Origin of the sequence: Streptomyces sp. NPDC102283, from assembly GCF_044766265.1 — a bacterium.
GTDB lineage: Bacteria > Actinomycetota > Actinomycetes > Streptomycetales > Streptomycetaceae > Streptomyces.
This window is the reverse complement of the sequence record NZ_JBIWLQ010000025.1, coordinates 57,119-114,458: the sequence shown is the minus strand read 5'-3', so window position 1 is coordinate 114,458 and position 57,340 is coordinate 57,119. Positions and strand designations below refer to the sequence as shown.

Genomic DNA, 57,340 nt, shown 5'->3' with positions numbered 1-57,340 from the left:
CCGAACAGGGCGTCAAGGAGGTCATGCTCGTCTCCGAGAACAACACCTCCTACGGCAAGGACCTCGGCGACATCCGCCTCCTGGAGACCCTGCTGCCCGAGCTGGCCGACGTGGACGGCATCGAGCGGATCCGGGTCAGCTACCTCCAGCCCGCCGAGATGCGCCCGGGCCTCATCGACGTGCTCACCTCGACGCCGAAGGTCGCCCCGTACTTCGACCTCTCCTTCCAGCACTCCGCCCCCGGCGTGCTGCGCGCGATGCGCCGCTTCGGCGACACGGACCGCTTCCTGGAGCTCCTGGACACCATCCGGAGCAAGGCCCCCCAGGCCGGCGCCCGCTCCAACTTCATCGTCGGCTTCCCCGGCGAGACCGAGGCGGACCTCGCCGAGCTGGAACGCTTCCTCACCGGCGCCCGTCTCGACGCGATCGGCGTCTTCGGATACTCGGACGAGGAGGGCACCGAGGCGGTCGGCTACGAGAACAAGCTCGACGCCGACACCATCGCGGAGCGCCTCGCCCACATCTCGCAGCTGGCCGAGGAGCTGACCTCGCAGCGGGCCGAGGAGCGCGTCGGTGAGACCCTCCAGGTGCTGGTGGAGTCCGTGGAGTCGGAGGAGGACGGCGAGGTCGCGATCGGGCGCGCGGCGCACCAGGCTCCCGAAACCGATGGCCACGTGGTCTTCACCACACGCGAGGGACTCGTGCCGGGCCGTATGGTCGAGGCAAAGGCAGTGGGCACCGAGGGCGTCGACCTGGTGGCCGAACACCACGAGCTTGCGGAGGTAGCCAGATGACCGGAGTCCCGGCATCCGCGGCAGGCGGCTCCGGCGCGAAGCCGGTCCGCGGCGGCAAGCTGGGCACTGCGGCCGTCAACCAGGCCAGCCTGTGGAACATCGCCAACATCCTGACCATGGTGCGGTTGCTGCTCGTGCCCGGGTTCGTCCTGCTGCTGTTCCACGACGGCGGATACGACCCGGTCTGGCGCGCGTTCGCCTGGGCGGCCTTCGCCGTCGCGATGATCACCGACCTGTTCGACGGCCATCTGGCGCGGGCGTACAACCTGGTCACCGACTTCGGGAAGATCGCCGACCCGATCGCCGACAAGGCGATCATGGGCGCGGCGCTGGTCTCGCTGTCCATCCTGGGCGATCTGCCGTGGTGGATCACCGGAGTCATCCTCGCCCGTGAGCTGGGCATCACGCTGATGCGGTTCTGGGTCATCCGGCACGCGGTGATCCCGGCCAGCAGAGGCGGCAAGCTGAAGACGCTCGCGCAGGGGACAGCGGCCGGGATGTATGTCCTGGTGCTCACCGGGCCCCTGGCGACCTTGCGTTTCTGGGTGATGATGGTCGCCGTCGTGCTGACGGTCGTCACCGGACTCGATTACGTACGCCAGGCCCTCGTGCTGCGCCGCCGGGGCCTCGCCGCCGAGCGCGTCAGCGCGGCCGAGCGGGCCGCCGCGGCCACGGAGGCGCTCCAGGCCACCGTCGGCACCCCGGCCGACGCCGGCGCGGCAGCAGGACCGGCCGGACCCGTGGCAGGCGCGGTGGACCACCGCGCCGCCGCCGAGGCGCGCGACGCCGCGGAGGCCGAGCGGTGACAGCCGCTGCCCGGGTGCTCCGGCTTCTCGGAGCGCGGGGCGAGACGCTCGCCGTCGCCGAATCCCTGACGGGCGGCCTGGTAGCCGCAGACCTGACCTCCATACCCGGCGCCTCCCGATCCTTCCTCGGATCGGTGACGGCATACGCCACCCCTCTGAAGCGGGACGTCCTGGGCGTCGACGGGGGCCTGCTGGCGGAACGCGGAGCCGTGGACCCCGAGGTCGCGCGGCAGATGGCGGCCGGCGTGCGCCGGGTGCTCGGCGCGGACTGGGGCGTCTCCACCACGGGCGTCGCGGGGCCCGAACCACAGGACGGACAGCAGGTCGGCACGGTCTACGTCGCCGTGGCCGGCCCCTCCGGCATCGAGAAAGTGACGGCTCTGCGGTTGAATGGTGAGCGGGCGGAGATCCGTACGGAGAGTGTCCGAAGGGCCCTCGAACTGCTCGCAGGCGAACTCGGTGAAAATGCGCGGGCACAGGATACGGAACAGAACGGGGGGAATGGATGTTTGCAGCCCTGAGTGAACACGACATCGCTCCCCGCACGGCCGCAGCACAAGGCGGTACGGTAGGGCGTGAAGGATGCGGCTACGCGGTCCGAGGAGGGAGCCACCGATGATTCTGCTCCGTCGCCTGCTGGGTGACGTGCTGCGTCGGCAGCGCCAGCGCCAAGGCCGTACTCTGCGCGAAGTCTCCTCGTCCGCCCGGGTCTCGCTCGGTTATCTCTCCGAGGTGGAGCGGGGGCAGAAGGAGGCATCCTCCGAGCTGCTCTCCGCGATTTGCGACGCGCTTGAGGTACGGATGTCCGAGCTCATGCGTGAAGTGAGCGACGAGCTCTCGCTCGCTGAGCTGGCCGAGTCGGCAGCTGCCAGTGATCCGGTCCCAGTACCGGTTCGTCCCATGCTCAACTCCGTCTCCGTCTCGTCGGTCGCAGGTGTGCCGTCGGGCCGGGTGACCATCAAGGCGCCCGCGGAAGCGGTGGACGTCGTCGCCGCCTGATCCACGCGGCGCAGTTGCTCGACCGGAGTCCCGGTCGGCCCCTACGGGGGTCGGCCGGGACTTCCGCGTGTGACGGGCCGACCCCCGTCTGTGCCGTCCGTGTGAGGCATGTGTGAGCCGTCGGTCGGTGGGCAGACGGAGGACAAGGCCCACATGACCGTTTTGATTAATATGTGCCATCGTGGGTGATGCACTGAGACGGTCAGTGAAGAGGCCGACGGATGGGAGCAGCGGATATGTCTGTGGTCAAGAGCACGTTGTCCGAGAGCGACCTCAAGGTCGTGGGAACGGCGCTGCAAGGCGCTCTGGTCGACCTCGTCGACCTCTCCCTGGTGGCCAAGCAGGTCCATTGGAACGTGGTCGGTCCACGCTTCCGCTCCGTGCACCTTCAGCTCGACGACGTCGTCGTCACGGCCCGGCAGCACTCCGACACGGTCGCCGAGCGCGCCTCCGCCGTCGGAGTCAATCCGGACGGGCGGTCCGGCACGGTCGCCAAGGAGACCGCCATCGCGTCCGTGCCCGAGGGCTGGATCAAGGACACCGACGCCGTGCGGATCCTGGTGGACGCGCTGGGCGTGGTCATCGGCCGGATGCGGGAGCGCATCGGGGCGACCGACGAGCCGGATCCGATCACCCAGGACCTGCTGATCGCCCTGACGGCGGAGCTCGAGAAGCACGCCTGGATGTTCCAGGCCGAGAGTGCCTGAACCGGCGCCCGGCCGACGACCCGCAATACATCCCGAACAGAAGGAGCGACATCATGAGTGACGGAGCCATGGACAAGATGAAGGGCAAGGGCAAGGAGGCGGTCGGCAAGCTGACCGGCGACCGCCGCAAGGAGGCCGAGGGCAAGGCCGATCAGGCCAAGGGCGGAGCCAAGGACGCGGCCGGCGGAGTCGGCGACCGCGCCAAGGGCGTGAAGGACTCCCTCCGCCGGGACGACGACAAGTAGTCCTGAGGCTTCAGCCTCTGCCCCAGGTCCTTCAAGTGCCCCCGCCGTTTCGGCGGGGGCACTCCTGTGCGGGTGACCCCCTCGGCCGGGCGTTCTGGATGCACCACGGCCGCTGCCAGGGGAAACTGCCGGAAAGGACGTCGGCCGCGGGAGGCAGCGATGATACGGCGATGGGTGCCGGCGCTGGTTCTCGGCGGGCTGTGGTGGTGGGCGGTGCTCCGGCTGGTGCTGCGCCCGGACCAGGCGGGGCTGGTGGAAGGGGCGGTGGCGGCGGGGGGCTGGGGGCTGAGCCTGTTGCCGGTCCATGTCGCGTCGGTCGTGCCGGTGAGCACGTCGGGGCGTTCAGGGAGGTCGAGGCGTTCGGGGCTGCTCGGGCCGTCGGGCTCGTTGCTTTCGTCGACGCGGCGGCGGTCTACCAGGGCATGGCGACGCCGCCGTTCGGCCGGAGGATCTGACCGGTCATGAAGGCCGAGGCGTCCGAGGCCAGGTGCAGCACGGTATGTGCGACGTCCTCCGGTTCGCCGACCCGGCCCAGCGGGGAGATTCGGGCCATCGTCGCCTCCGCCCGGTGCTGGCCCGAGGCATCGTGCCGGTCGGTCATGGGCGTACGGATCCAGCCGGGCGCGACGGCGTTCACCCGTATGGCGTGAGGCCCCAGCTCCGTGGCGAGCGTCTTGGTGAGCTGTACCACGGCGGCCTTCGCGACGCTGTAGCAGAGCAGGCCCGCGCTCGCGGAGTCCACGGCGCCGGATGCCAACGTGATCAGCGAGCCGGGGGCGGAGCGGGCCGTCATGGAGCGGGCCACTTCCTGGCAGGCGTACAGCACTCCCTTGAAATTGACGGCCAGCACCCGGTCCAGGTCCTCGTCCGCCGTCTCCAGCACGCTGCTGGTGTGCATGATCCCGGCCGAGGCGACCAGGACGTCGAGATGCCCGGCCGCGCCGACGGCCGCACGGACCTGATCGCGGTCGGTGACGTCGAGGGAATGGGTCCGGGCGCTGCCGCCCGCGTCGGTGATCAGGTCGTACGTCCGGCGCAGCCCCGTCTCGTCGCGGTCCGCGCAGTGCACCGCGGCTCCGGCCTCCGCGAGCAGCAGGGCGCTCGCCCGCCCGATGCCGCTCGCCGCGCCGGTGACGAACGCGGCGCGGCCCGTGAGGTCGTACGCGCAGAGTGGCATGACGGGACCGTACGGCCGGGTCTGACGGAGCGTCAACTAGGAGGTCGGTCCTGATTGGCAGCCGGGGCACCAGTAGGTAGGGCGGTCGTCCTGGTCGGTGAGACGGATCGGGGTTCCGCAGCGCAGACAGGGGCGCCGGGCCCGCCCGTAGACGTACAGCCGCTCCTGTACGCGAACGGGTGGCCGGGCCGGGCGGGCCGCGGCCGGGGCCCGCGGGCGCTCGGCTCCGACTCCGGCCCCGGATTCCGCCACCGGTCCGGGCGACGGCGAGGTGCGGAGTTCGGAGGTGATCGTCGTGGTGCGGGTGGGGCGGTCGCGGTTGGCGTGCAGCAGACGCTCGGCCAATGTGACGAGCCGGGGGAGCGTGCCGTCGGGGAGGGCGCCCACGGGGAGCCACGGGGTGACGCGGGCCAGGAAGCACAGCTCGCACTTGTAGACGTTGCCGATGCCCGCCAGATTGCGCTGGTCCAGGAGTGCCTCGCCGAGGGGACGCTCCGGTGCGGCGAGCAGTCGGTCCAGGGCCAGGCCGGGGTCCCAGTCGGGGCCCAGCAGATCAGGGCCCAGATGGCCCACGGCCCGGTCCTCCTCGCTGGTGCGCAGCAGCTCCAGCACCGGGAGGCGGTAGCCGACCGCGGTGTGCTCCGCGTTGGCGAGGACCGCGCGGATCTGGTGCCCCGGGCCGCCCCGCCAGCGTTCGTCCGGGGCGTACACCCGCCAGGCGCCGTCCATCCGGAGGTGGCTGTGCAGGGTCAGGCCGCCCTCGACGCGGGTCAGCAGGTGCTTGCCGCGCGCGGTGACGTCCAGGACGGTCCGGCCGGAGAGGTCGGCGGTGGCGAAACGGGGGACGCGCAGGTCCGAGCGGGTCAGCACCCGTCCGGCCAGTGCCTTGTGCAGCCGGGCGGCGGTCTGGAGGACGGTGTCTCCTTCGGGCATGCCTCCATGATGGGTGGGCCGGGGCGTTCGTGCACCGGTCCGGGCCCGCCGCCGGGGCGGGTGGCGCGCCCAGCGGGTGGCGTTCGTCGGGATGGCGGGTGGTGCTCGCCGGGATGCCGGGGTCGGGTCGGGCCCGGGCGGGCCTGGTGGCCCCTCGGATCGGAGGCCCCTCGGATCAGGCGCGCAGGCGCAGGCCCCTCGGGGTGGCGAGGAACCCGGCGGACTCCAGCGTCCGGCCCAGGGGCGAGGTGAGGGAGGAGACGCCGTTCGTCCGCTCCACCGTCACCGTGCCCAGGGCGCCGGCGCGCGCCGAGGCGGCCAGGGCTTCGGCTGCCGCCCGCAGGGCCGGGGACTCGGGGTCGGAGGGCCAGGCCAGGAGGGTCTTCCCGCCCCGTTCCATGTAGAGCGTCAGCTCGCCGTCGACGAGGACCACCAGCGCCCCCGCCTTGCGGCCCGGCTTGTGTCCGGCGCCGTCCGGGGACTCGGGCCACGGCAGGGCGGCGCCGTACGCGTTGGCCGGGTCGGCCGCGGCCAGCACCAGAGCCTGGGGCGCGGAGTCCGGATCCCGCCGGTCGCGGGCGGTGGAGGCCGCCCGCAGGCGGTCCACCGCACCGTCCATCGCGAACTGGGCGGCCCCGAGCCCCTCGACCACATAGCCGCGCCGCGCCTGCCCGTTGTCCTCGAAGGCGGCCAGGACGCGGTACGTAGCGGAGAAGCCGCCCTCCACCCCTTCGGCCTGCACCGCGCCGCGGGTCACCACGCCGTGCCGGTCGAGGAGGGTACGGGCCAGGGCGTGGGCGCGGTGGGTCGGTTGCGGTTCGACCGGGGGCAGCAGGGACCAGCGGCCCGATACGGTCGGCGGGCCGGTCCGGGACGCCGGACGGGCGGCGGCGGTGAGCGAGCCGTAGCGCCCGCGCGGGACGCTTCGCCGGGAGCGGTGAGCCGTGGAGCCCGCCGTCCGCCCCGAGCCCAGGAGCGAACGCAGCGGGGCCAGGGTGTCGTTGGTGAGCCGCCCGGACCAGGCCAGGTCCCACAGGGCGTCGGCCAGCTGCTGGTCCGTGCAGTCCGGGTGGGTGGTGGCCCGGACCTGGTCGGCGATCTGGCGGAAGAAGAGGCCGTACCCGCCGGAGAGTGTGGTGAGCACGGACTCGTGGAGCGCCGACAGCTCCAGCGGGTGCGGAGGAGGCAGGAGGAGCGGCGCGCTGTCGGCGAGGTAGAGGGAGACCCAGCCGTCCTTGCCGGGCAGGGCGCCCGCGCCCGCCCAGACGACCTCGCCCGTGGTCGTCAGCTCGTCGAGCATCGCCGGGGCGTAGCCCATGACCCGGCTCGGCAGAATCAGCTTCTCCAGCGCCGACGCGGGAACGGGCGCGCCCTGGAGCTGCTCGACGGCGCGGGCCAGCCCGTCGATGCCCCGCAGGCCGTTGGAGCCGAAGTGCTGCCACTGGGGGAGGAAGGAGGCGAGGGCCGCGGGCGGCACCGGCTCCAGCTCCTGGCGGAGCGCCGCCAGCGAACGCCTGCGGAGTCGGCGCAGCACCGTGGCGTCGCACCATTCCTGGCCGATGCCCGCCGGGTGGAATTCGCCCTGGACGGTCCTGCCGGAGGCCGACAGCCGTTGCAGAGCCCCGTCGGTGACGGCGGTGCCGAGCCCGAAGCGCTCGGCGGCCCTGGTGGCGGTGAACGGGCCGTGCGTCCGCGCGAAGCGGGCGAGGAGGTCGCCGAGCGGGTCCTTCACCGGCTCGGTGAACGCCTCGGGAACGCCGACCGGGAGCGCGGTGCCCAGGGCGTCACGCAGCCGGCCGGCGTCCTCGATCGCCGCCCAGTGATCGGCCCCGGCGATCCGGACCTGGATCGCCCGGCGGGCCGACGCCAGCTCCGGCGCCCAAGCGGGCTCGGCGCCGCGCTCGGCCAGCTCGGCGTCGGTGAGGGGGCCGAGGACCCGCAGGAGGTCGGCGACCCCCTCGACGTCCTTGATCCGCCGGTCCTCGGTGAGCCACTGCAGCTCCCGCTCCAGCTCGGTGAGGACCTCGGGGTCGAGCAGTTCGCGCAGCTCCGCCTGGCCCAGCAGCTCGGCGAGGAGACGGGAGTCCAGGGAGAGAGCGGCGGCGCGCCGTTCGGCGAGCGGTGAGTCGCCCTCGTACAGGAACTGCGCCACGTAACCGAAGAGGAGCGAGCGGGCGAACGGCGAGGGCTCCTGGGTGGTCACCTCGACCAGCCGGACCCGGCGCGCCTCCAGGTCGCCCATCAGTTCCGTGAGCCCGGGGACGTCGAACACGTCCTGGAGGCATTCGCGGACGGCCTCCAGAACGATCGGGAACGAGCCGAACTCCGAGGCGACCTGGAGCAGCTGGGAGGCCCGCTGGCGCTGCTGCCAGAGCGGGGTGCGCTTGCCGGGGGAGCGCCGGGGCAGCAGCAGGGCGCGCGCGGCGCACTCCCGGAACCGGGCGGCGAACAGGGCCGATCCGCCCACCTGGTCGGTGACGATCTGCTGGACCTCGCCCTGGTCGAAGACGACGTCGGCGGCCGCCACCGGGGGCTGGTCGCTGTCGTACGCCACGGCTCCCGGCGCGGGCCCGCCGTCGCCGGTGTCCGGGGCACCCGCGGCCTCCGGGGCGTCGAAATCGAGCAGGTCCAGGCCCATCATGTCCGCGTCGGGCAGCCGCAGCACGATCCCGTCGTCGGCGTGCATGACCTGGGCGTCCATCCCGTAGCGCTCACCGAGGCGGGCGGAGAGCGCGAGCGCCCAAGGGGCGTGCACCTGGGCGCCGAAGGGGGAGTGCACGACGACCCGCCAGTCGCCCAGCTCGTCCCGGAACCGCTCGACCAGGATCGTCCGGTCGTCCGGGACGTGGCCGCAGGCCCGGCGCTGCTCGTCCAGATAGGCGAGGATGTTGTCCGCCGCCCAGGCGTCGAGCCCGGCGGCCAGCAGGCGCAGCCGGGCGTCCTCCTCGGACAGGCCGCCGATCTCGCGGAGGAACGCTCCCAGGGCACGCCCGAGCTCCAGGGGGCGGCCCAGCTGGTCGCCCTTCCAGAACGGCAGCCGGCCCGGAACGCCCGGAGCGGGCGAGACGAGGACCCGGTCCCGGGTGATGTCCTCGATCCGCCAGGACGTGGTGCCCAGGGTGAAGACGTCGCCGACGCGGGACTCGTAGACCATCTCCTCGTCGAGCTCGCCGACCCGGCCGCCGCCCTTCTTCGGGTCGGCCCCGGCGAGGAAGACCCCGAAGAGCCCCCGGTCGGGAATGGTGCCGCCCGAGGTGACGGCGAGCCGCTGCGCGCCGGGGCGGCCCGTGACCGTGCCCCCGACGCGGTCCCACACGACCCGGGGGCGCAGCTCGGCGAAGGCGTCGGAGGGATAGCGTCCGGCGAGCATGTCGAGCACCGAGGTGAACGCCGACTCGGGGAGCGAGGCGAACGGGGCGGCCCGCCGGACCAGGGACAGCAGGTCGTCGGCCTGCCAGCTGTCCAGGGCCACCATGGCGACCAGCTGCTGCGCCAGGACGTCCAGCGGATTGGACGGGACGCGCAGCGCCTCGATGGCCCCTGCGCGCATCCGCTCGGTGACGACGGCGGCCTGCACCAGATCGCCGCGGTACTTCGGGAAGACCACCCCGGTGGAGACCGCGCCCACCTGGTGTCCGGCCCGGCCCACCCGCTGGAGGCCGGAGGCGACGGAGGGCGGGGACTCCACCTGGATCACCAGGTCGACCGCGCCCATGTCGATGCCCAGCTCCAGGCTGGAGGTGGCCACCACGGCGGGCAGCCGGCCCGCTTTGAGGTCCTCCTCGACCTGGGCCCGCTGCTCCTTGGAGACCGAGCCGTGGTGGGCGCGGGCCAGCAGGGCCGGAGCGCCCCTGCCCGCGCCGGACTGGGCCATGATCTCGGCGGGGGCGTGCGCCTCCGGGAGTGCGGGGGCCGGGTCGTCGGGGTCGAACGCGGTGCCGGTCGCCCGCTCGTACGCGATCTCGTTCAGCCGGTTGCACAGGCGCTCCGCCAGCCGCCGTGAGTTGGCGAAGACGATGGTCGAGCGGTGCGACTGCACGAGATCCGCGATGCGCTCCTCGACATGCGGCCAGATCGAGGGCTTGTCCGCCTGGCCGGAGTCGCCGTCCGTGGCGGGCGAGCCGCCCAGCTCGCCCAGATCCTCGACCGGGACGACGACCGAGAGGTCGAACTCCTTGGTGGACCGGGGCTGGACGATCTCCACCTTGCGCTGCGGCGACAGGAAGCGGGCCACCTCGTCGACCGGCCGGACCGTCGCGGACAGGCCGATGCGCCGGGCGGGACGAGGCAGCAGCTCGTCGAGACGCTCCAGCGACAGGGCGAGATGGGCGCCGCGCTTCGTGCCGGCGACCGCGTGCACCTCGTCGAGGATCACCGTCTCGACGCCGGCCAGCGCGTCCCGGGCGGAGGACGTCAGCATCAGGAACAGCGACTCGGGCGTGGTGATCAGGATGTCCGGCGGCCTGGTCACCATGGAGCGCCGCTCGGCGGGCGGGGTGTCTCCGGACCGGATGCCGACCCGCACCTCCGGCTCCGGCAGGCCCAGGCGGACCGACTCCTGACGGATGCCGGTCAGCGGCGAGCGGAGATTGCGCTCGACGTCGACCGCGAGCGCCTTGAGCGGGGACACGTACAGCACGCGGCAGCGCTTCTTCGCGTCGGCGGGCGGCGGCTCGGCCGCCAGCTTGTCCAGTGAGGCGAGGAAAGCGGCCAGTGTCTTGCCCGAACCGGTCGGCGCGACGACCAGGACGTCGCTGCCCTCGCCGATGGCCCGCCAGGCGCCCTCCTGCGCCGCGGTGGGCGCGCTGAAAGCCCCGGCGAACCAACTGCGGGTCGCGGACGAGAACGCGTCGAGCGCGGATCCGGTCATGCCTCCCATCGTGCACCCCGGCACTGACAACGGGTCGGCGACACCGCCCGCGGCAGCCCCGATCAGCCGGTGACGCACGACCGGGACCTGCGAGAATGGCCCCATGACGGGAGCGGGCGGCACGGAGGAGTGGGCACGGCACTGGCAGTACGCCGAGCTGCCCGACCTCGATCTGCTGCGTGCCCGGTACGTCCGCCACACCTTCCCCCGGCACAGTCACGAGGGCTATGTCTTCGGGGCGGTCACCGGCGGGGTGGAGGACGTGGGGCTGCCGGACGGTACGGTCCACGCGGTCCCCGGAACCGTCGTCATGATCAACCCGGAGGTGCCGCACACCGCCCGCTCCGGGGCGCCCGAGGGCTGGGCGTACGCCACGCTCTACCCGTCGGCCCGGGTCGTCAACGACATCGCGGCCGAGGTGACGTCCCTGCGCGGCACGGTCGGCTTCGCCGAGACCCGGGTGACCGACCCTCACGCCTCCCGCCTGATCACCGAGGTGCACCGGGCCGCGGAGGAGGGCAACGCGCTGGCGGCCGACAGCCTGCTGCGGGTCCTGGTCACCCGGCTCCTCGGCCGGCACGGCAGCCCGTTGCCCGGACTGGCCGCGCACGCCGGCAGCGCGCGGAACGCCGTGCACGCCCGTGCCACGCTGGAGGAGCGTATGGCCGCCCCGCCCACGCTGGAGACGCTCGCCGCGGAGCTGGGCATCGGTCCGTTCGCACTGCTGAGAGCCTTCAAGAAGGAGTACGGGATGCCGCCCCACACGTGGCTGACCGACGCCCGGGTGCGCAGGGCCCGCCGCATGCTCGACGCCGGTGTCGCTCCCGCCGAGGCCGCGACCGCTGTCGGCTTCACGGACCAGCCGCACCTCAATCGCCACTTCACCCGGATAGTGGGTGTGCCGCCCGGTGCCTACCAGCGCGAGCGCGGCATGCCGCGGCCCGGCCGGTGAAGGGGCCGGACCGTACCGGCGAGGACGCGGGAACGTACCGGAGATGGTGCGGAACGCGCAGGCGAACACGCGAGAACGTGTCGGCGGGTGTGCAGAACGTACCGGCGAATGTGCAAGAACGTACAAGACCCGGCCCTGACGATCCCCGTAGCGTTCCGGGCGTGGCAGAACAGACAGCACTCCCAGAGAGCACCGGCCCGGCCGGTGCCATGTCCGCCGGGCCGCCCGGGGCCCGACCGGACAAGCCGGACGCGGCCGTCGTCCGCGACGCGCTCGGCGTCGGTATCGCCGTCGGGCTCTCCGGCTTCGCCTTCGGCGTCACCTCCGCCGGCTCCGGCCTCAGCCTGTTGCAGACCTGCGTCCTGAGTCTCCTCGTCTTCACCGGTGCCTCGCAGTTCGCCCTGGTCGGCGCGCTGGCCGCGGGAGGCAACCCCTACACCGCCGCGGCCGGGGCGTTCTTCCTGGGCGTCCGGAACGCGTTCTACGGTCTGCGCCTCTCCCAACTGCTCGCCCTTCCCCGGGCGGTACGGCCCTTCGCCGCCCACTGGGTCATCGACGAGACGACCGCGGTCACCCTGCCGCAGCCCACCCGCCGGGCCGCGCGCATCGGCTTCACGGTCACCGGACTCACCCTGTACGTGCTGTGGAACCTCACCACCCTGGTGGGAGCCCTGGGCGCCGAGGCGCTGGGCGACACCGACACGTGGGGCCTGGACGCGGCGAGTCCCGCCGTGTTCCTCGCGCTGCTCGCGCCGATGCTCAAGACCACCACCGAACGCGTCACGGCGGGGCTGGCCGTCCTGCTGGCCCTGACGCTGCTGCCCGTTCTGCCGGCGGGCGTGCCCGTCCTGCTCTCGGCGCTCGCGGCGCCCGTCGTCCTCTTCCTCATGGGACGGACGAAGCGGGGACAGCACGCCGAGAGCACCGCGGACACCGCGGACGCCGAGAACACCGCGGACGGTACGGCCGCACAGCGGAAGAAGGGTGAGCGGCGCTCATGAACGTCTGGATCGCCATCGGACTGACCGTGGCGGGCTGCTACCTCGCCAAACTCCTGGGCCTGCTGGTGCCCGCGGGCGTGCTGGAGCGACCGCTCGTCCAGAGGATGGCCGCCCTGCTGCCCGTGGCGCTGCTGGCGGCTCTGACCGCGCAGCAGACTTTCGGCGACGGCCAGCAGCTCGTCCTCGACGCCCGTGCCGCCGGTCTCGGCGCGGCGGCACTCGCCCTGGTCCTTCGCGCCCCCTTCCTGGTCGTCGTCGGCGCGGGTGTCCTGGTCACGGCGGGCGTGCGCGCGCTGGCCTGAGCGGGGCGAGCGGCCGGGGAGACCGAGCGAGAAGGCGCCCGCCCACCGCACCGGACACGCGGTCAGCCGAGCGGACGACCGTACGAGCGGAGCGTCCCCAAGGCTCTGAGCGTCACCAGGGGACGCCCTTCCAGCGCGGTTCCCGGCGCCCACTGACGCCAGGTCACGGGCCATCCGCCGTCGTCCTGCTGTTCGGCTGCCAGGTGGTCGAGTGAGCGCTCCAGCTCCTCGTCCGTGAACCAGCGGCGGGCCAGGGACCCGGGTGTACGGGCGTAGTCGTGCGGGAAGTGGTGCTCGCCCGGCGCGTAGCCCGTCGCCACCGGGTACTCCGCCCGTCTGGAGGGATCGAGCACCGCCAGGCGCTGTTCGCGCACCAGTCGGCCGAGCCGGTCGGCCGCCGCCTCGGCGCGGGCCCGGTCGGGGGCGCCGTCCAGGAAGGCGACCGCGGCCTCGACCTCGTAGGGATGGGACTGCTCCAGGGCCTCGACGGCACTCCAGCAGAAGTCCGTCGCCCGGAACAGCCATGCGTGCCAGACCTGGTTGCCGTGCAGCAGCCCGACGACCGGGCCGGTCGCGAGCAGCTCCGCCGGCGGGTTGTCCACGATCGGGATGAACGGTGCCGCGGGATAGCCGCGCTGCGTGGGAAGCAGAGCGGGCAAAGCGCCTTCCTTGGTCGATACATCGGTCAGATAGCGACAGATCCGTTCCGCGCGCTGTCCGTCGCAGCGGTCGATCGAATCCAGGACGCTCAGCGCGTGGGCGGTGTGCAACGGCTGGCTGACCGGACCCCGGAGATCGGGTTCCAGCGCGTGACCGTAGCCGCCGTCCTCGTTGAGATAGGCGGAGAGGGCCGTCTCGACGGCACCGGGATCTCCGTCCAGGAATCCATGGGCGAACCTCCGCTGTTCGAGGACCCGGGCCGTGAGCCAGATGAACTGCTCGGCGCGGGCGAGGGCGTTTGCTCCGGTTCCAGCCATGGACCGACCGTAGAGCGGAAAGGGGCCCCGCAGGTGCCCGGCGGACCGGCTGCACTCTCAGGAGCGGGATACTGGTGGCATGCGGTTGACGATTTTCTGGGAGCGGATGGCCGACCACTTCGGTGCGGCGTACGCGGACTCCTTCGCCCGTGACCATGTGATGGCCGAACTCGGCGGCCGCACGGTGCGCCAGGCCCTGGACGCGGGCTGGGACGCCAAGGACGTCTGGCGCGGGGTCTGCACGGCCATGGACGTCCCGGCGGACAGGCGCTGAAGCCTGTGGATGCCCGAGGGGCGGGCGTTGAAGGCCGGGCCCGTTCCGGCGGACGGGTGTTGAACCCGGCGCGCGCGGCCGGTGGGCGTCCCAGCCGGCGTTCAGGGCCTTGCACAAGGGCAGAACGCGACGGAACGCCGTTCACGGGCGGAACCGAACCGGAGCGGAACCGGAACGGTCGCCTCGGGGCGGGGGACCGGTGGCCGGCGGCATAGGCCAGACTTGTCCCGTGTCATCGACAGACGAGACCGCCCCGTCCCAGCCGTCCGCATCCCCGCCCGCCCCGCCGGCCGCACCACCCGCGCCGCCCTCCGGCGTCGGCGGGGTCCGCATGCCCGGCTGGCTGCCGCGTGCGATGGTGCTGGCCCTGGCTCTCTACGCCTGCTTCCAGCTCGGCAGCTGGGCGTTCGACCAGCTCATCGGGCTGCTGACGAACGTGCTGATCGCGTTCTTCCTCGCGCTCGCCATCGAGCCCGCGGTCGGCCGGATGGCCGGTCGCGGCATGCGCCGCGGGCTGGCCACGTTCCTCGTCTTCCTCGGCCTGATGATCTTCGGCGTCGGATTCGTGGTGCTGCTGGGGTCGATGCTCGCGGGCCAGATCGTCGACATGGTCGACGAGTTCCCCAAGTACATCGACTCGGTGATCAACTGGGTCAACCAGACCTTCCGCACCGAACTCTCCCGGGTCGAGGTCCAGGACAGCCTGCTGCACTCCGACTGGCTGCAGAAGTACGTCCAGAACAGTGCCACCGGAGTGCTCGACGTCTCCACCACGGTCCTCGGCGGGCTGTTCCGGCTGTTGACGATCTTCCTGTTCTCCTTCTACTTCGCGGCCGACGGACCCCGGCTCCGCCGCGCCCTGTGCTCCGTCCTGCCCCCGGCCCGGCAGACCGAAGTGCTGCGCGCCTGGGAGATCGCGGTCGACAAGACCGGCGGATACATCTACTCGCGCGGCCTGATGGCGTTGATCTCCGGCGTCGCGCACTACGTCCTGCTGGTGATCCTCGGGGTGCCCTACGCCCCGGCACTCGCCGTCTGGGTCGGGCTCGTCTCCCAGTTCATCCCCACCATCGGCACGTATCTCGCGGGTGCCCTGCCCATGTTGATCGCCTTCACGATCGACCCCTGGTACGCCCTGTACGTGCTCGGGTTCGTCGTGATCTACCAACAGTTCGAGAACTACGTGCTCCAGCCCAAGCTGACCGCGAAGACCGTCGACATCCACCCCGCGGTCGCCTTCGGGTCGGTCATCGCCGGCACGGCCCTCCTCGGCGCGGTCGGCGCGCTGGTCGCCATTCCCGCCGTCGCGACGCTCCAGGCGTTCCTCGGCGCCTATGTGAAGCGGTACGACGTCACCGACGACCCACGCGTGCACGGAGGAAGCAGCCGCGCGCCCGGGAGGCGGTTGCCGTCCCGGATGCGCCGTCTGGTGAACGACCCCCGGGCCGCCGGACGCGGGGGCGCGGAGGGCGGGCCGGACGGGCCGCCTCAGCGGTAGCCCGTCACATCGGCCGGCAGGCCCGGGTCCTGGACCTCGGCCAGATACCGCCAGGCGTCGGGCCGGCTCCCGTCCACATCGGTGAAGCCGTACACCTGGGCGAGCTGCCCGCTGGAGAGCGACCTGCCGTTCCAGCGGGCCACCTCGGGATCGCCGGCGAGGGCGGACACAGCGCGGCCGACGTACGCCGGGGACTCGGAGATCGCGAAGTGGGGCGTGTGCGCGACGGCGTCCCGCCAGGTGGTCTCGGTCACCCCATGGGCCTGGAGCATGGCCTCGGACCGGAGCCAGCCCGGGGTGAGCGCGACGGCGGTCGCGCGGTGCGGTGCGAGTTCATGGCCGAGGGCGAAGGCCATCCGGTTCACCGCGGCCTTGGCCAGGTCGTAGAAGAACGAGACGCGGTAGTGGGACGCGTTGTACTCGTCCGTCCCGTCGGTCATCTCGACGACCAGGCCACCCGGTGTCTCGATCAGCAGCGGCAGCGCGAAGTGACTGGTGATGGCGTGGGTGTCGACGGCCAGCCGCAGGGTGTGCAGTCCGGTGCCGAGCGACGACTTCCACACCGGCTTGTCCCACTCGATCTCGGCGCCCCAGATGTCGTTCACCAGGATGTGCAGGGAGCCCTGCTCGCTCGCGATGCGGGCCACGAGCGCCCTGACCCGGTCGGGGACCAGATGGTCGACCTGTACGGCGATGCCCCGTCCGCCCGCCGCGTCGACCAGGGCCGCGGTCTCCTCGATCGTTTCGGGCCGGTCCATCTCGGAGCGCTCGGACCCGCTCGTACGGCCGGTCACGTACACGGTCGCCCCGGCGGCGCCGAGCTGCACGGCGATACCCCGCCCGGCCCCGCGGGTGCCTCCGGCGACGAGTGCCACCCGGCCGGCCAGATCGGATCCGGGGGCCTGTCCTCCGTCGGGTGCTCCGGGCTCCGTCATCGCTCCCATACCGATCGAATATAGGGCGATACGCTCAGGTGTGCAGGCTCGGTCGTGTACCGGCGAGAGGTCGCCGGTGTTCGGTCACGGGGTGGCCGCAGGGCCGCGTGGTGCGCTTGACACGAAAATCGAACATCCATTCTGATGGGATTCCGGCCGGGTTTTCCCGGGCCCGGCCGTGGAGTTGTCCACAGGCCGGGAGGACGTCGAGGCCCATTGTCAGTGGCAGGGGTTAGCGTCTGAGACGTGAAGCGATCGACTCAAGCAAATCGGGTGGAACCCATGGCAGGTAACGACCGCGAGAAGGCGCTGGACGCCGCACTCGCACAGATTGAACGGCAGTTCGGCAAGGGCGCGGTGATGCGCCTGGGCGAGCGGCCGAACGAGCCCATCGAGGTCATCCCCACGGGATCGACCGCGCTGGACGTCGCCCTCGGCGTCGGCGGTCTGCCGCGCGGCCGTGTGGTGGAGGTGTACGGGCCGGAGTCCTCCGGCAAGACGACGCTGACGCTGCACGCGGTGGCGAACGCGCAGAAGCTCGGCGGCTCGGTGGCGTTCATCGACGCCGAGCACGCGCTCGACCCGGAGTACGCGAAGAAGCTCGGCGTCGACATCGACAACCTCATCCTGTCCCAGCCGGACAACGGTGAGCAGGCGCTGGAGATCGTCGACATGCTGGTGCGCTCCGGCGCCCTGGACCTGATCGTCATCGACTCCGTGGCGGCCCTGGTGCCCCGTGCGGAGATCGAGGGCGAGATGGGCGACTCGCACGTGGGCCTCCAGGCGCGTCTGATGAGCCAGGCACTCCGCAAGATCACCAGTGCGCTCAACCAGTCCAAGACCACCGCGATCTTCATCAACCAGCTCCGCGAGAAGATCGGCGTGATGTTCGGTTCCCCGGAGACCACCACCGGTGGCCGGGCGCTGAAGTTCTACGCCTCGGTGCGCCTGGACATCCGCCGGATCGAGACACTCAAGGACGGCACCGACGCCGTCGGCAACCGCACGCGCGTCAAGGTCGTCAAGAACAAGGTCGCCCCGCCGTTCAAGCAGGCGGAGTTCGACATCCTCTACGGCCAGGGCATCAGCCGCGAGGGCGGTCTGATCGACATGGGTGTGGACCACGGCTTCGTCCGCAAGGCCGGCGCCTGGTACACGTACGAGGGCGATCAGCTCGGCCAGGGCAAGGAGAACGCCCGCAACTTCCTCAAGGACAACCCCGACCTCGCCAACGAGATCGAGAGGAAGATCCTGGAGAAGCTGGGTATCGGTGTCCGCCCGGACGCCGATGCGGGCGAGCCTGCCGCGGACACCGCTGCGACGGCGGCTGGAGCACCGGCGGCCGACGCGGCGGCGAAGCCGACGACCACCGCGGCTTCCAAGGCCAAGCCGGCCAAGACCGCGGCGGCCAAGAGCTAGGCCGTGACACGTCGTACGGAGTGGCCGGGCAGCCCTGCCGAGCCCGGCGGCGACCCCGAATCCGACTACGGGCCCGCCGAGCCGGAGGCGGCCGCCGGGGCGCGGCCCGGGCGCCGCTCGCGCGGTGGAGCGGGTGCCGGGAGCGGATTCGGCGAAGGCGCGGGCCGCCGTGCCCGCTCCGGCACCAGGAGCAGCGGCTCCCCTTCCTCGTCGAGGGCCGAGAAGGGGGAGCCGCGTGACCCGGTCGAGCAGGCGCGCAACATCTGCCTGCGGCTGCTCACCGGGACGCCACGAACGCGCAAACAGCTCGCGGACGCCCTGCGCAAGCGGGAGATCCCGGACGAGGCGGCCGAGGAAGTGCTCGCGCGCTTCGAGGACGTCGGGCTGATCGACGACTCGGCGTTCGCCGGGGCGTGGGTGGAGTCCCGGCACCACGGCCGAGGGCTCGCGCGCCGTGCCCTCGTCCGTGAGCTGCGGACGAAGGGCGTGGACTCCGCCGTGATCGACGAGGCGGTCGGCCGGCTCGACCCGGATCAGGAGGAGGAGACGGCACGCGAGCTCGTGGCCCGCAAGCTCCGCTCCACGCGGGGCCTGGACCGGGACAAGAGGCTGCGCCGCCTGGCGGGGATGCTCGCGCGCAAGGGATACGGGGAGGGCATGGCCCTGCGGGTGGTTCGGCAGGCGCTGGAGGAGGAGGGCGAGGAAACGGAAGGCCTGGACGAGCCTTTCTGAGGTCGAGGTCCGGAGATATCGCAAGCCAGAAGCCAGAAGCCAGAAGCCAGAAGCCAGAAGCCAGAAGCCAGAAGCCAGAAGCCAACGTCAACGTTCGGCGGCTCGTGTCCGTGGCTGGTCAGTAGTCCGTGGTCACTGTCCGGCCAGGGACGCGCGACGGATGGTGGCGTCGACGAGGGCCAAGGCGTCCGCGGCCGTGCGGCCGCCATGGCGGTTCCAAGGGCCGATCAGTCCGGGCCAGCCTTGGGCGCGCAGCTCCGTGATCAGCCAGGCGCCGGCCCGGTCCACGGTGTCGAGGGAGCCGTAGCCGAGGCGGTGGGCAGAGATCAGGGCGCCGCAGACGCAGCGTGCGCCACGGGCGTTCCGCAGCCGGTACGGGGTGTTCTGCCAGCCCCACTCGGCCAGGATCTGCCGTGCGTAGCCGAGATGGGTCGAGGGGCGCAGGTCGCCCTGCCCGACCCGGCGCCAGAGGTGGACGCGGTCGGGCAGCACCGCGCCCAGCCGTCCGGGCAGCGGGCGCTCGTGCGGGGGCGCCGCGGGCAGGGTTCGCAGGGCGTCGTCGACGAGCCGGTCCACGGGTACGGACAGCAGGCTCCGCCAGTCGGAGTGCCCCGCGGCCGGGGGATCCGCAGGTTCCGCAGGCCGTGCGGACGTCGACTCCGCCGGGCCGATCGCGGGCTCGGGGACGGTGTGCTCCCAGCCTGTGACGATCTGCTGCCACGCCTGGCTGTCGTGCAGTCGGGAGGCCTGGCCGTCGAGCTGTTCGGGGGTGAGGACAGCGGTCGCCATGAGTGCGTCATCTCCGTACATTTCGGTCCTCTGTGTGAGGCGAATGTCCGTCACGCACGGCGATTGCTCTAGTGGAACGTGGCGTTCGGGTGTGCGGCACCCGAGCGCACCCTGATATCCGAACGCACCTGACGCCCGGCACCAGAGCTCAGGTGCCAGGCGTCAGATCGCGGCAGATCCCAGATCCCAGATCCCCGGTGTCGGATCCCCGGTGTCGGGTGTCAGGTGTCAGGTGGGGATGACCGGAAGTCCGGCGGCCCGCCACGCCTGGAAGCCGCCGATCAGGTCGGTGGCCCGGTGCAGTCCCAGCTGCCGCAGCGAGGCGACCGCGAGGCTCGAGGCGTATCCCTCGTTGCAGACGACGACGATCCGGAGGTCGTGGCCGACCGCTTCGGCGGCGCGGTGGCTGCCCCGGGGGTCGAGTCGCCATTCCAGTTCGTTGCGTTCGACGACCAGCGCGCCCGGGATCAGCCCGTCCCGGTCGCGGAGAGCCGCGTACCGGATGTCCACCAGCAGGGCCCCGGCCTCCGCTGCCGCGGCGGCCTCGGGCGGGCCGACCCGGTCGTAGTCGGCCCTGACGCGCTCCAGCAGTTCGTCGATGCCCACGGGGGGCGGGGCATCCGGCACGGCCTTGTGCCGCCTCGTGTTTCGCTCCTCGCTCACTGCCAGTCCTCCGGGCGCTCGGTCTGCTCCAGGCGCAGCACCGCACCGGTGCGGCTGAACCGGCGGATCCGCGGCAGGGGCGGGTAGTAGGCGTGGACCGAGACCGCGTGGGCGACCTCGGACTCGTTGAGGACCTCATGGACGTGGTTCTGCCCGAAGGCCCTGCCCTGGCCGGTCGCCAAATCCCTGGACCGGTCCACCCCGTCCGTCAGCTCCAGCGTCCTCCAGCCGTCGGTGGGCAGTCGCACGGCCAATGAGTGTTCCGTGAGGGCGCCGACAGCGGTGGTGAACGCGCCGAACGAGTCGGCGTGATCGTGCCAGCCCGTGCCGGTGCCGGGCGGCCAGCCGATCAGCCACGCCTCGCTGCCGCCCGGTCCGTCGAGCCGGATCCAGGTGCGGCCCTCCGGATCGAGGGGGAGCGAGGCGATGAGCGCCTCGTCCCGAGCGGCGCTGCGAACGAAGTCCATCAGCTCCGCGACCGTCGGTGCGGCGGAGGAGGTCGCGGAGCCCCCGGTCACGGGGGTGGAACGGGCAGGAATGGAGGAGGGGGAAGGAACGGAGGAACGGGAAGGAACAGCGGCTGCCGTGGGCACGGCGGAGCGTGGGGAAGACACGAGGACCGTCCTGAGAGTTCGCGCGGGGTTCCGGCCGTGCGGAAGGAAAGCGGCACGCACCGGCAGAGAGAGGCGATTCAGCAGGACGGGCGACACACGCAGCCCGCGTAACGGACGAGGTCCATATGGACCCTCCGCCACAGGCGCACATCGGTGTCGGTCATGATCTGGAGTACACCACGCGCGCCCGTGACGGTCAATCGATCACGTACGACGGCCGATCGGTCAAGGGAGCCCGGCGGCCCCGTCGGCGTGGACCCGGGCCCGGGGCGGCTGCTCCTGCGCGGCATCCCGTTCGTCCCCGGTGTCACCCGGTTCCACGGGCTCCTGCGCTTCGCGGGGCGCACCGCCCAGAGCGGCCCGTGCCGCGGTGAACAGCTCCGCGGGCCGAACGCCGCCGAAGGCCGCCACCAGGTGCCCGTCCGGCCTGACCAGCAGGACGGTATGGGCCGATGCTCCCGGGTAGCTCTCGGTGACCAGCAGTTCCGTGGACCCGGGCAGCGCCGCCACGGCGTCCGTGAGGCGGGGCATGACGCCCGCGGTCTGCCAGTGCCGACGGTCCCAGACACCCGTCCCCGGCGCGACCAGGACCACCAGCGGACGGCCCTGCCCGACCCGCTCCCGCAGCCGCGCCGTCGTCCCGTCCGGCGCCGTCACCATCACGTCGGTGACCGGCGCACCGGGGGGCGTACCGACGACGATGTGCGCCTCGGCGTGCGGCGGTGCAAGGGGGGAGTGCGAGTACGAAGGGGGCGCACCCAGGGCTCCACAGCCGAGATGGCCGTCGGAGAGCAGGGTGTCGTGGCCGCGTGCGGCACCCGGGACCAGGGTCCGCAGGCCGCCTCCGCCGCGCAGTATCGGCAGCGACTGGTCGGCGGCGCGCAGCCGTGCGGCCACCGCCGCCCGACGCTCCGCCTGGTAGCTGTCGAGGAGGTGCTCGGCCGGGCCGTGGTGCCAGGCGTGGGCCAGCTTCCAGGCCAGGTTCTCGGCGTCCCGGATCCCCTCGTCCAGTCCCTGCGTGCCCACGGCGCCCAGCAGGTGCGCCGCGTCCCCCGCCAGGAAGGCACGCTGCTTGCGCCAGCGCCGGGCGAGCCGGTGGTGGAGCGTGTGAACGCCGGTGTCCAGCAGTTCGTACGCCGGGGTCTCGCCGCACCAGCCGGCCAGGGTGTCCCGGATACGGGTGATCAGAGCTTCGGGGGTGACCAGTTCGCCACGCGGCGGCAGCAGCCAGTCCAGCCGCCAGACGCCGTCCGGCAGCGGCCGGGCGGAGACCTCGGCGCCCCCGGTCCGCCAGGGCGGCTGCCGGTGCAGGACCGCCTCGTCGGGCCAGGGCAGCTCGGCCCGGAGCGCGGCGACGGCATGCCGCTCCACCGCCGTACGGCCGGGGAACCGGATGTCCAGCAGCTTGCGCACGGTCGACCGGGCGCCGTCGCAGCCGACCAGATAACTCCCGCGCCACCAGGTCGAGCCCGGCTCCCTCGTGTGCACCGTGATGCCGTCGGGGTCCTGCTCCAGCGTGTCGATCCGGCTCAGCGGCACCCGCTGGACCAGCGGCGCCTTGTCCACCGCCGCCCGCAGCGCGCCGCTCAGCGCATGCTGCGGAACATGGAGCGGCGCGGGAAGGAGTCCCGTGAGCGGGACCTCGTCCTCGTCCCTCCGGCCTCCGCTCAGCGGCACGTTCCGGACCAGTTGCTTGCGGCGCATCGAACGCCACCCGGACCAGCGCAGCCCGACCCGGTCCAGCTCCGGGCAGCCGAGTCGTCCCATCAGGTCGGCGGTGTCCTCGCGCAGCACGACCGTGCGGGCGGGACGGGGCTCCTCCGCGCCGGGGCCCTCGTCGAGAACGATCGAGGGGACGCCCTGGGCGGCGAGGGCCAGCGACAGCGTCAGGCCGACGGGCCCGGCGCCGACGACGATCACCGGGTCCACGGCTCGTACCCTCCGACCCGTACGGTCATGCGGAACGTGGCAAAGGAAGCCGGGTGCGTGATCACAGAACGTATGCAACCCACTGGTGGTGCTTGCGTCAAGTGACCGAGGCAGCGACGCGTGCGCCGCTGCCTCGAATGCTCCTGCTCGTCAGGGCCGGGAAGGGCCCGGGGCGGTCAGTCCTTCGTCACACCGGTCCCACCGGCACCGTCGGCCGTCGGGCCTGCGCCCCCTGCGCCCCCCGCGTCCGGGCCGGGAACGGCCTCCACCGCGGGGATGCCGGCGGCCGGGGCGCCGGGTGCCACCTTGATGCCGGTCTTGGCGCGACGGCCGCGCTTCTCGATCCACGTCGCCAGCGCCGAGAGCAGCAGGCACATCGCGATGTAGAGCGTGCCGATGACGACGATCGTCGAGACGTACGGGTACTGGCCGTTCACCTGCGTGTTGGAGGCGATCAGACGCGCGGTCTGGAGCAGCTCCGGGTACAGGATGATGAAGCCGAGCGAGGTGTCCTTGAGGGTCACCACGAGCTGACCGATGATGGTCGGCAGCATCGACCGGACGGCCTGCGGCATCAGGACGCTGACCATGACCTGCGTCTTGCTCATGCCGAGCGCGTACGCCGCCTCGCTCTGGCCCTTGGGCACCGAGTTGATGCCGGCCCGCAGCACCTCGGCCTGGACGCAGCCGTTGTAGACGGACAGACCCGCGGCCAGCGCCCACATCGAGTAGTCGGTGAGGAAGCCGACCCAGATGGCGTAGATGGTGATCAGCAGCGGCAGCGAGCGGAACAGCTCGATGAAGGTGGTCGCCGCCCAGCGGACCGGCTTGTGGTCGGAGAGCCGGCCCACCACCAGGACCACGCCGAGGACCAGCGAGCCGACCGCGGCGAGACCGAACGCCTTGAGCGTGGCGAGCAGGGCGTCGGCGATGTTCTGCCGGATGCCCGCGTAGTTGAAGATGTCCCACATCGCGGGGGCGAGGTGCCCCTTGTCGGCGAGCCGCACGATGCTGATCGCGATCAGCGCCGCGATGGCGAGGCTGCCGACGACCGCGTAGATCCGGTTGCGGACGACGGCCTTGGGACCCGGGGCGTCGTAGAGAACGCTGGCGCTCATCGGGCGACCTCCATGCGACGCTCCAGCAGCCGGAAGAGGCCGCTGATGGTAAACGTGACGATCAGGTAGCCGATGGCCACCCAGATGAAGACGGGGACGATGTCGTAGCCCCGGTCACTCATCAGCTTCTGCCAGCCGAACAGCTCGGCGACGCTGAAGGCACCGGCGATCGCGGAGTTCTTCGTCAACGCGATGAAGATGCTGCTCAGCGGTGGGATCACGGTCCGGGTCGCCTGGGGGAGCACCACGATCTGCAGGGTCTGGGCGAACGTCATGCCGATGGAGCGCGCGGCCTCGGCCTGCCCCAGCGGCACGGTGTTGATGCCCGAGCGGACCGCCTCGCACACGAACGAGGAGGTGTAGAAGCCGAGCGCCAGCGAGCCGAGCACGAACGGGCTCATCCCCGGGAAGAGGATCTCGGGCACGACGAAGAAGAAGATCAGGAAGAGCAGCGTCAGCGGGGTGTTGCGCATCAGCGTCACCCAGGCGGTGCCGAAGTACCGCAGCGGCGGCACCGGCGAGACCCGGAATCCGGCGATGAGCACACCGAGGACCAGGGCGATAACCGAGCTGACGGCGGTGATCGACACGGTTCCTATGAAGCCGTCGCGGAACTCTGGGAAATTGTCGAGCAGTACGTTCATGAGGTCTCCGCGTCGGCGGTCAGCGGCATCAGGGCAGGGGAAGGGGCGCCCCGTACGCCAGCGGTCCCCGGGGAGACCGGGACGGCGGTGGCGTACGGGACGCCTGGGTCACTCGCGGTGCGTCGTGACGGATGACGGGGTGCCGGCTCTCGACGGCGGGCCGGAGCCCGCGTCCGGGAGCCGACGGCGTCAGTAGCGCTCGATGGCCGGCGGCTCGACGTAGTCCGAGCCGGACAGACCGAGCGTGGCCTCGTAGATCTTCTTGTACGTGCCGTCCTTGACGCGCTCCTCCAGCGACTTGCTGATGGCCTCGCGCAGCTCCTTGTCGTCCTTGTTCAGGCCGATGCCGTAGGGCTCGTCGGTGAACGGGTCGCCGACGACCTTGAGCTTGCCGGAGTTGGCGGCCGCGTAGCCCTTGAGGATCGAGTCGTCCGTGGTGACGGCGTCGACCTGCTTGGTCAGCAGCTGCTGCACGCAGTCGGAGTACTTGGCCAGCTCGACGACGCTCGCGCCGTACTCCGGCTTCTTGATCTCCTGGAGCGGCGTGGAGCCGACGATCGAGCAGACCTTCTTGCCCTTCACCGCGTCCTTGCCGGTGATCGCCTTCTCGTCCTCGCGCACCAGGAGGTCCGCGCCGGCCTTGTAGTACGGCCCGGCGAAGCCGACCTGCTTCTTGCGCTCGTCGTTGATCGTGTACGTGCCGACGTAGTAGTCGACCTGGCCCTTGGAGATGGCCGTCTCACGCACGCCGGAGTCGACGGTCTTCCACTCGATCTGCTTGTCCGAGAAGCCGAGGTCGGCCGCGACCATCTTGGCGATCTCGATGTCGAAGCCCGAGCGCTCCTTCGTCGACTGGTCCTCGAAGCCGAGGTACGGCTGGTCGGCCTTGGCGCCGATGACCAGCTTGCCGCGCTCCTTGGCCTTCTTGAAGACCGGGGAGTCCAGGGCGACGTCCTTGGCCGCGGTGTACGTGGGCAGTGCGGGGGCCTCGGAGGAACCGGGCTTCGTGCCGCCCGGCTTGTCACCGGCGGAGCCCTCCTTGCCGCCGCAGGCGGTCGCGGTCAGGGCGAGGACGGCGATGGCCGCGACGGCGGCGGACTGACGGAGCTTCATGTGAACAATCCTTAGGTCGTGGGTCGTTGTCGTCAGTGGTGAAGGATCTTCGACAGGAAGTCCTTGGCCCGGTCGCTGCGCGGGTTGCTGAAGAACTGGTCCGGGGTCGCCTCCTCGACGATCTTCCCGTCGGCCATGAACACGACGCGGTTGGCGGCGGAACGGGCGAAGCCCATCTCGTGGGTGACGACGATCATCGTCATCCCGTCCCGGGCCAGCTGCTGCATGACCTCCAGGACCTCGTTGATCATCTCCGGGTCGAGCGCCGACGTGGGCTCGTCGAAGAGCATGACCTTCGGGTCCATGGCCAACGCCCGTGCGATCGCGACGCGTTGCTGCTGGCCACCGGAGAGCTGCGCCGGGTACTTGTCGGCCTGTACGCCGACGCCCACCCGGTCGAGCAGGGTCCGGGCCTTCTCCTCCGCAGCCTTCTTGTCGGCCTTGCGGACCTTGACCTGGCCCAGCATGACGTTCTCCAGCACCGTCTTGTGTGCGAAGAGATTGAACGACTGGAAGACCATGCCCACGTCGGCACGCAGCCTGGCCAACTCCTTGCCCTCCTGGGGCAGGGGCTTGCCGTCGATCGAGATCGCTCCCGAATCGACCGTCTCCAAGCGGTTGATCGTGCGGCACAGCGTGGACTTGCCGGACCCGGAAGGCCCGATGACGACCACGACCTCGCCACGGGCGATGGTCAGGTCGATGTCCTGGAGCACATGCAGCGCGCCGAAGTGCTTGTTGACGTTGCTCAGTACGACCAGGTCGTTCGCCGCGGGCGCGGCACCCTCGGCGTCCTTGGTCACTGAAACTCCGCTCATCGGCTTCTTGCTCCGTCCTCCTCGGTTGAACAAGGACAGTAATGACGCAGTGCTACCAACGTCATTACATCTGAGCGGAAATTGAGCATAACGATCCGGCGGCAACCGGACACTCCGCGTGAACGGGACGCCACGCGCCGCCCCGGGGGCGTACCGGGTGCATAACGGAAACCCTGCTGTAACCGGCAGGCTCTTGACTGGTGTGCCCTTCATCGGCGTGGATGCCTTGAGCGAGGAACACGTGAAACACCGCAGAACGGGAAGTCCCATCGGGTCTCTCGGGGGATCTCGCAGGTGAAGCGCGGGTTAATGTCGCTCTCTACCTGGTGACGCCGTGCGACCGTGACGCGAACGGAAGCGACGACCCGAACGAGCCCGAGACACGGAGAGGAGGGCCATGAGACTGCTGCTCGTCGAGGACGACGACCATGTCGCGGCGGCCCTGTCCGCCGTGCTCGCCCGGCACGGATTCCAGGTCGTGCACGCCCGCAACGGCGAGGAGGCCCTGCGCGCGCTGCTGCCCGCCGAGAAGGAGCCCTTCGGGGTGATCCTCCTCGACCTCGGCCTGCCCGACCAGGACGGCTACGAGGTGTGCGGGAAGATCCGCAAACGCACCGCGACCCCCGTGATCATGGTCACCGCCCGCGCCGACGTGCGCTCACGCATCCACGGACTCAACCTCGGCGCCGACGACTACGTCACCAAGCCGTACGACACCGGCGAGCTGCTCGCCCGTATCCACGCGGTCGCCCGGCGCACCTCCAGCGGCGAGGACACCGGGCCGACCCCCGTCGCGGCCCTGCGGCTCGGACCGGTCACCATCGAGCTGCCGACCCGCCGGGTCAGCGTCAACGGCGCCGAAGTCCAGCTCACCCGCAAGGAGTTCGACCTGCTTGCCCTCCTCGCCCAGCGCCCCGGCGTCGTCTTCCGCCGCGAGCAGATCATCAGCGAGGTCTGGCGCACCAGCTGGGAGGGGACCGGGCGCACCCTGGAGGTCCACGTCGCCTCCCTGCGCTCCAAGCTGCGGCTGCCCGCCCTGATCGAGACCGTGCGGGGCGTCGGCTACCGGCTCGTCGCGCCGTCCGCGTAACGGGCGGGTACGTCTCCCGGTGCGCTCCCGCCTGCTACCGCTGCTTATCGTGCTGATGGCCGCCGTCCTGCTCACCCTCGGCTTCCCGCTCGCGATCAGCGTGGCCGCCGCCGAACAGCAGCGGCTGGTGATCGACCGGATCGACGACACCGCACGGTTCGCCGCCCTGGGGCAGTCCATCACCGACACCTCCCCGGACAGCGAGGAGCGCCGCCGCACCCTCCAGACCGACCTGCAGCTCTACGCCTCGGTGTACGACATCCGCGCCGGCGTCTTCTTCCGGGACGACCGGGCCCTGGCCAAGGCCCCCGGCTACTGGACCCTGCCCGTCGAGGGGGAGGGGCGCACGGCCTTCAACGAGGCGTTGCTGGGTCGCCGCTCGCACGACCCCCCGCAGGTCTGGCCCTGGCGCGACGGCCGCGTCGTCGTCGCCTCGCCCGTCGTGCGCGACGGCGACGTGGTCGCCGTGGTCGTGCTCGACTCGCCCACCGGTGAGATGCGGTCCCGGATCCTGCGGACGTGGCTGTTCATCGGCCTCGGCGAGGCGCTGGCGCTGCTGGTGGCGGTCGGCGCGGCGGTACGGCTCACCGGCTGGGTCCTGCTGCCGGTACGGACCCTGGACGCGGCCACCCGCGACATCGCCGGCGGCCGTATGCGCTCCCGGGTCGCCGCCTCCGCCGGGCCGCCGGAGCTCAGACACCTGGCTCGTTCCTTCAACGAGATGGCGGACAACGTCGAGGACGTGCTGGAGCAGCAGCGCGCCTTCGTCGCCGACGCCTCGCACCAGCTGCGCAACCCGCTCGCCGCCCTGCTGCTGCGCATCGAGCTCCTCGCCCTGGAGCTGCCCGAGGACAGCGAGGAGATCGCTGCCGTGCGTACCGAGGGCAAGCGGCTGGCCCGGGTCCTCGACGACCTCCTGGACCTCGCGCTGGCCGAACACGTCGAGGCGGACCTCCAGCTGATCGACATCGTCCCGCTCACCGCCGAGCGCATCGCGTCCTGGCGTCCGATGGCGGAGCGGGAGGGCGTGAACCTGACCCTGGGCGGGGCCCCGGCGGCCACCGCCTGGGCCGACCCCGTCGCGCTCTCCAGCGCCCTGGACGCGGTGGTCGACAACGCCCTGAAGTTCACCCCCGCCGGAGAGGACGTCACCGTCACCGTCACCGCCGGAGCGCTCGCGGTGACCGTCGTGGTCGCCGACCGGGGCCCCGGCCTCACCGAGGCGGAGCTGGAGCGCGTCGGGGACCGCTTCTGGCGCAGTACCCGCCACCAGAACGTCAGCGGGTCGGGCCTGGGCCTCTCCATCTCCCGGGTGCTGCTCGCGGCGGGCGGCGGCTCGATCGCGTACGAGCACCACGAGCCGCACGGCCTGCGGGTGACCGTCTCGATCCCCCGCGACCTGCCGGGGAGCTGAAGGGGAGCCGCAGGGAGGCGCCGTCGGGCTTCAGGAGCGGCGGGCCCTCACGGTTTCACCGAGCGGTAGTAGTCCTTGGCCCCGTCGTGCACGTCCAGCGGATCCGTGTAGATCGCCGTCCGCAGATCCACCAACTGCGCCGCGTGGACCTCGCGGCCGATCCGGTCCCGGCTGTTGATCACCGTCCGGGTGAAGGCCTCGGTCATGGCCGCGTCCGTACGGTCGGTCGTGACGAGCAGGTTGGCGACGGCGACGGTGGGCACCGCCTGACCCTGCTGGGCCTCCGGATAGACGTCGGCGGGCATCATGGCGGACCGGTAGAAGCGGGTGGGGCCGGTCGCCGCCTGGAGCTCCGCGACCAGGTCGGCCTCCAGCGGCACCAACCGGATGTCGAAGCGCTGCGACAGCTCCTGCACGGCCGCGGTCGGCAGCCCGCCCGACCAGAAGAACGCGTCGAGCCGGCCCTGGGTCAGCCGTACGGGCATCGTGTCGATGCCCACCGGCACCGGTGTGATGTCGTCGGCCGGATCGAGCCCCGCCGCCGCCAGCAACCGGTCCGCGACCAGTCGTACCCCGGAGCCCTCCTGGCCGACGCCGACCCGCTTGCCCCGCAGGTCGGAGACCTTCCGGACGTCGGAGCCCCGGGGGACGACCAGCTGGACGTAGTCGTCGTACAGCCGGACGCAGCCGCGCAGCCGCTGGGCCCCCGGCCTGCCGTCGCGCAGGTAGGTGGCCACGGCGTCGGCGGTGGCGATGGTGAAGTCCGCGTCGCCCGTCGCCACCCGCGCCAGGTTCTGCTGCGACCCCTCGCTGGTCCGCAGCCGTATGGACACCTCCGGCATGTCCTTGGCGAGCGCGCCCTCCAGTCGCTCCCCGTACCGCTGGTAGACGCCGCTGGGCACTCCGGTGGAGAACGTGAGCGACCCGCTCGGGTCCCCGTCGTTCCCCTCGGGCTGCAACCACCACGCGAGCAGCCCGAGCACGACCGCGAGGACGACGCCCGTCTGCAGGGTGCGCCGGCGGCCGAATCGGGACAGAGCGTGGAACATGCGCGCGATCCTGCCAGCTCACCCGCCTCCCTGACCAGGCTTCCTCATGAGGCCCCGCCCACAGTGGACGGGAGCGGGCGTGGCCGGGGAAGGGGACGGGAGGGGGCCGCCCGGCAACCGCCTACCCTTGTCCCATGAGCAGCGGCAACCGGAGCGAAGCAGTGGACGTCCAGAAGAGCTACGAGGTGCGCACCTACGGGTGCCAGATGAACGTCCACGACTCCGAACGGCTGTCGGGTCTCCTGGAGGGCGCCGGATACGTCCGGGCCCCCGAAGGTTCCGACGGCGACGCCGACGTCGTCGTCTTCAACACCTGCGCGGTGCGGGAGAACGCCGACAACAAGCTGTACGGGAACCTCGGCCGCCTCGCGCCCATGAAGACCAAGCGCCCCGGGATGCAGATCGCCGTCGGCGGATGTCTCGCGCAGAAGGACCGCGACACCATCGTCAAGAGGGCCCCCTGGGTCGACGTCGTCTTCGGCACCCACAACATCGGCAAGCTGCCGGTCCTCCTGGAGCGCGCCCGCATCCAGGAGGAGGCGCAGATCGAGATCGCCGAGTCCCTGGAGGCCTTCCCCTCCACGCTCCCCACCCGCCGCGAGTCCGCCTACGCCGCGTGGGTCTCCATCTCCGTCGGCTGCAACAACACCTGCACCTTCTGCATCGTCCCGGCTCTGCGCGGCAAGGAGAAGGACCGCCGTACCGGCGACATCCTGGCCGAGATCGAGGCCCTGGTCGCCGAGGGCGTCTCCGAGATCACCCTCCTCGGCCAGAACGTGAACGCGTACGGCTCCGACATCGGCGACCGCGAGGCCTTCTCCAAGCTGCTGCGCGCCTGCGGCGCCATAGAGGGCCTGGAGCGCGTCCGCTTCACCTCGCCGCACCCCCGCGACTTCACCGACGACGTCATCGCCGCCATGGCCGAGACGCCCAACGTGATGCCGCAGCTGCACATGCCGATGCAGTCCGGATCGGACAGCATCCTGAAGGCGATGCGCCGCTCCTACCGCCAGGAGCGCTTCCTGGGAATCATCGAGAAGGTGCGCGCCGCGATGCCGGACGCCGCCATCTCCACCGACATCATCGTGGGCTTCCCCGGCGAGACCGAGGAGGACTTCGAGCAGACGATGCACGCCGTGCGCGAGGCCCGTTTCGCCAACGCGTTCACCTTCCAGTACTCCAAGCGCCCCGGGACGCCCGCCGCCGACATGGACGGCCAGATCCCCAAGGAGGTCGTCCAGGAGCGGTACATGCGACTGTCCGCCCTCCAGGAGCAGATCTCCTGGGACGAGAACAAGAAGCAGGTCGGCCGCACCCTGGACGTCATGGTCGCGGAGGGCGAGGGCCGCAAGGACGGAGCCACCCGGCGCCTCTCGGGCCGCGCCCCCGACAACCGCCTGGTCCACTTCACTCAGCCCGAGAAGCCTGTGCGCCCCGGCGACGTGGTGACCGTCGAGATCACCTACGCCGCCCCGCACCACCTGCTCGCCGAGGGCACGCCGCTCGCCGTACGGTCCACCCGCGCGGGCGACGCCTGGGAGAAGCGCACGACCGAGGCGACCGCCAAGCCCGGCGGGGTGATGCTCGGTCTCCCCGGCATCGGCGCCCCGGACCCGCTCCCGGCCGCCGCGGCTCCGGCCTGCGGCATCGGCTGACGGCATTCGCCCGGCAGACGGCCCCGGGGGCCCGCACGAGGCTGACCGGCCGGGCCCCCTGCCGGCAAGTACGCTGACCGGCATGCTTGTCGCCGCCGCCGTGTGCCCCTGTCCGCCGCTCCTGGTGCCCGAGGTCGCCGCCGGGGCCGCCCCCGAGCTCGACGCCGCGCGTGACGCGTGCCTCGACGCCGTGGGCGTGCTCGCCGCCTCGCGCCCGGACCTGCTCGTCGTCGTGGGGCCGGGCGACGACCGGTCCGCCGGGCCCCACCCGGCGGGGGCGCACGGGTCCTTCCACGGCGTCGGCGTGGATCTCGACGTGACGCTCGGCGACGCACCGCCGGACGCCGCCACCCCGGACCGGCCGCTGCCGCAGTCCCTCACGGTGGGCGCCTGGCTGCTGGGCCGGGCCCGCTGGGCGGGCGCTCCCGTCGACGGGCTCGCCGTGGCGGAGAGCGCGGCCGCCCGGGAGTGCGCGTCGGCGGGGCACTCCCTCGCCCGGCGAGCCGAGCGGGTCGCGCTCCTGGTGATGGGCGACGGCAGCGCCTGCCGCACCCTCAAGGCTCCCGGCTACCTCGACGAGCGGGCCGCCGCCTTCGACGCCCGTGCCACCGAGGCGCTCGGCTCCGCGGACCTCGACGCCCTCGCGGCGCTCGACGCGGCGCTCGCCCGTGAACTCAAGGCGGCCGGACGTGCCCCCTGGCAGCTGCTCGCCGGCGCCGCGCGGGACGCCGGGCTCGCCGGCCGGCTGCTGTACGAGGACGCCCCGTACGGCGTGGGCTACACCGTCGCCGCCTGGTCCTGAACGGACCGGCGGCGGGTACGGAGCACTCGGCCCCGTACCCGCCGCCGGTCCGCGGTCACCGCGTCAGGAAGCGGGCGGCGGGGGAGGGGGAGTGTTTCCGGGCGTACCGGGCGTACCTCCCGGAGTACCGGGGGCACCGGGCGTACCTCCATGAGTACCGGGGGCGCCGGGCGTACCTCCATGAGTACCGGGAGTACCGGGAGTACCGGGGGTGCCCCCGTCCTTGTGCCCCAGCTTGTCCACGGCCTCCTTGGCCTTGCGCGTACCCGAATCGATCTTGTCGCTGTACTTGCCCTTGGTCTTCTGGTCGACCGTGCGCGCGGCCTTGTCGAGGCCCTGCTCGATCTTGCCCCCGTGCTGCTGCGCGAGGTCGCCGACCTTGTCCTTGGCCGGCCCCAGCTTGGCCTTCAGGTTGTCCAGGAACCCCATTGGGTCACCTTCCGTGCAGTGAGGACTGTTGAGGACTGCTCGCGGGAACGTTCTCCCGCCCCCATTGTCCGTCACCTGTCCGTTCCTGCCGTTTTTACTCGCCTTACTACGGTTCCCCGGCAGCATTCCCGACGTCGTTCTCCGCGCGCGGCCGCGTCGCCTCGAATACCTGGCGTGTTCGAGAGGCCCCGGATATTTGGGAGACTGTCCGGGTGACCCCTCCCGCTTCCGCCCCCCGCGTCATCACCGTCGTAGGCCCCACCGCAGCCGGAAAGTCGGATCTGGGGGTCTTTCTCGCCCAGCGGCTCGGCGGCGAGGTGATCAACGCCGATTCCATGCAGCTCTACCGGGGCATGGACATCGGCACCGCGAAGCTGACGCTCCCCGAGCGCGACGGTGTGCCGCACCGACTGCTGGACATCTGGGACGTCACCGAGACCGCCAGCGTCGCCGAGTACCAGCGTCTGGCCCGCCTGGAGATCGACCGGCTGCTCGCCGAGGGACGCACCCCGATCCTCGTCGGCGGCTCCGGGCTGTACGTGAAGGGCGCCATCGACGCCCTGGAGTTCCCCGGTACGGACCCGGAGGTGCGAGCCCGTCTCGAGTCGGAGTTGGCCGAGCGCGGCCCGGGCGTCCTGCACGAACGCCTCGCCGCCGCCGACCCGGGCGCCGCCCGCTCCATCCTGGCGAGCAACGGCCGCCGCATCGTCCGCGCCCTCGAAGTCATCGAGATCACCGGCAAACCCTTCACCGCCAACCTCCCCGGCGACGAGCCGGTCTACGACGCCGTGCAGATCGGCGTCGACGTGGACCGCCCCGAACTGGACGAGCGCATCGCCCTGCGCGTCGACCGGATGTGGGAGGCGGGCCTCGTGGACGAGGTGCGCGCCCTGGAGGAGTCCGGGCTGCGCGAGGGCCTCACGGCCTCGCGGGCGCTCGGCTACCAGCAGATCCTCGCGGTGCTCGCGGGCGAGTGCACCGAGGACGACGCGCGGGCCGGGACCGTGCGCGCCACCAAGCGTTTCGCCCGCCGTCAGGACTCGTGGTTCCGCCGTGACGCGCGTGTCGTGTGGCTCGGCGGCGGACACCGTGACCGGGGGGAACTGCCGCACCGGGCGCTGACGTTGGTCGAACGGGCGGTCACAGCCTGATCACGTGATGGCATCGGGACGCTCCGCCCGTCAATTCGGCACCCGCGATCGTGCCATCATCGAGCATCGATCATCAGTGGAGTCCGAGTTGGGAGGGCGCGTGGCGATGGAGGCCGGCCCTCGCGACACGGAGCAGCGCGACACCGAGCACGACATGCCGTCACCGCGGGAGACCGCGGGACGGCTGAGTCCTGACGGGCCCGACGAGCAGGACGTGACCCCCGAGGTCGAGGTCGAGCTGCGGCCCACCCGCAAGCTGCGGATCTGGCAGCTCGCGCCCATCGTCGTGCTGGCCGCGGTCGGCTCGCTGATGTTCGCCTTCCCTCTCGCCTTCGAGTTCGGTGACGGTGGTGCCATCGTCGCCATGCTGGGGCTCCTGATCAGCTGCTGCGCGGCAGGCTGGGGAATGATGGCCGCCCGGCGCGTCGGACACACCTGGCCGGGTCTGCCCTCCCGCGGCTCCGGCGAGCGCCCCGACTGGCGGGTGATCGCGCTGTACGTGGCGACCGGCGCCGCCCTGGTCGCCCTCGCCGTCTGGCGCGTGGCCCGGCTGCGCTGACGGCCGCGCCGCGCCCGGCCCGCCCGCGCGTCAGCAGGCCCGGCCACCCGGTCCGCCCGTGCGGGCCCCGGACGGCGCCGTCGGGTCCGTTCGTGTGCGGGTCACGGAACGGGCCGCCGGGTCCGCTCGTGCGGGTTGTCGGCGCCGCCTCGTACAGTTGGCGTGTGAGCACCTCGCAGATCGCCTTCCTCAAGGGTCACGGCACCGAGAACGACTTCGTGATCGTCCCGGACCCGGACAACGCCCTCACGCTGCCCGCCGCCGTCGTGGCCCGGCTCTGCGACCGCCGGGCAGGCGTCGGCGGCGACGGCCTGCTGCACGTCGTGCGGTCCGCCGCGCACCCCGAGGCGCGGGACATGGCGGACGAGGCCGAGTGGTTCATGGACTACCGCAACGCGGACGGCTCGATCGCCGAGATGTGCGGCAACGGCGTGCGCGTCTTCGCCCACTACCTCCAGCGCGCCGGCCTCGCCGAGGAGGGCGACCTCACCGTCGCCACCCGAGGCGGCCCCAAGCGCGTGCACCTCGCCAAGAACGGCGACATCACCGTCTCCATGGGACACGCCCTGCTGCCCGAGGAGAGCGTCACGGTCAGCGTCGGCGACCGCAGCTGGCCCGCCCGCAACGTCAACATGGGCAACCCGCACGCGGTCGCCTTCGTCGACGACCTCGACCACGCCGGAGACCTGCTCGCCGCCCCGCCCGTCAGCCCCGGAGCCGTCTACCCCGACGGCGTCAACGTCGAGTTCGTCGTCGACCGGGGCCCGCGCCACGTCGGCATGCGCGTCCACGAGCGCGGCTCCGGCGAGACCCGCTCCTGCGGCACCGGCGCCTGCGCGGTGGCTGTCGCCACCGCGCGCCGGGACGGGGCCGACCCCGCCGGGACCGGCCTCCCGGTCACCTACCGGGTGGACCTCCCCGGCGGCACCCTCGTCATCACCGAGCACCCCGACGGCGCGATCGACATGACCGGACCCGCGGTGATCGTCGCCGAGGGCGTCATCGACCCGGCCTGGCTCGAAACCTCCTGAGGAATGGCTCACGCGAAACGATGGCCACCCCGAGCTTCGCTCGAATGGGTGATCCGTTTCACGCGGGGCGAGAGCTGGACTGCGCCACGTGGTGGGGTCGATAGCATCAAGCACCGGTCCCGAGGGGCAACCGCTCCTCCCCAGCGCCGGTCGACGTCGCCGGAGGTGCCCCATGAGTGCAGAGGCCGCCGATCCGGGCGCTCCCCTTCGCAGGCGGAGCCGCCCCCGGATCGATCTGCGCAGACTGGGCCGGGTGGCGCTGCGCGGCCCGGTCTCGCGCGACCGGCTGCCCGACGCCATCGGCCATGTCGCCGAGGCGCACCGCGCCCACCACCCCGACGCCGACCTGACCATCCTGCGCCGGGCCTACGTCCTCGCGGAGTCCTCGCACCGCGGCCAGATGCGCAAGAGCGGCGAGCCGTACATCACCCACCCGCTGGCCGTCACCCTGATCCTCGCGGAGCTGGGCGCCGAGACCACCACCCTCACCGCCTCCCTGCTCCACGACACCGTCGAGGACACCGAGGTGACGCTCGATCAGGTGAAGGAGCAGTTCGGGGACGAGGTCTGTTATCTCGTCGACGGCGTGACGAAGCTGGAGAAGGTCGACTACGGCGCCGCCGCCGAACCGGAGACCTTCCGCAAGATGCTCGTCGCCACCGGCAACGACGTCCGCGTCATGTCGATCAAGCTCGCGGACCGGCTGCACAACATGCGCACCCTCGGCGTGATGCGCCCCGAGAAGCAGGCCAGGATCGCCAAGGTCACCCGGGACGTCCTCATCCCGCTCGCCGAACGGCTCGGCGTGCAGGCGCTCAAGACCGAGCTGGAGGACCTGGTCTTCGCGATCCTGCACCCCGAGGAGTACGAGCACACCCGCGCCCTGATCGCCGCCGCGGCGGGCCCGGACGCCCCCCTCGACACCATCGCCGACAACGTACGGGGCACCCTGCGCGACGCGGGCATCAGCGGAGAAGTCCTCATCAGGCCACGCCACTTCGTCTCCGTGCATCGGGTCCGCGGGAAACGCGGCGAGCTGCGCGGCACCGACTTCGGCCGGCTGCTCGTCCTCGTCACCGAGGACGCCGACTGCTACGCCGTCCTCGGTGAGCTGCACACCTGCTTCACCCCGGTGATCTCCGAGTTCAAGGACTTCATCGCCGCCCCCAAGTTCAACCTGTACCAGTCGCTGCACACCGCGGTCGTCGGCCCCGGGGGCGCCGTCGCCGAGATCCTGATCCGCACGCACCGGATGCACAAGGTCGCCGAGGCCGGCGTCGTCGCGCTGGGCAACCCGTACGCGCAGGACCCCGCCGCCGCCCCGCAGAACGAGCCGTCCGACGAGCGCGCCGACCCGACCCGGCCCGGCTGGCTCTCCCGGCTGCTGGACTGGCAGGAGTCCGCCACCGACCCCGACACCTTCTGGACCACCCTGCGCGCCGACCTCGCCCAGGACCGCGAGATCACCGTGTTCCGCACCGACGGAGGCACCCTGGGGCTGCCCGCCGGGGCCAGCTGCGTCGACGCCGCCTACGCGCAGTACGGCGACCGGGCGCACACCTCCATCGGAGCCCGGGTCAACGGCCGCCTCGCCACACTCAGCACCGTCCTCAGCGACGGCGACACCGTGCAGCTGCTGCTCGCCCAGGACACCGCGTCCGGCCCCTCGCCGGACTGGCTCGACCACGCGCGCACCCCCGCCGCCCGGATCGCGATCACCGGCTGGCTCACCGACCACCCCGACGAGGGGAAGCCCACCCCCTCGACGATGACGTCCGCGGACCCGGGCGGACCCGGCCCGGCGGAGCCCGCAGCCCCCGAGCGCGACGCCCTGGCCACCGCGCCGGCGCGCACCCGCTCCGGCCCCCGCGCCACCGGCGTCGTCGTCGACGGTCCGGACGCGCCGGTGCGCCTCGCCGGCTGCTGTACGCCGGTGCCCCCCGACGACCTGACCGGCTTCGTCGTCCGCGGCGGCACCGTCACCGTGCACCGCCGCGAGTGCCCCGCCGTGGCCGCCATGCAGGAGATCGGGCGCGCCCCGGTCGGGGCCCGCTGGGCCGATGTGGAGGGCCGGGAATCCGACGCCGGCTGCCGGGTCACCCTGGTCGCCGAGTCCTTCGGCCGCCCCCGGCTCCTCGCCGACCTCACCGAGGCCATCGCCACCGCCGAGGCCGCGATCGTCTCCGCCACCGTGGAGCCGCCCAGCGAGCAGCGCGTCCGCCACACCTACACCCTCCAGCTCCCCGACGCCGCGGGCCTGCCCGCCCTGATGCGCGCCATGCGCGAGGTCGCCGGGGTCTACGACGTCAGCCGCGCCCAGCATCCGGCCCCCGCCGGCTGAGCCGTACCGGAGGCGGCTCGCGTTCCGGAAGCGGCCCGGCCCGAACCGGCGCGTCCTCCGGCCGACCACACCCCCAGACGGGCGGCGCGTCCTCGTTCGAGTGGTGCGGCGCGCGGCTCCCCGGCCCGACGGCGACGCGCTGATAGCGGTAGTCCATGCCGCTCCTCAACCGCCGCCTGCGCGCCGCCCTGCTGGCGACCGCCTCGGCCACCCTCGTCGCCGCCACCCTGCCCGCCCCCGAGCCCCTGGGCATCGGAGACCGGCTCTTCCCCGAGCTGGGCAACCCCGGATACGACGTCCTCGCGTACGACATCGCCTTCACCTACGGGGGCGGCAACACCAAGCCCCTGGAGGCCGTCACGAAGATCAGGGCCCGCACCACCGCGCCGCTGGACCGGATCAACCTCGACTTCGCCCGGGGCACGGTCCACGGAGTCGAGGTCAACGGAGTGGCGGCCGACTTCGGCAGCAAGAGCGAGGACCTGGTCGTCCAGGCTCCCCGCCGCCTCCCCGCGGGCGTACCGCTGAACATCACCGTCCGGCACACCAGCGACCCGAGCGGATCCGGGGACGACGGCGGCTGGGTCCGTACCGCCGACGGCCTCGCCATGGCCAACCAGGCCGACGCCGCGCACCGCGTCTTCCCCGGCAACGACCACCCGTCCGACAAGGCGTACTTCACCTTCCGGATCACCGCCCCCGAGAAGCTGACCGCGGTAGCCGCCGGCCTGCCCGCCGGAAAGGTGCGGCACGGGGCCACGACCACCTGGACCTACCGCACCGAGCACCCCATGGCGACCGAGCTGGCCCAGGTCTCCATCGGCAGCTCCGCGGTCCTGCACCGCACCGGCCCGCACGGACTGCCGGTGCGCGACGTCGTCCCGGCCGCCGACCGGAAGAAGCTGGAGCCCTGGCTGAAGAAGACCCCCGCCCAGCTGGAGTGGATGGAGAAGCAGGTCGGCCGCTATCCCTTCGAGACGTACGGGGTGCTCGTCGCCGACAGCCCCATCGGCTTCGCCCTGGAGACCCAGACGCTGTCGCTGTTCGGGAAGTCCTTCTTCACCGAGCCCGGCTACCCGGAGTGGTACGTCGACTCGGTGATGATCCACGAGCTGGCCCACCAGTGGTTCGGCGACAGCGTCTCGCCCGCGAGCTGGTCCGACCTGTGGCTCAACGAAGGACACGCCAGTTGGTACGAGGCCCGGTACGCCGAGGAGAACGGCGGCGGGACCCTGGAGCGGCGGATGCGCGAGGCGTACAGGCTCTCCGACGGCTGGCGCGCGGACGGCGGCGCTCCGGCACACCCGGACGGCCCGGCCCCGGGGCAGAAGCTCAGCCTGTTCCGGCCGGTCATGTACGACGGCAGCGCGCTGGTGCTCTACGCCCTGCGCCAGGAGATCGGCGAGGCCGCCTTCGACCGGCTGGAGCGCACCTGGGTCCGGGTGCACCGGGACTCCACGGCGACCACCGCCGACTTCACCCGGCTGGCGTCCGGCATCGCGGGACGGGACCTGACGGCCTTCTTCGACGGCTGGCTGTACGGCGGGAAGACCCCGCCCATGCCGGGCCACCCCGACTGGAGCAGCGCGAAACCCGCGTGACGGGCCCGGTGGGGCCGTGCCACTATCGACGCGTCGGCGCGGCGGACCGCACCGGAGTTCCCGGCAGGGAATCATCCGGGTAGATCACACGTTGTGACTGGCGTAAAGACTTCTATCGACGTAAGGATCCAATGACCTCCTCTTCTTCCCTTCCCCAGGACGCGCAGGACGCGCAGAGCGCCACGGAGAACACCACCGAGAGCCTCACCGAGAGCCTTCGGGCCGACGCCCTGATGGAAGAGGACGTCGCCTGGAGCCAGGAGATCGACGGGGCGCGGGACGGCGATCAGCTGGACCGCTCCGAGCGCGCCGCGCTGCGACGCGTGGCCGGTCTCTCCACGGAGCTCGAGGACGTCACCGAGGTCGAGTACCGCCAGCTGCGCCTGGAGCGCGTGGTGCTGGTGGGCGTCTGGACCTCGGGGACGGTGCGCGACGCGGAGATCTCCCTCGCGGAGCTCGCCGCACTCGCCGAGACGGCCGGCGCACAGGTGCTGGACGCGGTGTACCAACGACGCGACAAGCCGGACCCGGCCACCTACATCGGCTCGGGCAAGGCGCTGGAGCTGCGGGACATGGTGCTCGAATCCGGTGCCGACACCGTCGTCTGCGACGGCGAGCTGAGCCCCGGCCAGCTGATCCACCTGGAAGACGTCGTCAAGGTGAAGGTGGTCGACCGGACCGCCCTGATCCTCGACATCTTCGCCCAGCACGCCAAGTCCCGTGAGGGCAAGGCGCAGGTCTCGCTGGCCCAGATGCAGTACATGCTGCCGCGGCTGCGCGGCTGGGGTCAGTCGCTCTCCCGTCAGATGGGCGGCGGCGGTTCCAGCGGCGGTGGCGGCATGGCCACCCGTGGACCCGGTGAGACCAAGATCGAGACGGACCGGCGACGGATCCGCGAGAAGATGGCGAAGATGCGCCGGGAGATCGCGGAGATGAAGACCGGCCGCGAGATCAAGCGGCAGGAGCGCAAGCGCAACAAGGTGCCCTCCGTCGCCATCGCCGGATACACCAACGCGGGCAAGTCATCGCTGCTCAACCGCCTGACCGGGGCGGGTGTCCTGGTGGAGAACGCCCTGTTCGCCACCCTGGACCCGACCGTCCGCCGGGCCGAGACGCCGAGCGGCCGCATCTACACCCTGGCCGACACCGTCGGGTTCGTCCGGCATCTGCCGCACCACCTCGTCGAGGCGTTCCGCTCCACCATGGAGGAGGTCGGCGAGTCCGATCTCATCCTCCACGTGGTGGACGGCTCCCACCCGGTGCCGGAGGAGCAGCTTGCCGCGGTGCGCGAGGTGATCCGTGACGTCGGCGCGGTGAATGTGCGCGAGATCGTCGTCATCAACAAGGCGGACGCGGCGGACCCCCTGGTCATCCAGCGGCTGCTGCGCAACGAGAAGCACGCCATCACGGTCTCGGCCAGGACCGGCGCCGGAATCGACGAGCTGCTCGCGCTCATCGACGCCGAGCTGCCCCGGCCGTCCGTCGAGATCGAGGTGCTCGTGCCGTACATCCAGGGGGCTCTGGTCTCCCGGGTGCACGCAGAGGGCGAGGTGCTCTCCGAGGAGCACACCGCCGAGGGCACCCTGCTCAAGGCCCAGGTCCACGAGGAGCTGGCCGCCGAGCTCGGGACCTTCGTCCCCGCCGCGCACTGACGGCCGCAGGACCGCACGACAACCGGAAGGCCCGGCCCCCGAACTCTCCGGAGAGTTCGGGGGCCGGGCCTTCCTGCGTACGGTCGGCGGCCGTGGCTACCGGCCGGCGAACTTGTCGCTCATCATCGTGAAGGTGCGCCGGGCGTCGTCATCGAGCCGGGGGCCGGCCAGCCAGCCCGAAGTGACCGGGCCGATCGAGGTGTTGGACACCAGCGTCGACTTCCCGTCCGGCCCGGCGACGAACCACCCGCCGCCGGAGGAACCGCCGGTCATCGTGCAGCCGATCCGGTACATGGCCGGGGTCCCCGGGGCGATCGAGAGCCGGCCGGGCCGGTCGACGCACTGGTGCATCAGCAGGCCGTCGTACGGCGGACCGGCCGGGTAGCCCCAGGCGCCCATGCCGCTGATCTGCTGGATCTCCGGAGCGTCGAAGGAGACCGGCAGCGCGTTGCCCACCGTCTCCTCCAGGGACTTCGTGCCCTTTTCCGGCTTCACGTGCAGGATCGCGTAGTCGTAGGGCGCGCCCGCTCCGCCCGTCGGGCCGCCGCCGGAGATCCACTCGCCGGAGGACGCGGCCCAGTCGGCCCAGTAGGTGCCGTAGGGGGCGATCTCCCGCGGCTCGGCGGTCCGCAGCTGCGCCGCGTTCTTGCCCTGGTCGTTGTACGAGGGCACGAAGACGATGTTGCGGTACCAGCCGCCGCCCGCGCCCGCGTGCACGCAGTGTCCGGCGGTCCACACGAGGTTGGACCGCCCGGGGTTCCTCGGGTCCTTCACGACCGTGCCCGAGCAGACCATGGAGCCCTCGGGGGAGTCGAAGAAGACCTTGCCGACCGGGGCGGCGTGCCGGTGGTAGGGCAGCTTCTCCGGCTTGGCGGGCACCGGGGCCGGCTCCGGGTCGCTGACGTCCTGCCCGGCGGTCAGTTCACCGGCCGCCATCGTCTTGGCGGGCTCGTCGGCCGAGGCCATCCGGTCGGGCTTCCACAGGCCGTCGATGACCGGGTTGACGAACTCCTCGGCCGTGCGCAGCCATGTGTCCTTGTCCCAGTTCTTCCACTCCCCGCCCTTCCACTTCTCCGGGTCCACCCCGTGCTTCTCCAGGGCGTCGCCCAGATCACCGGGAAGACCGGCGGCGGGGTCCTTCTCCGCGGTCGGACCGGTGGCGGACGGCTTGGCGGCGGCGTTCTCGTCCGGTCCGCAGGCCGTGGCCGTCAGTGTGAGCGCCGCGACGAGGCCGGTAGCGGCCAGCAGCGGACGTATCGATCGCATGGAAGAGATCCCCCCTGGACACCTGAGTCGTGCGGTGGTGCGTCTACGCGGACGTGCGGTTGAACGCGGAGCGGTCGTGCGGTCGTACGCGTACGCGGTCGTACATTCTGTCATGCTCTTGTCATTCAGGACTCCGGGACCTGCCGGGATCGACCGCGGCCCCCGGTACGGCAGTAGCCGTACCGGGGGCCGCGGACGATATCTGCGAACCCGTGATCCCGTGCGGAGGGTCCGTCGCCGGAAGCCGGGACCTACTGGCCCGCGTACTTCTCGCTCACCGCGCGGTAGACGCCCTCGGCCTCCTTGCCGAGCCGGGGGCCGGCCAGCCAGCCCGCGGTGACCGGGCCGATCGAGGTGTTCGAGACCAGGGCGGGCTTGCCGTCCTGCCCGGCCGCGACCCAGCCGCCGCCGGAGGAGCCGCCGGTCATCGTGCAGCCGACGCGGTACATCGTGGGCTGGTCCTGGAAGACGGAGAGCCGGCCCGGCCTGTCCTCGCACTGGAGCAGCTTCTGGCCGTCGAACGGCGGCGCGGCCGGGTAGCCCGTGGCCGTCATGGCGTCGATCTCCGGCACGGCGGGGGCGTTGAACTCGACCGGAAGCGCCGAACCGACCGTCTCCTCCAGCGACTTGCCGCCCGCTCCCTTCTCCGGCGTCACGTGCAGCACCGCGAAGTCGTACGGGGCGCCCTGGCCGCCCACGGCCGCGCCCTGGGCGATCCACTGCTCGGAGGTCTGGGCCCACTGGCCCCACCACACGCCGTAGGGAGCGATCTTCTCCTTGGGCGCGGTCTCCAGCTCGGCCAGCGACAGGCCGTCGTTGTTGTACGCCGGGACGAAGGCGATGTTGCGGTACCAACCGCCCTTCTTGCCCGCGTGCACACAGTGTCCGGCGGTCCACACCATGTTGGACTTGCCGGGGTTCGCCGGGTCCTTCACCACGGTCGCGGAACAGACCATCGAGCCCTGCGGGCCGTCGAAGAGCAGCTTCCCGGACTCCGGGGCGTTGTCGTGGTAAGGCGTCGCGACACCGGCGGCCCGGACCGGGGCCGGCGTCGGGTCCGTCACGCCGTCGTCGCCGGAGATGTCGTTGTCGACCGGGTTCTCCGGGGGCTTGTCGGCCTCCCGCATCCGGTCCGGGTCCCACAGACCGTCGATGATCGGGTTGACGAAGTCCTTGGCCTCACGCAGCCACTTGTCCCTGTCCCAGTTCTTCCACTCCCCGTCCCGCCACTTGTCGGGGTCGATGCCGTGCTCCTTGAGCCGGTCCTTGAGGTCGTCCGGAAGGGTGACCTTGCCGTCGGACGACTGGTCGGCCGAGGCGCTGGGCGTACCGCCCGCGTTGTCCTCCTCCGGACCGCAGGCGGTGGCGGTCAGCGCCAGCACGGCGGCGACGGCGGTCGCGGCGAGCGCGGTGGAGGGCATGCGCCGTGCGCGCCTCCCGCGCCGTGCGGTATCGATCGGGCGAATGGGTCGCATCTCGTGATCCCCCTGGGACTTCGTCACTCGGTACTCGTGCTGCGATTGCGGACACATCGGGCGCCGGAGCAGGTGCTCCGCGCCCCTGTGCGGCCCCCACTATGCCGGTGCCGATGGTGACGGTACGCGGCAGGTCCACGGTTCCGTCGCCGCGAGGATGTTCCGATTTACCCGTGATCCATCGCGGACGGCGTCGTTGGTACGTACGGGGGACGCCAGGACAGCGTTAACGCCCTCGTTCCGTCCGCGCGAGAACGTACCGACGTGCAACGCAACTGTTACCGCAGGAGGATCAAGAGCCGTGTCCGTGACCGAACCCGCTCCGGTGGCGCCGCCCCCCGCACACGAGGGCATTCTCCGGCGCCAGACCCTGCGCGAATCGGCGGCCCGCACGTACGCGCGGTCCCTGCCGATCGTCCCGGTGCGCGCCCGCGGGCTCACCATCGAGGGTGCGGACGGACGCCGGTACCTCGACTGTCTCTCGGGCGCCGGCACCCTGGCGCTCGGACACAATCACCCCGTCGTGCTCGAAGCCATCCGGAAGGTCATCGACTCCGGCGCGCCCCTGCACGTGCTGGACCTCGCCACCCCGGTCAAGGACGCCTTCACCACCGAGCTGTTCGCCACCCTGCCGGGGGAGTTGGCCGACAACGCCCGCATCCAGTTCTGCGGCCCGGCCGGTACGGACGCCGTCGAGGCCGCGTTCAAGCTGGTCCGCGCCGCGACCGGGCGCACCGGCCTGCTGACCTTCACCGGCGCCTACCACGGCATGACCGCCGGGGCCCTGGAGGCGTCCGGCGGCGCCACCGACGTACGGGTGACCCGGCTGCCCTTCCCGCAGGACTACCGCTGCCCGTTCGGGACCGGCGGCGAGCGCGGCGCCGCACTCGCCGCCCGCTGGACCGAACACCTGCTGGACGACCGCAAGGGCGGGGTGCCGTCCCCCGCGGGAATGATCGTGGAGCCGGTCCAGGGCGAGGGCGGCGTCAATCCCGCCCCCGACTCCTGGCTGCGCCGCATGCGCCGGATCACCGAGGACCGCTCCATCCCCCTCATCGCCGACGAGGTGCAGACCGGGGTCGGCAGGACCGGCGCCTTCTGGGCCGTCGAGCACAGCGGAGTCGTCCCCGACGTCATGGTCCTCTCCAAGGCGATCGGCGGCTCCCTGCCGCTGGCCGTGATCGTCTACCGCGCTGAACTGGATCTTTGGCAGCCGGGTGCCCACGCGGGTACGTTTCGTGGCAACCAGCTCGCCATGGCGGCGGGCGCGGCCACGCTCGCGTACGTCAGGGAGAATCAACTGGCGGACCGCGCTGCGGTCCTGGGGGCCTGGATGCTCGCCCGTCTGACGGAGCTTCGGGCACACCACCCGGGAATCGGTGACGTACGGGGGCGTGGACTGATGATCGGCATGGAACTGGTGGATCCCGAGCGCGCGCCCCTGCCCGCCGAAGCAGGAGACGACCACCCGGCTCCGCCGCCCGACCCGGCCCTCGCCCTCGCCGTGCAGCAGGAATGCCTGCGGCGCGGCCTCATCGTCGAACTGGGCGGCCGCCACAACGCCGTGGTCCGCCTTCTGCCGCCCCTCACTCTGACCGACGAGCAGGCGAGTGCCGTCGTCGACCGTCTCGCCGACGCGCTGGCAGCCGCAACACGCTCCCCGCACCGTCGGACCACCGCCGGGCCGACCACCTGAACCCGGAATCCCCACAAGGAAGAACGCCGTGAACCCCACCCCCGCGTCCGAGGCCGACGGCCACGGCACCCCCCAGCACCGAGGGCAGGACGGACCGGCCGCCCCCGGCACGGTCGAGGCGACGACCGTGCCCCGCCAGAAATCCCCGCGCGATCCGGCCCCCGCCGCCCACGCGCCCGGTCCGGACCCCCGCGTCCAGGCGGGCCGGAGCCCGAGCCCCGATCCTCTCGACGACCCGGACCCGCTGCGGGCCGCCGACGCCGCGGGCACGGAGAGCCTCCTGCGGTGCTGGACCCGGGAGAGCGACCTGCCCCGCCCCGACGGCGACACCCTGCGCATCGCCTTCCCCGCCAGCGGAACCGCCCTGCTCGTCCCGGTGCACTACTGGTCCGCCACCGGGGCCCACCGCTTCGGAGCACCCGTCCTGGAGACCGCCCCCGCCGACGCCCCGCCCGCGGACGCCGCCACCGTCGCCGTCCTCATCGGCCGCGAGGGCGGCGAGAGCGGCGCGGGTGATCTGGTCGCCCGTCTCGCCGACTCCGTACGCCACACCGCCGGCTTCATCGAGCAGCGGCGGCGCAGCCCGGAGGACCCCGCCGAGGCCGACCTCTTCCTCACCGCCGAACAGTCCCTGCTGCTCGGCCACCCCCTCCACCCCACGCCCAAGAGCCGCGAAGGCCTCTCCGACGCGGAGTCCCGCCGCTACTCCCCGGAGCTCCACGGATCCTTCCCGCTCCACTGGTTCGCCGTCGACCGGTCGCTGATCGCCACCGACTCCGCCTGGACCGAGGGCGGTCCGGCCACCGCCGACGAGCTGCTCGCCCCGCACGCCGAAGGGCTGCGCCTGCCCCCCGGCACCGTCGCGGTCCCCGTGCACCCCTGGCAGGCCGCCGATCTGTTCCACCGCCCCCAGGTCCGGGCCCTCGCCGGAACCGGCCTGCTCCACGACCTCGGCCCCCACGGCGAGCACTGGCATCCCACCTCCTCCATCCGCACCGTGCACCGGCCCGGGGCACGGGTGATGCTCAAGCTCTCCCTCGGCGTACGCATCACCAACTCCCGCCGGGAGAACCTCCGCAAGGAGCTGCACCGGGGCGTCGAGGTCCACCGCCTCCTGGCGACCGGGCTCGCCGAGCAGTGGCAGCGGGAGCACCCCGGCTTCGACATCGTCCGGGACCCCGCGTGGCTCGCCGTCGACGACCCCGAGGGCGTACCCGTCACCGGGCTCGACGTGATGCTCCGCCACAACCCGTTCGGCCCGGGCGACGACGCCGCCTGCATCGCGGGACTCACCGCGCAGCGTCCCCGGCCCGGCCGGCCCGGTATGCGTTCCCGGCTCGCCGAGGTCGTCTCCGCCCTGGCCGCCCGCACCGGCCGCGCCGCCACCGACGTATCCGCCGAATGGCTCCGCCGCTATCTGCACCACGTCGTGCGCCCGGTCCTCTGGCTCGACGCCCACGGCGGAGTCGCTCTCGAAGCCCACCAGCAGAACACCCTCGTCCTCCTCGACCCGGACGGCTGGCCCGTCGGCGGCCGCTACCGGGACAACCAGGGCTACTACTTCCGCGACTCCCGCCGCGACGAGCTGGAACAGCGGCTTCCCGGCATCGGCGTCGTCAGCGACACCTTCGTCTCCGACCCGGTCACCGACGAGCGCTTCGCCTACTACCTCGGCATCAACAACATCCTCGGCCTGATCGGAGCGTTCGGGGCCCAGCGCCTGGCCGACGAGCAGGAACTCCTCACCGTCCTGCGCCGATTCCTCACCGAGTCCGCGGAACTGGGCTCACCTCTGCCCGCGTATCTCCTGGAGAACCGCCAACTGCGCTGCAAGGCCAATCTGCTGACCCGGCTCCACGGCCTCGACGAGCTGGTCGGACCGGTCGACACCCAGTCCGTGTACGTCACCATCGCCAACCCGCTGCACACCTGAGCCCCACCCGCCCCGGGCGGACTCCGACCGCACCCGTTCCCAGGACGCCCACCGACCGCACCCGGTCCAGAGAGGAGAGCGCCACCGTGCCTCCCGCCGAACCCTCAGCGGAACCCGACGCCGTACCGGCCGACCACGGCTCCGCCGGACGGTCCGGCACCGAACCGTCCGGCAGCAGTGCGGACGGCAGCAGTGCGGACGGAAGCGCCGGCGTCGAGGACACCCTCGACCTGGAGCTCACCGAGGAACTCCTCGCCCTGATCGCCGGGGAACGAAGCGCCGGGGCGGGCCGGACCCGGGTCACCCACGAACTGCTGGGCGACCCGGGGGCCTGGCCGCCCGCCCTCACGGCGGCCGGGGAGTTCGCCCTGCTCCCCGTCCGGCCGGAGCGTGATCTCGCCGTCGTCAGCCGTTGGATGAACGACCCCGCCGTGGCGGCCTTCTGGGAGCTCGCCGGACCCGAGTCCGTCACCGCCGACCACCTCAGGCCCCAGCTCGAAGGGGACGGACGCAGCATCCCGTGCCTGGGCGTGCTCGACGGCACACCCATGAGCTATTGGGAGATCTACCGCGCCGACCTCGACCCCCTGGCCCGTCACTACCCCGCCCGCCCCCACGACACCGGCGTCCATCTCCTCATCGGAGGCGTGAACAACCGGGGCCGGGGTGTGGGCACCAGCCTGATCCGCGCCGTCGCCGACCTCGTCCTGGATAACCTTCCGCGGTGCGGACGGGTCGTAGCCGAGCCGGACCTGCGCAACACCCCCTCCGTATCCGCGTTCCTCAGCGCCGGTTTCCGCTTCTCCGCCGAAGTGGATCTCCCCGACAAACGCGCCGCGCTGATGATCCGCGACCGAACGTACCGAGCCCAGCTGTGACTTACTCGCCGCACTTTCCACACCGCTCGAACCTCAGAGGTTCCATCCGGAGGAGTCCCCGTGCCGATATATCCCGCGAGCCGTGAATCAGCCGAGTCCCCGCAGCTGTTCAGCCCTCCGGAGCTGAACCGACAGATCTGGGACCGGGCCGCCGCACGGCTCCTCGCCAAGATGCTCGGCGAGTTCGCCTACGAGAAGATCATCGAGCCGGTCCCGGAGCCCGGGACCGGCGGACGCCACCGGCTGACCCTCGACGACGGGGGAGCGCTCGCCTTCACGGCCCGGCGCGGCGTCTACGGCAGCTGGCGCGTCGACCCCGACTCGATCGAGGTGACGGCGGGCCCTCCGGCCGCACTCGCCAACGGCTCGCCCACCACCGTGAGCACCGAGGCGAGGTCCAACGGCTCGGTCGGCGGCACCCGGCCGTTCCGCGACCCGCTGACGTTCCTCACCCGGGCCCGGGACCTCCTCGGGCTCGACGGCACGACGCTGGGCCACCTCATCCGCGAGCTGACCCGGACCCTCTCCGCCGACGCCCGGCTCGACCACACCGCGCTCACCGCCGAACAGCTCGCCGCGCTCGACTACGCGGAGTTGGAGGGCCATCAGACCGGCCACCCCTGGCTGGTGGCGAGCAAGGGACGGCTCGGCTTCTCCGCCGCCGACGCCGCCCGCTTCACCCCCGAGACCCGCAGCCCGCTCCGGCTGCCGTGGATCGCGGTCAGCACCCGCCTCGCGCAGTACCGGGGCGTGGGCCGCGTCGGCACCCCCGAGCAGTTGTACGCCGGCGAGCTCGACAGCGACGTCCGGGACGCCTTCGGCGAGGTGCTGCGGGCCCGGGGGCACGACCCGCGGGACTACCTGTACCTCCCCGTGCACCCCTGGCAGTGGGACGAGTGGATCGTGCCGCTCTTCGCCCCGGCCATCGCCGACGGCGACATCGTGGCCCTGCACACCGACGGGGACGCCCGCCTACCGCAGCAGTCCATCCGCACGTTCGCGAACGTGGAACGGCCCGAGCGGCACACCGTGAAGCTCCCGCTCTCCATCCTCAACACCCTGGTCTGGCGCGGCCTGCCGACCGAGCGGACCCTCGCCGCCCCCGCGGTCACCGCCTGGGTCCAGGGGCTGTGCGAGGGCGATCCCTTCCTGCGCGACACCTGCCGGGTCGTTCTCCTCGGCGAGGTCGCCTCCGTCGCCGTCGAGCACCCGCTGTACGACCACCTCCCCGAAGCGCCCTACCAGTACAAGGAGATCCTCGGCGCGATCTGGCGGGAACCCTTGCCGCCCCGCCTCGTCCCGGGCGAGAAGGCCCGCACGCTCGCCTCCCTCCTCCATACGGATCCGGCCGGCCGCGCGTTCACCGCGGAGCTGGTCGAGCGCTCCGGCCTCGCCCCGGACGCCTGGCTGAAGCGGCTCTTCGCCGCCCTCCTGCCACCCCTGCTGCACTTCCTCTACCGCTACGGCACCGTCTTCTCCCCGCACGGTGAGAACGCCATCGTCGTGTTCGACGAGAACGACGTGCCCGTTCGCCTCGCCATCAAGGACTTCGTCGACGACGTCAACGTCAGCGCCCACCCGCTGCCCGAGCACGCCGACATGCCCGACGAGGTGCGCGCCGTCCTCCTCACCGAGCAGCCGTCCTTCCTCACCCAGTTCATCCACTCCGGCCTCTTCGTGGGCGTCTTCCGCTATCTGTCCCCCCTGTGCGAGCAGCAGCTCGGCGTCTCCGAGGACGCGTTCTGGTCACTCGTCCGGGCGGAGATAGTCCGCCACCACGCCCGCTTCCCGGAGCTGAACGAACGGTTCGAGCTCTTCGACATGCTCACCCCCGAGATCGAGCGCCTCTGCCTGAACCGCAACCGCCTGCTCGTCGACGGCTACCGGGACCGTGCCAGCCGGCCGCACGCGGCGATCCACGGCACGGTCCCCAACCCCTTGCACCCCTCCGCCCGCGTCCGGGAGTGATCGCCGTTGTCAGTGGTGCGCCGTAGGGTGGTCGGGCTATGACGAAGCCATCCCTCCCCGAGCTCCTGCACGCCGCCGTCACCGCCGTCGGCGGTACGGAAAGGCCCGGCCAGGTCACCATGGCCGAAGCCGTCGCCGAGGCCGTCGACGACCAATCCCACCTGCTCGTCCAGGCCGGCACCGGTACGGGCAAGTCGCTCGGCTATCTGGTGCCGGCCCTGGCGCACGGGGAGCGGGTCGTCGTGGCCACGGCCACCCTCGCCCTCCAGCGACAGCTCGTGGAGCGGGACCTGCCGCGTACGGTGGAGTCCCTGCATCCGCTGCTGCGCCGCCGTCCGCAGTTCGCCATGCTCAAGGGCCGGTCGAACTACCTCTGCCTGCACCGGCTCCACGAAGGGGTTCCCCAGGACGAGGAGGAGGGGCTGTTCGACCAGTTCGAGGCGGCGGCCCCGTCCAGCAAGCTCGGCCAGGACCTGCTGCGGCTGCGGGACTGGTCGGACGAGACGGAGACGGGCGACCGGGACGACTTGACCCCCGGCGTCTCGGACCGGGCCTGGGCGCAGATCTCGGTCTCCTCGCGCGAGTGCCTGGGCGCGACGAAGTGCGCGTACGGCGCGGAGTGCTTCGCGGAGGCGGCCCGCGAGCGCGCGAAGCTCGCGGACGTGGTCGTCACCAACCACGCGCTGCTCGCGATCGACGCCATCGAGGGCGCGCCGGTGCTGCCGTCGCACGAGGTGCTGATCGTCGACGAGGCCCATGAGCTGGTCTCCCGGGTCACCGGCGTCGCCACCGGCGAGCTCACTCCCGCCCAGGTCAACCGCGCGGTCCGCCGGGCGGCGAAGCTGGTCAACGAGAAGGCCGCCGACGCCCTCCAGACCGCCGCCGAGGGCTTCGAACGGGTGATGGAGCTGGCGCTCCCGGGGCGTCTGGAGGAGGTGCCCGAGGACCTCGGGTACGCGCTGATGGCGCTGCGCGACGCGGCACGCACGGTGATCTCCGCCATCGGCGCCACCCGGGACAAGTCGGTCGAGGACGAGAACGCCGTCCGCAAGCAGGCCCTGGCCTCGGTCGAGTCGATCCACGGCGTCGCCGAGCGCATCACCCAGGGCTCCGAGTACGACGTCGTCTGGTACGAGCAGCACGACCGGTTCGGAGCCTCCGTCCGGGTCGCCCCGCTCTCCGTCTCCGGGCTGCTGCGCGAGAAGCTCTTCGCCGAGCGGTCCGTGGTCCTGACCTCGGCCACCCTCAAGCTCGGCGGAGACTTCAACGGGGTGGGGGCGTCTCTCGGGCTCGCCCCCGAAGGGACCGCGGGCGACGACGTCCCGCAGTGGAAGGGTCTGGACGTCGGCTCCCCGTTCGACTACCCGAAGCAGGGCATCCTCTATGTCGCCCGGCATCTGAACACCCCGGGGCGCGAGGGATCGCGTACGGACATGCTGGACGAGCTCGCCGAGCTGGTGGAGGCGGCCGGCGGCCGCACGCTGGGGCTGTTCTCCTCCATGCGGGGAGCCAAGGCGGCGGCCGAGGAGCTGCGGTCGCGGATGGACAGGCCGATCCTGCTCCAGGGCGAGGAGACGCTCGGCGAGCTGATCAAGAACTTCGCCGCCGACCCGGAGACCTGCCTCTTCGGCACCCTGTCGCTCTGGCAGGGCGTGGACGTCCCCGGAGCGAGCTGTCAGCTGGTGGTCATGGACCGGATTCCGTTCCCCCGGCCGGACGATCCGCTGATGAGCGCACGGCAGAAGGCGGTCGAGGAGGCGGGCGGCAACGGCTTCATGGCGGTGGCGGCGACGCACGCCGCTCTGCTGATGGCCCAGGGCGCGGGCCGACTGGTCCGGGCCACGGGTGACAAGGGCGTCGTCGCCGTGCTGGACCCGAGGCTTGCCAACGCGCGGTACGGCAGCTATCTGCGCGCCTCGCTGCCGGACTTCTGGTACACCACCGACCGGAACCAGGCACGCCGCTCACTGGCCGCCATCGACGCACGGGCCAAGGCGGACGGGGCCTGATCCGCCGGGGCCGCGCCCTGCCGCCCGACTCTGCCGCCCGACCCCGGGCGGCAGGGCAAGGCAGAGCCCCGGGACCGACGTCATGATCGACGTCCTAGGCAGTGACCCCGGGGCAGACAGCCGTGACCGGCACTTCTCTCGGATCCGACGTACTCAAACCCGGCGCAGCACCGCCACCACCTTGCCGAGGATGGTCGCCTCGTCGCCGGGGATCGGCTGGTACGCGGCGTTGTGAGGGAGCAGCCATACGTGACCGTCCTCCCGGCGGAAGCGCTTGACCGTAGCCTCGCCGTCGAGCATGGCGGCGACGATGTCCCCGTTCTCCGCGACGGGCTGGCGGCGGACGGTGACCCAGTCGCCGTCACAGATCGCGGCCTCGATCATCGAGTCGCCGACGACCTTCAGGACGAACAGCTCTCCGTCGCCGACGAGCTGGCGGGGGAGCGGGAAGACGTCCTCGACGGACTCCTCCGCGAGGATCGGGCCACCGGCGGCGATCCGGCCCACCAGCGGCACATAGGAGGCGGCGGGCTTGCCCGTGGTGTCGGTCGGCTGGGTGCTGGGCTGGTCCGATCCGCGCACCTCGTAGGCGCGGGGCCGGTGCGGGTCCCGGCGGAGGAAGCCCTTGCGCTCCAGCGCCATCAGCTGATGGGCGACGGACGACGTGCTGGACAGGCCCACCGCCTGACCGATCTCCCGCATGGAGGGCGGGTATCCCCGCCGCTGCACGGAGTCGCGGATGACCTCGATGACCCGCCGTTGCCGGTCCGTGAGCCCCGAGCTGTCCGCCCGGATTCCGGGGGGCCTGCCGGGCATGGAGCGTCCCGGGCGTGCGGGCTCGGGCCCGTCCGTGTTCGTGACTGAGTCATTCATGGCATGCACCGGCTCAAGTCGGCTCTGGGAGCGGTGGTCCCGGGCGGTGATGGTGGCACTGTCTGCGGTGGTGGTCACGTCGGCCCCTCTCGAATGTTCTCCCTAGCTGGACAACGGTAGTAGCTTTCGAAAGGTTGCGCCAAACACACGTTCGAGTGAAAAACGAATAAAGGAGTGCCGCGGCACTACCGACAGGTGTATGAGCAACAGGATAGAGGCCGCGCGGACGCTCCGCGGAGGCCCGTCGCGGTGTCGGCCCGAGTCTTTCATCCGGACCGCTGCGCCGGAGCCCCGGCGGCTCGGGGGCCCCGTGTCTCCCGTACCCTCTTCTCTGGCCGACGGTCTCCCCGGGCGGCCCTCGGAAGAGAGGTCCGGCGCGCGACACGCGATCGGGCCGGAAACGCGACTCAACCCTAGATCTAGTGGTTGGATTGCCCCAGTCACCCAGAAGTTGTGGTCGCGGTTCAATCGCACTGTGGCCATCGCCTATGCTGGAGACTGCTTCCAAGGGCCTGGACAAGGCCCTGAAGAGGCTATTCAGTCGTGCGTGTGAAGGAGGGTTGGGAGCCATGCACTGCCCCTTCTGCAGGCACCCCGACAGCAGGGTCGTCGACAGTCGCACCACCGACGACGGGACGTCGATCCGTCGCCGTCGGCAGTGCCCCGACTGTTCCCGCCGCTTCACCACGGTGGAGACCTGCTCGCTGATGGTGGTCAAGCGCAGTGGCGTGACCGAGCCCTTCAGCCGCACCAAGGTCATCTCCGGCGTCCGCAAGGCATGCCAGGGGCGACCCGTCACGGAGGACGCCCTCGCCAAGCTCGGCCAGCGGGTCGAGGAGGCGGTCCGCGCCACCGGCAGCGCCGAGCTGACCACCCACGACGTGGGACTGGCCATCCTCGGCCCGCTGCAGGAACTCGACCTCGTCGCGTACCTGCGCTTCGCGTCCGTGTACCGGGCGTTCGATTCCCTGGAAGACTTCGAGGCCGCCATCGTGGAACTGCGTACGCAGCGGCCTTCCGCAGAGGACCGCGGGAGCGGAGAGACCCTTGAGGTCCCCGCGCCCGCCATTGCCGCCGACTGAGCGGTACCCGCCCGGGACGCCCGTGCCCGCAGACGTAACGACTGCGGACCGGCGGCAGGGCGACATGAGATGTGCTTCCGGCTGCCGAGTGCGGCTTCCGGAGCATCGGACACACATTGTGCCTGGGAAGATCTGGGCACTTCAGGGCGTTTTCGCCCACATATGGGAGGCGGCATGACAGAGACGGCGAGCGGCCCGGCACGAGGTTCCCGTACCAAGGGCGCCAAGGCGAGCAAGGGTCTGCGTATCGAGCGCATCCACACCAACCCCGGCGTGCACCCGTACGACGAGGTGGCGTGGGAGCGCCGTGACGTCGTCATGACCAATTGGCGCGACGGCTCGATCAACTTCGAGCAGCGTGGCGTCGAGTTCCCCGACTTCTGGTCGGTGAACGCGGTCAACATCGTCACCAGCAAGTACTTCCGCGGAGCTGTCGGCACGCCGCAGCGCGAGACCGGTCTCAAGCAGCTGATCGACCGGATCGTGAAGACGTACCGGAAGGCCGGCGAGGACAACGGCTACTTCGCCTCTCCCGCCGACGCGGAGATCTTCGAGCACGAGCTGGCGCACGCCCTCCTGCACCAGGTCTTCAGCTTCAACTCCCCGGTCTGGTTCAACGTCGGCACGCCCCAGCCGCAGCAGGTCTCCGCCTGCTTCATCCTGGCCGTCGACGACTCCATGGAGTCGATCCTCGACTGGTACAAGGAAGAGGGCATGATCTTCAAGGGCGGCTCCGGCGCCGGCCTGAACCTCTCCCGTATCCGCTCCTCCAAGGAGCTCCTCTCCTCCGGTGGCAACGCCTCCGGTCCGGTCTCGTTCATGCGCGGCGCCGACGCGTCCGCCGGAACGATCAAGTCGGGCGGCGCCACCCGCCGCGCGGCCAAGATGGTCATCCTCGACGTCGACCACCCCGACATCGAGGACTTCATCGAGACCAAGGTGAAGGAGGAGGAGAAGATCCGCGCCCTGCGCGACGCGGGCTTCGACATGGACCTGGGCGGCGACGACATCACGTCCGTCCAGTACCAGAACGCCAACAACTCGGTCCGGGTGAACGACGAGTTCATGAAGGCCGTCGAGGCGGGCGGCAAGTTCGGGCTGCGCGCCCGGATGACCGGCGACGTCATCGAAGAGGTCGAGGCCAAGTCCCTCTTCCGCAAGATGGCCGAGGCCGCCTGGGCCTGCGCCGACCCGGGCATCCAGTACGACGACACCATCAACGCCTGGCACACCTGCCCGGAGTCCGGCCGGATCAACGGCTCGAACCCGTGCAGCGAGTACATGCACCTGGACAACACCTCGTGCAACCTCGCCTCGCTGAACCTGATGAAGTTCCTCAAGGACGACGGCCTGGGCAACCAGTCCTTCGAGTCCGAGCGCTTCGCCAAGGTCGTCGAGCTGGTCATCACCGCGATGGACATCTCGATCTGCTTCGCGGACTTCCCCACGCAGAAGATCGGCGAGAACACCCGCGCCTTCCGTCAGCTCGGCATCGGCTACGCCAACCTCGGCGCCCTGCTGATGGCGACCGGTCACGCGTACGACAGCGACGGTGGCCGCGCGCTGGCCGGTGCCATCACCTCCCTGATGACCAGCACCTCCTACCGCCGCTCCGCCGAACTGGCCGCGGTCGTCGGCCCGTACGACGGCTACGCCCGTAACGCCGAGCCGCACCAGCGCGTCATGAAGCAGCACTCCGACGCCAACGCCAAGGCCGTCCACGTCGACGACCTCGACTCGCCGGTCTGGGCCGCCGCGACGGAGGCCTGGCAGGACGTGATCCGGCTCGGAGCGAAGAACGGCTTCCGCAACGCCCAGGCGTCGGTCATCGCGCCCACCGGCACCATCGGTCTCGCGATGTCCTGCGACACCACCGGCCTGGAGCCCGACCTCGCCCTGGTCAAGTTCAAGAAGCTGGTCGGCGGCGGCTCGATGCAGATCGTCAACGGCACGGTGCCGCAGGCGCTGCGTCGCCTCGGCTACCAGCCGGAGCAGATCGAGGCGATCGTCGCCCACATCGCCGAGAACGGCAACGTGGTCGACGCCCCCGCCCTGAAGACCGAGCACTACGAGGTCTTCGACTGCGCGATGGGCGAGCGCTCCATCTCCGCGATGGGCCACGTCCGGATGATGGCGGCCATCCAGCCGTGGATCTCCGGCGCGCTCTCCAAGACGGTGAACCTCCCCGAGACGGCCACCGTCGAGGACGTAGAGGAGGTCTACTTCGAGGCGTGGAAGCTGGGCGTCAAGGCGCTCGCGATCTACCGCGACAACTGCAAGGTCGGCCAGCCCCTCTCCGCCAAGACCAAGGACAAGGAGAAGGAAGAGGTCACCGCGAAGGCCGAGGAGACCATCCGCACGGCGGTCGAGAAGGTCGTCGAGTACCGCCCGGTCCGCAAGCGCCTCCCCAAGGGCCGTCCCGGCATCACCACCTCCTTCACGGTGGGCGGCGCCGAGGGCTACATGACCGCCAACTCCTACCCGGACGACGGTCTCGGCGAGGTCTTCCTGAAGATGTCCAAGCAGGGTTCGACCCTCGCGGGCATGATGGACGCCTTCTCCATCGCCGTCTCGGTCGGTCTGCAGTACGGCGTCCCGCTGGAGACGTACGTCTCGAAGTTCACCAACATGCGCTTCGAGCCGGCCGGTATGACGGACGACCCGGACGTGCGGATGGCGCAGTCGATCGTCGACTACATCTTCCGCCGCCTGGCGCTCGACTTCCTGCCCTTCGAGACCCGCTCGGCCCTCGGCATCCACTCCGCCGACGAGCGTCAGCGCCACCTGGACACCGGCAGCTACGAGCCGTCGTTCGAGACGGACGGGCTGGACGCGGACAGCCTGGCCCCGTCCGCCCCGGTACGCGCCGAGCCCCTGAAGGTGGTGGCGGCTCCCGAGGAGCCCGCCGCGAAGCCCGCGCCGAAGACGGCGCACACCTCGGCCGAACTGGTCGAGATGCAGCTCGGCATCAGTGCCGACGCCCCGCTCTGCTTCTCCTGCGGTACGAAGATGCAGCGCGCAGGCTCCTGCTACATCTGCGAGGGCTGCGGCTCGACGAGCGGCTGCAGCTGACCGGA

50 protein-coding genes (1 of these 50 only partly in view) are annotated in these 57,340 nt (G+C 71.7%); 31 read left to right on the top strand and 19 right to left on the bottom strand.

The features are described 5' to 3' along the window. The 7 genes from rimO to ACIRJT_RS34815 all read left to right on the top strand — a co-directional run. Positions 1-794, top strand: partial view of a 30S ribosomal protein S12 methylthiotransferase RimO gene (gene rimO, locus ACIRJT_RS34845; protein ID WP_403917479.1) — the 3' portion only. 688 nt of this gene lie to the left of the window's left edge; 794 of the gene's 1,482 nt are visible here — the last part of the coding sequence; the start codon falls outside the window, past its left edge; the stop codon is at positions 792-794. Next, positions 791-1,600 (top strand): CDP-diacylglycerol--glycerol-3-phosphate 3-phosphatidyltransferase, encoded by an 810-nt coding sequence (pgsA, locus tag ACIRJT_RS34840; protein ID WP_403917476.1) that lies wholly within the window; start codon positions 791-793, stop codon positions 1,598-1,600. The genes rimO and pgsA overlap by 4 nt, the downstream gene beginning before the upstream one ends. Then, complete coding sequence (locus tag ACIRJT_RS34835; RefSeq protein ID WP_403917473.1) at positions 1,597-2,121, top strand: CinA family protein; 525 nt, start codon at positions 1,597-1,599, stop codon at positions 2,119-2,121. The genes pgsA and ACIRJT_RS34835 overlap by 4 nt, the downstream gene beginning before the upstream one ends. A gap of 94 nt (positions 2,122-2,215) precedes the next feature. Further along, the gene (locus ACIRJT_RS34830; protein ID WP_383263194.1) at positions 2,216-2,599 is read left to right on the top strand and encodes a helix-turn-helix domain-containing protein; all 384 of its coding nucleotides are present in this window, start codon (positions 2,216-2,218) and stop codon (positions 2,597-2,599) included. Between the two features lie 236 nt (positions 2,600-2,835). Continuing rightward, positions 2,836-3,306, top strand: a complete 471-nt coding sequence (locus tag ACIRJT_RS34825; RefSeq protein WP_403246423.1) for a Dps family protein — start codon at positions 2,836-2,838, stop codon at positions 3,304-3,306. Positions 3,307-3,359: 53 nt separating this feature from the next. Continuing rightward, the gene (locus ACIRJT_RS34820) at positions 3,360-3,551 is read left to right on the top strand and encodes a CsbD family protein (protein WP_403917469.1); all 192 of its coding nucleotides are present in this window, start codon (positions 3,360-3,362) and stop codon (positions 3,549-3,551) included. Between the two features lie 159 nt (positions 3,552-3,710). Beyond that, the gene (locus ACIRJT_RS34815; RefSeq protein ID WP_403917466.1) at positions 3,711-4,016 is read left to right on the top strand and encodes a hypothetical protein; all 306 of its coding nucleotides are present in this window, start codon (positions 3,711-3,713) and stop codon (positions 4,014-4,016) included. On the opposite strand, the gene ACIRJT_RS34810 is transcribed toward ACIRJT_RS34815, so the two are convergent. The 3 genes from ACIRJT_RS34810 to ACIRJT_RS34800 form a co-directional block, all read right to left on the bottom strand. Further along, positions 3,964-4,728 (bottom strand): SDR family NAD(P)-dependent oxidoreductase, encoded by a 765-nt coding sequence (locus ACIRJT_RS34810; RefSeq protein ID WP_403917464.1) that lies wholly within the window; start codon positions 4,726-4,728, stop codon positions 3,964-3,966. The two genes, ACIRJT_RS34815 and ACIRJT_RS34810, sit on opposite strands and share 53 nt — an antisense overlap. A 36-nt stretch (positions 4,729-4,764) precedes the next feature. After that, positions 4,765-5,661: an Fpg/Nei family DNA glycosylase gene (locus ACIRJT_RS34805; RefSeq protein WP_403917461.1), complete on the bottom strand. Its 897-nt coding sequence runs from the start codon at positions 5,659-5,661 to the stop codon at positions 4,765-4,767. 175 nt (positions 5,662-5,836) lie between these two features. Beyond that, a complete protein-coding gene (locus ACIRJT_RS34800; RefSeq protein WP_403917459.1) occupies positions 5,837-10,531 on the bottom strand; it encodes a DEAD/DEAH box helicase in 4,695 nt (1,564 codons plus the stop codon). A gap of 103 nt (positions 10,532-10,634) precedes the next feature. On the opposite strand from ACIRJT_RS34800, the gene ACIRJT_RS34795 reads away from it, so the two are divergent. The 3 genes from ACIRJT_RS34795 (at position 10,635) to ACIRJT_RS34785 (ending at position 12,786) form a co-directional block, all read left to right on the top strand. Further along, on the top strand, positions 10,635-11,483 hold the full coding sequence (locus ACIRJT_RS34795) for an AraC family transcriptional regulator (RefSeq protein ID WP_403917457.1): 849 nt from the start codon (positions 10,635-10,637) through the stop codon (positions 11,481-11,483). A 161-nt stretch (positions 11,484-11,644) separates the two neighbouring features. Beyond that, positions 11,645-12,484 (top strand): AzlC family ABC transporter permease, encoded by an 840-nt coding sequence (locus ACIRJT_RS34790; RefSeq protein ID WP_403917456.1) that lies wholly within the window; start codon positions 11,645-11,647, stop codon positions 12,482-12,484. Then, a complete protein-coding gene (locus tag ACIRJT_RS34785) occupies positions 12,481-12,786 on the top strand; it encodes an AzlD domain-containing protein (protein ID WP_003965829.1) in 306 nt (101 codons plus the stop codon). Before ACIRJT_RS34790 ends, ACIRJT_RS34785 begins: the two co-directional genes overlap by 4 nt. A gap of 62 nt (positions 12,787-12,848) precedes the next feature. Here the strand turns inward: ACIRJT_RS34785 and ACIRJT_RS34780 are convergent, their stop codons facing one another. Beyond that, positions 12,849-13,763, bottom strand: a complete 915-nt coding sequence (locus tag ACIRJT_RS34780) for a hypothetical protein (protein WP_403917454.1) — start codon at positions 13,761-13,763, stop codon at positions 12,849-12,851. 79 nt (positions 13,764-13,842) lie between these two features. On the opposite strand from ACIRJT_RS34780, the gene ACIRJT_RS34775 reads away from it, so the two are divergent. Continuing rightward, the gene (locus tag ACIRJT_RS34775) at positions 13,843-14,037 is read left to right on the top strand and encodes a DUF3046 domain-containing protein (protein WP_403917451.1); all 195 of its coding nucleotides are present in this window, start codon (positions 13,843-13,845) and stop codon (positions 14,035-14,037) included. Positions 14,038-14,368: 331 nt separating this feature from the next. Next, positions 14,369-15,535, top strand: coding sequence for an AI-2E family transporter (locus tag ACIRJT_RS34770; RefSeq protein ID WP_403917507.1), 1,167 nt, complete (start codon positions 14,369-14,371; stop codon positions 15,533-15,535). Here the strand turns inward: ACIRJT_RS34770 and ACIRJT_RS34765 are convergent. Then, complete coding sequence (locus ACIRJT_RS34765) at positions 15,526-16,410, bottom strand: SDR family oxidoreductase (protein WP_403917504.1); 885 nt, start codon at positions 16,408-16,410, stop codon at positions 15,526-15,528. The genes ACIRJT_RS34770 and ACIRJT_RS34765 overlap by 10 nt on opposite strands. 342 nt (positions 16,411-16,752) lie before the next feature. On the opposite strand from ACIRJT_RS34765, the gene recA reads away from it, so the two are divergent. Both recA and recX read left to right on the top strand, forming a co-directional pair. Continuing rightward, a complete protein-coding gene (gene recA, locus ACIRJT_RS34760; protein ID WP_403917449.1) occupies positions 16,753-17,889 on the top strand; it encodes a recombinase RecA in 1,137 nt (378 codons plus the stop codon). 3 nt (positions 17,890-17,892) lie between these two features. Then, positions 17,893-18,621 (top strand): recombination regulator RecX, encoded by a 729-nt coding sequence (recX, locus tag ACIRJT_RS34755; RefSeq protein WP_403917446.1) that lies wholly within the window; start codon positions 17,893-17,895, stop codon positions 18,619-18,621. Positions 18,622-18,753: 132 nt separating this feature from the next. Here recX and ACIRJT_RS34750 read toward each other — a convergent pair whose 3' ends face one another. The 9 genes from ACIRJT_RS34750 to ACIRJT_RS34710 form a co-directional block, all read right to left on the bottom strand. Continuing rightward, complete coding sequence (locus ACIRJT_RS34750) at positions 18,754-19,410, bottom strand: hypothetical protein (protein WP_403917444.1); 657 nt, start codon at positions 19,408-19,410, stop codon at positions 18,754-18,756. Between the two features lie 228 nt (positions 19,411-19,638). Further along, positions 19,639-20,073: a rhodanese-like domain-containing protein gene (locus ACIRJT_RS34745; RefSeq protein ID WP_403917441.1), complete on the bottom strand. Its 435-nt coding sequence runs from the start codon at positions 20,071-20,073 to the stop codon at positions 19,639-19,641. Beyond that, positions 20,070-20,687 carry a cysteine dioxygenase gene (locus ACIRJT_RS34740; RefSeq protein ID WP_403917438.1) on the bottom strand — a complete coding sequence of 206 codons (618 nt, stop codon included), beginning with the start codon at positions 20,685-20,687 and terminating at the stop codon, positions 20,070-20,072. Before ACIRJT_RS34740 ends, ACIRJT_RS34745 begins: the two co-directional genes overlap by 4 nt. Positions 20,688-20,764: 77 nt before the next feature. Continuing rightward, a complete protein-coding gene (locus ACIRJT_RS34735) occupies positions 20,765-20,851 on the bottom strand; it encodes a putative leader peptide (protein ID WP_311605579.1) in 87 nt (28 codons plus the stop codon). Positions 20,852-20,912: 61 nt separating this feature from the next. Continuing rightward, positions 20,913-22,616, bottom strand: coding sequence for an FAD-dependent monooxygenase (locus tag ACIRJT_RS34730; RefSeq protein WP_403917435.1), 1,704 nt, complete (start codon positions 22,614-22,616; stop codon positions 20,913-20,915). A 176-nt stretch (positions 22,617-22,792) separates the two neighbouring features. After that, positions 22,793-23,734, bottom strand: a complete 942-nt coding sequence (locus ACIRJT_RS34725; RefSeq protein WP_403917433.1) for an amino acid ABC transporter permease — start codon at positions 23,732-23,734, stop codon at positions 22,793-22,795. Then, positions 23,731-24,378 carry an amino acid ABC transporter permease gene (locus tag ACIRJT_RS34720; protein WP_097870537.1) on the bottom strand — a complete coding sequence of 216 codons (648 nt, stop codon included), beginning with the start codon at positions 24,376-24,378 and terminating at the stop codon, positions 23,731-23,733. Before ACIRJT_RS34720 ends, ACIRJT_RS34725 begins: the two co-directional genes overlap by 4 nt. A gap of 189 nt (positions 24,379-24,567) precedes the next feature. Beyond that, complete coding sequence (locus ACIRJT_RS34715) at positions 24,568-25,491, bottom strand: glutamate ABC transporter substrate-binding protein (RefSeq protein ID WP_403917431.1); 924 nt, start codon at positions 25,489-25,491, stop codon at positions 24,568-24,570. 32 nt (positions 25,492-25,523) lie between these two features. Next, positions 25,524-26,309 carry an amino acid ABC transporter ATP-binding protein gene (locus ACIRJT_RS34710; RefSeq protein ID WP_003965810.1) on the bottom strand — a complete coding sequence of 262 codons (786 nt, stop codon included), beginning with the start codon at positions 26,307-26,309 and terminating at the stop codon, positions 25,524-25,526. A 397-nt stretch (positions 26,310-26,706) separates the two neighbouring features. Here ACIRJT_RS34710 and ACIRJT_RS34705 point away from each other — a divergent pair, with 397 nt between their 5' ends. After that, entirely contained in the window at positions 26,707-27,399 is a 693-nt protein-coding gene (locus ACIRJT_RS34705) for a response regulator transcription factor (protein ID WP_403917429.1), read from the top strand. 19 nt (positions 27,400-27,418) lie between these two features. Continuing rightward, positions 27,419-28,813: a sensor histidine kinase gene (locus ACIRJT_RS34700; RefSeq protein WP_403917426.1), complete on the top strand. Its 1,395-nt coding sequence runs from the start codon at positions 27,419-27,421 to the stop codon at positions 28,811-28,813. A 47-nt stretch (positions 28,814-28,860) separates the two neighbouring features. Here the strand turns inward: ACIRJT_RS34700 and ACIRJT_RS34695 are convergent, their stop codons facing one another. Then, positions 28,861-29,862 carry a TAXI family TRAP transporter solute-binding subunit gene (locus ACIRJT_RS34695; protein WP_403917423.1) on the bottom strand — a complete coding sequence of 334 codons (1,002 nt, stop codon included), beginning with the start codon at positions 29,860-29,862 and terminating at the stop codon, positions 28,861-28,863. Positions 29,863-29,996: 134 nt separating this feature from the next. On the opposite strand from ACIRJT_RS34695, the gene miaB reads away from it, so the two are divergent. Next, positions 29,997-31,517 (top strand): tRNA (N6-isopentenyl adenosine(37)-C2)-methylthiotransferase MiaB, encoded by a 1,521-nt coding sequence (gene miaB / locus ACIRJT_RS34690; RefSeq protein ID WP_403917420.1) that lies wholly within the window; start codon positions 29,997-29,999, stop codon positions 31,515-31,517. Between the two features lie 82 nt (positions 31,518-31,599). Beyond that, positions 31,600-32,319: a class III extradiol dioxygenase subunit B-like domain-containing protein gene (locus ACIRJT_RS34685; RefSeq protein ID WP_403917417.1), complete on the top strand. Its 720-nt coding sequence runs from the start codon at positions 31,600-31,602 to the stop codon at positions 32,317-32,319. Positions 32,320-32,382: 63 nt separating this feature from the next. Here ACIRJT_RS34685 and ACIRJT_RS34680 read toward each other — a convergent pair whose 3' ends face one another. Further along, positions 32,383-32,748 (bottom strand): antitoxin, encoded by a 366-nt coding sequence (locus ACIRJT_RS34680; protein WP_403917414.1) that lies wholly within the window; start codon positions 32,746-32,748, stop codon positions 32,383-32,385. A gap of 212 nt (positions 32,749-32,960) precedes the next feature. Here ACIRJT_RS34680 and miaA point away from each other — a divergent pair, with 212 nt between their 5' ends. The 6 genes from miaA to hflX all read left to right on the top strand — a co-directional run bounded on the left by miaA (position 32,961) and on the right by hflX (position 41,083). Beyond that, positions 32,961-33,899 carry a tRNA (adenosine(37)-N6)-dimethylallyltransferase MiaA gene (miaA, locus tag ACIRJT_RS34675; RefSeq protein WP_403917411.1) on the top strand — a complete coding sequence of 313 codons (939 nt, stop codon included), beginning with the start codon at positions 32,961-32,963 and terminating at the stop codon, positions 33,897-33,899. A gap of 106 nt (positions 33,900-34,005) precedes the next feature. Continuing rightward, the gene (locus ACIRJT_RS34670) at positions 34,006-34,458 is read left to right on the top strand and encodes a hypothetical protein (RefSeq protein WP_403917502.1); all 453 of its coding nucleotides are present in this window, start codon (positions 34,006-34,008) and stop codon (positions 34,456-34,458) included. Positions 34,459-34,622: 164 nt separating this feature from the next. Further along, positions 34,623-35,489: a diaminopimelate epimerase gene (dapF, locus tag ACIRJT_RS34665; protein ID WP_403917408.1), complete on the top strand. Its 867-nt coding sequence runs from the start codon at positions 34,623-34,625 to the stop codon at positions 35,487-35,489. Positions 35,490-35,661: 172 nt separating this feature from the next. Next, a complete protein-coding gene (locus ACIRJT_RS34660) occupies positions 35,662-37,830 on the top strand; it encodes a RelA/SpoT family protein (RefSeq protein ID WP_403917405.1) in 2,169 nt (722 codons plus the stop codon). 155 nt (positions 37,831-37,985) lie between these two features. Beyond that, positions 37,986-39,431, top strand: a complete 1,446-nt coding sequence (locus ACIRJT_RS34655; protein WP_403917402.1) for a M1 family metallopeptidase — start codon at positions 37,986-37,988, stop codon at positions 39,429-39,431. 131 nt (positions 39,432-39,562) lie between these two features. Continuing rightward, positions 39,563-41,083, top strand: coding sequence for a GTPase HflX (hflX, locus tag ACIRJT_RS34650; RefSeq protein WP_403917400.1), 1,521 nt, complete (start codon positions 39,563-39,565; stop codon positions 41,081-41,083). Between the two features lie 96 nt (positions 41,084-41,179). On the opposite strand, the gene ACIRJT_RS34645 is transcribed toward hflX, so the two are convergent. Next, positions 41,180-42,349, bottom strand: coding sequence for a trypsin-like serine peptidase (locus ACIRJT_RS34645; protein ID WP_403917398.1), 1,170 nt, complete (start codon positions 42,347-42,349; stop codon positions 41,180-41,182). A gap of 251 nt (positions 42,350-42,600) precedes the next feature. After that, entirely contained in the window at positions 42,601-43,770 is a 1,170-nt protein-coding gene (locus ACIRJT_RS34640) for a trypsin-like serine peptidase (RefSeq protein ID WP_403917395.1), read from the bottom strand. Between the two features lie 355 nt (positions 43,771-44,125). Between ACIRJT_RS34640 and ACIRJT_RS34635 the strand changes: the two genes are divergently transcribed. The 5 genes from ACIRJT_RS34635 (at position 44,126) to ACIRJT_RS34615 (ending at position 52,308) form a co-directional block, all read left to right on the top strand. Beyond that, on the top strand, positions 44,126-45,520 hold the full coding sequence (locus tag ACIRJT_RS34635) for a diaminobutyrate--2-oxoglutarate transaminase family protein (protein WP_403917393.1): 1,395 nt from the start codon (positions 44,126-44,128) through the stop codon (positions 45,518-45,520). A gap of 28 nt (positions 45,521-45,548) precedes the next feature. Then, the gene (locus tag ACIRJT_RS34630; protein WP_403917389.1) at positions 45,549-47,453 is read left to right on the top strand and encodes an IucA/IucC family protein; all 1,905 of its coding nucleotides are present in this window, start codon (positions 45,549-45,551) and stop codon (positions 47,451-47,453) included. Positions 47,454-47,539: 86 nt separating this feature from the next. Continuing rightward, entirely contained in the window at positions 47,540-48,331 is a 792-nt protein-coding gene (locus ACIRJT_RS34625; protein ID WP_403917387.1) for a GNAT family N-acetyltransferase, read from the top strand. A gap of 60 nt (positions 48,332-48,391) precedes the next feature. Then, positions 48,392-50,299 (top strand): IucA/IucC family protein, encoded by a 1,908-nt coding sequence (locus ACIRJT_RS34620; RefSeq protein ID WP_403917384.1) that lies wholly within the window; start codon positions 48,392-48,394, stop codon positions 50,297-50,299. Positions 50,300-50,337: 38 nt separating this feature from the next. After that, positions 50,338-52,308: an ATP-dependent DNA helicase gene (locus tag ACIRJT_RS34615; RefSeq protein WP_403917381.1), complete on the top strand. Its 1,971-nt coding sequence runs from the start codon at positions 50,338-50,340 to the stop codon at positions 52,306-52,308. 153 nt (positions 52,309-52,461) lie between these two features. Here the strand turns inward: ACIRJT_RS34615 and lexA are convergent, their stop codons facing one another. Beyond that, entirely contained in the window at positions 52,462-53,259 is a 798-nt protein-coding gene (gene lexA / locus ACIRJT_RS34610; protein ID WP_010072358.1) for a transcriptional repressor LexA, read from the bottom strand. Positions 53,260-53,750: 491 nt separating this feature from the next. Between lexA and nrdR the strand changes: the two genes are divergently transcribed. Together nrdR and ACIRJT_RS34600 are read left to right on the top strand one after the other, a co-directional pair. Beyond that, a complete protein-coding gene (gene nrdR / locus ACIRJT_RS34605) occupies positions 53,751-54,263 on the top strand; it encodes a transcriptional regulator NrdR (RefSeq protein ID WP_018962021.1) in 513 nt (170 codons plus the stop codon). Positions 54,264-54,437: 174 nt separating this feature from the next. Next, positions 54,438-57,335, top strand: coding sequence for a vitamin B12-dependent ribonucleotide reductase (locus ACIRJT_RS34600; protein WP_403917378.1), 2,898 nt, complete (start codon positions 54,438-54,440; stop codon positions 57,333-57,335). The last annotated feature ends 5 nt before the right edge of the window (positions 57,336-57,340 follow it).

Bases quoted from the DNA above. Each gene is read 5' to 3' on its own strand.
- ACIRJT_RS34710 (WP_003965810.1), bottom strand. From the start codon at position 26,309: ATGAGCGGAGTTTCAGTGACCAAGGACGCCGAGGGTGCCGCGCCCGCG.
- hflX (WP_403917400.1), top strand. From the start codon at position 39,563: ATGACCTCCTCTTCTTCCCTTCCCCAGGACGCGCAGGACGCGCAGAGC.
- ACIRJT_RS34680 (WP_403917414.1), bottom strand. From the start codon at position 32,748: ATGGGGTTCCTGGACAACCTGAAGGCCAAGCTGGGGCCGGCCAAGGAC.
- ACIRJT_RS34795 (WP_403917457.1), top strand. From the start codon at position 10,635: ATGACGGGAGCGGGCGGCACGGAGGAGTGGGCACGGCACTGGCAGTAC.
- ACIRJT_RS34725 (WP_403917433.1), bottom strand. From the start codon at position 23,734: ATGAGCGCCAGCGTTCTCTACGACGCCCCGGGTCCCAAGGCCGTCGTC.
- ACIRJT_RS34825 (WP_403246423.1), top strand. From the start codon at position 2,836: ATGTCTGTGGTCAAGAGCACGTTGTCCGAGAGCGACCTCAAGGTCGTG.
- ACIRJT_RS34775 (WP_403917451.1), top strand. From the start codon at position 13,843: ATGCGGTTGACGATTTTCTGGGAGCGGATGGCCGACCACTTCGGTGCG.
- ACIRJT_RS34645 (WP_403917398.1), bottom strand. From the start codon at position 42,349: ATGCGATCGATACGTCCGCTGCTGGCCGCTACCGGCCTCGTCGCGGCG.
- ACIRJT_RS34785 (WP_003965829.1), top strand. From the start codon at position 12,481: ATGAACGTCTGGATCGCCATCGGACTGACCGTGGCGGGCTGCTACCTC.
- recA (WP_403917449.1), top strand. From the start codon at position 16,753: ATGGCAGGTAACGACCGCGAGAAGGCGCTGGACGCCGCACTCGCACAG.
- ACIRJT_RS34830 (WP_383263194.1), top strand. From the start codon at position 2,216: ATGATTCTGCTCCGTCGCCTGCTGGGTGACGTGCTGCGTCGGCAGCGC.
- ACIRJT_RS34720 (WP_097870537.1), bottom strand. From the start codon at position 24,378: ATGAACGTACTGCTCGACAATTTCCCAGAGTTCCGCGACGGCTTCATA.
- ACIRJT_RS34615 (WP_403917381.1), top strand. From the start codon at position 50,338: ATGACGAAGCCATCCCTCCCCGAGCTCCTGCACGCCGCCGTCACCGCC.
- ACIRJT_RS34705 (WP_403917429.1), top strand. From the start codon at position 26,707: ATGAGACTGCTGCTCGTCGAGGACGACGACCATGTCGCGGCGGCCCTG.
- ACIRJT_RS34800 (WP_403917459.1), bottom strand. From the start codon at position 10,531: ATGACCGGATCCGCGCTCGACGCGTTCTCGTCCGCGACCCGCAGTTGG.
- ACIRJT_RS34695 (WP_403917423.1), bottom strand. From the start codon at position 29,862: ATGTTCCACGCTCTGTCCCGATTCGGCCGCCGGCGCACCCTGCAGACG.
- ACIRJT_RS34735 (WP_311605579.1), bottom strand. From the start codon at position 20,851: ATGACCGACACCGATGTGCGCCTGTGGCGGAGGGTCCATATGGACCTC.
- ACIRJT_RS34640 (WP_403917395.1), bottom strand. From the start codon at position 43,770: ATGCCCTCCACCGCGCTCGCCGCGACCGCCGTCGCCGCCGTGCTGGCG.
- ACIRJT_RS34810 (WP_403917464.1), bottom strand. From the start codon at position 4,728: ATGCCACTCTGCGCGTACGACCTCACGGGCCGCGCCGCGTTCGTCACC.
- ACIRJT_RS34600 (WP_403917378.1), top strand. From the start codon at position 54,438: ATGACAGAGACGGCGAGCGGCCCGGCACGAGGTTCCCGTACCAAGGGC.
- ACIRJT_RS34750 (WP_403917444.1), bottom strand. From the start codon at position 19,410: ATGGCGACCGCTGTCCTCACCCCCGAACAGCTCGACGGCCAGGCCTCC.
- ACIRJT_RS34815 (WP_403917466.1), top strand. From the start codon at position 3,711: ATGATACGGCGATGGGTGCCGGCGCTGGTTCTCGGCGGGCTGTGGTGG.
- ACIRJT_RS34685 (WP_403917417.1), top strand. From the start codon at position 31,600: ATGCTTGTCGCCGCCGCCGTGTGCCCCTGTCCGCCGCTCCTGGTGCCC.
- ACIRJT_RS34805 (WP_403917461.1), bottom strand. From the start codon at position 5,661: ATGCCCGAAGGAGACACCGTCCTCCAGACCGCCGCCCGGCTGCACAAG.
- ACIRJT_RS34715 (WP_403917431.1), bottom strand. From the start codon at position 25,491: ATGAAGCTCCGTCAGTCCGCCGCCGTCGCGGCCATCGCCGTCCTCGCC.
- ACIRJT_RS34670 (WP_403917502.1), top strand. From the start codon at position 34,006: ATGGAGGCCGGCCCTCGCGACACGGAGCAGCGCGACACCGAGCACGAC.
- pgsA (WP_403917476.1), top strand. From the start codon at position 791: ATGACCGGAGTCCCGGCATCCGCGGCAGGCGGCTCCGGCGCGAAGCCG.
- miaB (WP_403917420.1), top strand. From the start codon at position 29,997: ATGAGCAGCGGCAACCGGAGCGAAGCAGTGGACGTCCAGAAGAGCTAC.
- ACIRJT_RS34780 (WP_403917454.1), bottom strand. From the start codon at position 13,763: ATGGCTGGAACCGGAGCAAACGCCCTCGCCCGCGCCGAGCAGTTCATC.
- ACIRJT_RS34660 (WP_403917405.1), top strand. From the start codon at position 35,662: ATGAGTGCAGAGGCCGCCGATCCGGGCGCTCCCCTTCGCAGGCGGAGC.
- ACIRJT_RS34770 (WP_403917507.1), top strand. From the start codon at position 14,369: ATGCCCGGCTGGCTGCCGCGTGCGATGGTGCTGGCCCTGGCTCTCTAC.
- ACIRJT_RS34820 (WP_403917469.1), top strand. From the start codon at position 3,360: ATGAGTGACGGAGCCATGGACAAGATGAAGGGCAAGGGCAAGGAGGCG.
- ACIRJT_RS34655 (WP_403917402.1), top strand. From the start codon at position 37,986: ATGCCGCTCCTCAACCGCCGCCTGCGCGCCGCCCTGCTGGCGACCGCC.
- nrdR (WP_018962021.1), top strand. From the start codon at position 53,751: ATGCACTGCCCCTTCTGCAGGCACCCCGACAGCAGGGTCGTCGACAGT.